The 42047-nt window shown below is 62.9% G+C and carries 38 protein-coding genes, 1 tRNA gene and 7 pseudogenes (1 of these 46 running past the window's edge); 28 read left to right on the plus strand and 18 right to left on the minus strand.

The genetic code is table 11. The features are described 5' to 3' along the window. From X726_RS153540 to X726_RS153510, 6 genes and pseudogenes are all read right to left on the minus strand, one after another. Positions 1–413, minus strand: the 5' portion of a protein-coding gene (locus tag X726_RS153540; RefSeq protein ID WP_023670212.1) for a TetR/AcrR family transcriptional regulator. The gene continues 244 nt to the left of window position 1, outside the view; the window shows 413 of its 657 coding nt (coding positions 1–413); the start codon lies at positions 411–413; its stop codon lies beyond the left edge, outside the window. Positions 414–482: 69 nt separating this feature from the next. Then, complete coding sequence (locus X726_RS153535; RefSeq protein WP_023670213.1) at positions 483–767, minus strand: acylphosphatase; 285 nt, start codon at positions 765–767, stop codon at positions 483–485. Between the two features lie 151 nt (positions 768–918). After that, positions 919–2031, minus strand: coding sequence for a pyridoxal phosphate-dependent aminotransferase (locus tag X726_RS153530; RefSeq protein WP_023670214.1), 1113 nt, complete (start codon positions 2029–2031; stop codon positions 919–921). 249 nt (positions 2032–2280) lie between these two features. Then, positions 2281–3530 (minus strand): annotated as a pseudogene (locus tag X726_RS153520) (porin). A 123-nt stretch (positions 3531–3653) separates the two neighbouring features. Further along, a complete protein-coding gene (locus X726_RS153515; RefSeq protein WP_023670218.1) occupies positions 3654–3896 on the minus strand; it encodes a GIY-YIG nuclease family protein in 243 nt (80 codons plus the stop codon). Between the two features lie 248 nt (positions 3897–4144). Further along, positions 4145–4235 (minus strand) — tRNA-Ser (locus tag X726_RS153510). Between the two features lie 464 nt (positions 4236–4699). On the opposite strand from X726_RS153510, the pseudogene X726_RS153505 reads away from it, so the two are divergent. Further along, positions 4700–5964, plus strand: a pseudogene (locus X726_RS153505) (porin). A gap of 239 nt (positions 5965–6203) precedes the next feature. Further along, positions 6204–7280, plus strand: a complete 1077-nt coding sequence (locus X726_RS153500) for a site-specific integrase (protein ID WP_031214965.1) — start codon at positions 6204–6206, stop codon at positions 7278–7280. Between the two features lie 89 nt (positions 7281–7369). Here X726_RS153500 and X726_RS0135245 read toward each other — a convergent pair. Both X726_RS0135245 and X726_RS153495 read right to left on the minus strand, forming a co-directional pair. Continuing rightward, positions 7370–8239, minus strand: a pseudogene (locus X726_RS0135245) (alpha/beta hydrolase); the annotation flags it as partial. Positions 8240–8549: 310 nt separating this feature from the next. After that, the gene (locus tag X726_RS153495) at positions 8550–10583 is read right to left on the minus strand and encodes a lytic transglycosylase domain-containing protein (RefSeq protein WP_023670224.1); all 2034 of its coding nucleotides are present in this window, start codon (positions 10581–10583) and stop codon (positions 8550–8552) included. Positions 10584–10861: 278 nt separating this feature from the next. Here X726_RS153495 and dapA point away from each other — a divergent pair, with 278 nt between their 5' ends. The 3 genes from dapA to X726_RS153480 all read left to right on the plus strand — a co-directional run bounded on the left by dapA (position 10862) and on the right by X726_RS153480 (position 13071). Beyond that, positions 10862–11743 (plus strand): 4-hydroxy-tetrahydrodipicolinate synthase, encoded by an 882-nt coding sequence (gene dapA / locus X726_RS153490; protein ID WP_023670225.1) that lies wholly within the window; start codon positions 10862–10864, stop codon positions 11741–11743. 25 nt (positions 11744–11768) lie between these two features. After that, positions 11769–12248: an SsrA-binding protein SmpB gene (smpB, locus tag X726_RS153485; protein ID WP_023670226.1), complete on the plus strand. Its 480-nt coding sequence runs from the start codon at positions 11769–11771 to the stop codon at positions 12246–12248. A 70-nt stretch (positions 12249–12318) separates the two neighbouring features. Next, on the plus strand, positions 12319–13071 hold the full coding sequence (locus tag X726_RS153480) for a glycoside hydrolase family 25 protein (RefSeq protein WP_245260077.1): 753 nt from the start codon (positions 12319–12321) through the stop codon (positions 13069–13071). A gap of 36 nt (positions 13072–13107) precedes the next feature. Here X726_RS153480 and X726_RS153475 read toward each other — a convergent pair whose 3' ends face one another. Further along, entirely contained in the window at positions 13108–14007 is a 900-nt protein-coding gene (locus tag X726_RS153475; protein ID WP_245272114.1) for a DMT family transporter, read from the minus strand. 138 nt (positions 14008–14145) lie between these two features. Here X726_RS153475 and X726_RS153470 point away from each other — a divergent pair, with 138 nt between their 5' ends. Further along, positions 14146–14634 carry an Lrp/AsnC ligand binding domain-containing protein gene (locus X726_RS153470; protein WP_050588541.1) on the plus strand — a complete coding sequence of 163 codons (489 nt, stop codon included), beginning with the start codon at positions 14146–14148 and terminating at the stop codon, positions 14632–14634. A gap of 37 nt (positions 14635–14671) precedes the next feature. On the opposite strand, the pseudogene X726_RS153465 reads toward X726_RS153470, so the two are convergent. After that, positions 14672–14827, minus strand: a pseudogene (locus X726_RS153465) (winged helix-turn-helix transcriptional regulator); the annotation flags it as partial. Between the two features lie 8 nt (positions 14828–14835). On the opposite strand from X726_RS153465, the pseudogene X726_RS1000000168970 reads away from it, so the two are divergent. After that, positions 14836–15299 (plus strand): annotated as a pseudogene (locus X726_RS1000000168970) (zinc-binding dehydrogenase); the annotation flags it as partial. A 9-nt stretch (positions 15300–15308) separates the two neighbouring features. Here X726_RS1000000168970 and X726_RS153460 read toward each other — a convergent pair. Continuing rightward, positions 15309–15974 (minus strand): uracil-DNA glycosylase, encoded by a 666-nt coding sequence (locus X726_RS153460; protein WP_023670233.1) that lies wholly within the window; start codon positions 15972–15974, stop codon positions 15309–15311. Next, on the minus strand, positions 15971–16552 hold the full coding sequence (locus tag X726_RS153455) for an NYN domain-containing protein (RefSeq protein ID WP_023670234.1): 582 nt from the start codon (positions 16550–16552) through the stop codon (positions 15971–15973). Before X726_RS153455 ends, X726_RS153460 begins: the two co-directional genes overlap by 4 nt. A 331-nt stretch (positions 16553–16883) precedes the next feature. Here X726_RS153455 and rpoZ point away from each other — a divergent pair, with 331 nt between their 5' ends. The 11 genes from rpoZ (at position 16884) to recO (ending at position 26297) form a co-directional block, all read left to right on the plus strand. Next, complete coding sequence (gene rpoZ / locus X726_RS153450; protein ID WP_023670235.1) at positions 16884–17285, plus strand: DNA-directed RNA polymerase subunit omega; 402 nt, start codon at positions 16884–16886, stop codon at positions 17283–17285. Positions 17286–17412: 127 nt separating this feature from the next. Continuing rightward, positions 17413–19644 carry a bifunctional (p)ppGpp synthetase/guanosine-3',5'-bis(diphosphate) 3'-pyrophosphohydrolase gene (locus X726_RS153445; protein WP_023670236.1) on the plus strand — a complete coding sequence of 744 codons (2232 nt, stop codon included), beginning with the start codon at positions 17413–17415 and terminating at the stop codon, positions 19642–19644. An 87-nt stretch (positions 19645–19731) separates the two neighbouring features. Further along, the gene (gene pyrE, locus X726_RS153440; RefSeq protein WP_023670237.1) at positions 19732–20310 is read left to right on the plus strand and encodes an orotate phosphoribosyltransferase; all 579 of its coding nucleotides are present in this window, start codon (positions 19732–19734) and stop codon (positions 20308–20310) included. Positions 20311–20321: 11 nt separating this feature from the next. Then, the gene (locus X726_RS153435) at positions 20322–20702 is read left to right on the plus strand and encodes a VOC family protein (protein ID WP_023670238.1); all 381 of its coding nucleotides are present in this window, start codon (positions 20322–20324) and stop codon (positions 20700–20702) included. Positions 20703–20991: 289 nt separating this feature from the next. Continuing rightward, the gene (locus X726_RS153430; protein WP_023670239.1) at positions 20992–21576 is read left to right on the plus strand and encodes a DUF2062 domain-containing protein; all 585 of its coding nucleotides are present in this window, start codon (positions 20992–20994) and stop codon (positions 21574–21576) included. After that, on the plus strand, positions 21573–21986 hold the full coding sequence (acpS, locus tag X726_RS153425) for a holo-ACP synthase (RefSeq protein ID WP_023670240.1): 414 nt from the start codon (positions 21573–21575) through the stop codon (positions 21984–21986). The genes X726_RS153430 and acpS overlap by 4 nt, the downstream gene beginning before the upstream one ends. Before the next feature lie 90 nt (positions 21987–22076). Beyond that, positions 22077–22826, plus strand: coding sequence for a signal peptidase I (gene lepB, locus X726_RS153420; RefSeq protein WP_023670241.1), 750 nt, complete (start codon positions 22077–22079; stop codon positions 22824–22826). Beyond that, positions 22826–23542 (plus strand): ribonuclease III, encoded by a 717-nt coding sequence (gene rnc / locus X726_RS153415; protein WP_023670242.1) that lies wholly within the window; start codon positions 22826–22828, stop codon positions 23540–23542. The genes lepB and rnc overlap by 1 nt, the downstream gene beginning before the upstream one ends. Beyond that, entirely contained in the window at positions 23539–24465 is a 927-nt protein-coding gene (gene era, locus X726_RS153410; protein WP_023670243.1) for a GTPase Era, read from the plus strand. The genes rnc and era overlap by 4 nt, the downstream gene beginning before the upstream one ends. Positions 24466–24509: 44 nt before the next feature. Beyond that, the gene (locus X726_RS153405; RefSeq protein WP_023670244.1) at positions 24510–25403 is read left to right on the plus strand and encodes an aminoglycoside phosphotransferase family protein; all 894 of its coding nucleotides are present in this window, start codon (positions 24510–24512) and stop codon (positions 25401–25403) included. Positions 25404–25505: 102 nt separating this feature from the next. Continuing rightward, entirely contained in the window at positions 25506–26297 is a 792-nt protein-coding gene (recO, locus tag X726_RS153400; protein WP_023670245.1) for a DNA repair protein RecO, read from the plus strand. Between the two features lie 101 nt (positions 26298–26398). On the opposite strand, the gene X726_RS153395 is transcribed toward recO, so the two are convergent. Further along, positions 26399–26863, minus strand: a complete 465-nt coding sequence (locus tag X726_RS153395; protein ID WP_023670246.1) for an NUDIX domain-containing protein — start codon at positions 26861–26863, stop codon at positions 26399–26401. Positions 26864–27110: 247 nt separating this feature from the next. Between X726_RS153395 and X726_RS153390 the strand changes: the two genes are divergently transcribed. The 8 genes and pseudogenes from X726_RS153390 to X726_RS153360 all read left to right on the plus strand — a co-directional run bounded on the left by X726_RS153390 (position 27111) and on the right by X726_RS153360 (position 35032). Further along, complete coding sequence (locus X726_RS153390) at positions 27111–29885, plus strand: DUF2339 domain-containing protein (protein WP_023670247.1); 2775 nt, start codon at positions 27111–27113, stop codon at positions 29883–29885. Between the two features lie 47 nt (positions 29886–29932). Beyond that, the gene (locus tag X726_RS153385; RefSeq protein WP_023670248.1) at positions 29933–30175 is read left to right on the plus strand and encodes a type II toxin-antitoxin system VapB family antitoxin; all 243 of its coding nucleotides are present in this window, start codon (positions 29933–29935) and stop codon (positions 30173–30175) included. Then, positions 30175–30591, plus strand: coding sequence for a type II toxin-antitoxin system VapC family toxin (locus X726_RS153380; protein ID WP_023670249.1), 417 nt, complete (start codon positions 30175–30177; stop codon positions 30589–30591). The genes X726_RS153385 and X726_RS153380 overlap by 1 nt, the downstream gene beginning before the upstream one ends. Positions 30592–30753: 162 nt before the next feature. Then, entirely contained in the window at positions 30754–31272 is a 519-nt protein-coding gene (locus X726_RS153375) for an RNA polymerase sigma factor (RefSeq protein ID WP_023670250.1), read from the plus strand. Next, the gene (locus X726_RS153370; protein WP_023670251.1) at positions 31269–32060 is read left to right on the plus strand and encodes an anti-sigma factor; all 792 of its coding nucleotides are present in this window, start codon (positions 31269–31271) and stop codon (positions 32058–32060) included. The genes X726_RS153375 and X726_RS153370 overlap by 4 nt, the downstream gene beginning before the upstream one ends. 159 nt (positions 32061–32219) lie before the next feature. Then, complete coding sequence (locus X726_RS153365) at positions 32220–33317, plus strand: peptidase C39 family protein (protein WP_023670253.1); 1098 nt, start codon at positions 32220–32222, stop codon at positions 33315–33317. Positions 33318–33322: 5 nt separating this feature from the next. Beyond that, positions 33323–34721 (plus strand): annotated as a pseudogene (locus X726_RS01000000166960) (RimK family protein). A 38-nt stretch (positions 34722–34759) separates the two neighbouring features. Then, on the plus strand, positions 34760–35032 hold the full coding sequence (locus X726_RS153360) for a DUF3303 family protein (RefSeq protein WP_023670254.1): 273 nt from the start codon (positions 34760–34762) through the stop codon (positions 35030–35032). Positions 35033–35045: 13 nt separating this feature from the next. Here X726_RS153360 and X726_RS153355 read toward each other — a convergent pair whose 3' ends face one another. Beyond that, positions 35046–35945, minus strand: coding sequence for a LysR substrate-binding domain-containing protein (locus X726_RS153355; RefSeq protein WP_023670255.1), 900 nt, complete (start codon positions 35943–35945; stop codon positions 35046–35048). A gap of 87 nt (positions 35946–36032) precedes the next feature. Between X726_RS153355 and X726_RS153350 the strand changes: the two genes are divergently transcribed. After that, positions 36033–36950, plus strand: coding sequence for a fatty acid desaturase family protein (locus X726_RS153350; RefSeq protein ID WP_023670256.1), 918 nt, complete (start codon positions 36033–36035; stop codon positions 36948–36950). A gap of 12 nt (positions 36951–36962) precedes the next feature. On the opposite strand, the gene X726_RS153345 is transcribed toward X726_RS153350, so the two are convergent. Next, entirely contained in the window at positions 36963–38129 is a 1167-nt protein-coding gene (locus X726_RS153345) for an amidohydrolase (RefSeq protein ID WP_023670257.1), read from the minus strand. A gap of 91 nt (positions 38130–38220) precedes the next feature. On the opposite strand from X726_RS153345, the gene X726_RS153340 reads away from it, so the two are divergent. Beyond that, complete coding sequence (locus tag X726_RS153340; RefSeq protein ID WP_031196463.1) at positions 38221–39069, plus strand: AraC family transcriptional regulator; 849 nt, start codon at positions 38221–38223, stop codon at positions 39067–39069. Here X726_RS153340 and X726_RS153335 read toward each other — a convergent pair. The 3 genes and pseudogenes from X726_RS153335 to X726_RS1000000171690 form a co-directional block, all read right to left on the minus strand. After that, a complete protein-coding gene (locus tag X726_RS153335) occupies positions 39038–41170 on the minus strand; it encodes an EAL domain-containing protein (protein WP_023670259.1) in 2133 nt (710 codons plus the stop codon). The two genes, X726_RS153340 and X726_RS153335, sit on opposite strands and share 32 nt — an antisense overlap. 67 nt (positions 41171–41237) lie before the next feature. Next, positions 41238–41876 carry an HD family hydrolase gene (locus tag X726_RS153330; RefSeq protein ID WP_023670260.1) on the minus strand — a complete coding sequence of 213 codons (639 nt, stop codon included), beginning with the start codon at positions 41874–41876 and terminating at the stop codon, positions 41238–41240. Then, positions 41876–42047 (minus strand): annotated as a pseudogene (locus X726_RS1000000171690) (folate-binding protein); the annotation flags it as partial. The gene X726_RS153330 and the pseudogene X726_RS1000000171690, both read right to left, overlap by 1 nt.

Consider the following 42047-nt stretch of genomic DNA (forward strand, 5'->3'; position numbering starts at 1 on the left):
ATGGCGCGCAACTCCTTCTCATAGGCGGTGCGCATGCGCAGGATCTGCGTCAGCCGTTCATGCGACAGGCTGCGCAATTCCATGTTCGAGACATGGGTGGAGTGGCGGCGCTCGATGTGGAAAGCGATGTGGTTTTCGACATAGGCGGCAAGCCGCGTTGCCGGATCGGCGGCATCGGGGCGTGCGGCGTCCCACGCTTCGATCAGCCCTTCCATATGCTCGCGCATCAGCGTGAACAGGAGGTCTTCCTTGGTCGGAAAATAGCGGTAGAGCGCGGCGGCCTGAACGCCGACCTCGGCGGCAAGCTGCCGCATCGACATCGCCTCATAGCCGAAGCGGGCGATCAGGCTGACCGCTGCCTCTCGGACGGCCGCTTCAGTCTTTTCGCCATCGGATCCCGTGGTGCGCGCCATGATCGCCTCCCTGAATGCAGCAAGAATAAAACGAACGTTCAATTAATTCAAGTGGGCGATAAGAACCGTCTAAACGATGATCCGGTAGTCCACGGGCGCGTCGAGGACTTCGAATTCCTCGGTCTCGACCTTCGAAACCGAGGATCCCGTTGGTCCTTGCCGCAGCCGTTCGATCATTGTCGAAACCGCAGCATCGGCCCCGGCAATCGAGGTCGTCACCGTGCCATCTCGTTCATTGCGCACCCAGCCTACGAGGCCAAGCCCTATCGCTTCGCGCCGGGCCCACAGCCGGTAGCCGACGCCTTGCACCTTGCCATGCACACGCGCCTGCACTGCCCTTTGCCGGTCATCCATCGTTGCCTCCCATGCACAGAAACTGGCGCGGAATCGGACGAAAGCAACAGTCTTGAACGGTTGGATTGCTGCTGGATCGACGGGTCGCGGCTGATTCTATCGTGGCTTTTGGCGGCGTCGGCAGGCTCTGTCGCGATGGCAATCGGCCGGGCTAGTTTCCCTGCGCCGCGGCGAGTGCGCCGGGCAGTTCCTCGGCAAAGATGTCGAGTTCATGATCGAGGCCGACGCTGACCCGGATGCAACGGTCGAGCCCTGGCGCCATCGGTTTGCGAATGAACACGTCGCGCGACAAAAGATTTTGCAGCACCTTGAGCGCGAAGACGCCATCCTTGCCGCAATCGATGGTGACGAAATTGGTCGCCGATGGCAGCGGCTTCAGGCCGTTCGTCTCCGCAATCCCGGCGATGCGTGTGCGGCCGGCCGCGACTCGCGCCACCACGCTGTGCAGCCAGTTCTGGTCGGCCAGCGCCTCGACGGCGGCGATTTGCGCCATGCGGCTGACGCCGTAATGGTTGCGGATCTTCTCGAAATCGCGGATCACCTCAGCCTCGGCCACCGCGTAGCCGCAACGTATGCCGGCCAGCCCATAGGCCTTGGAGAAGGTGCGCATGCGGATGACGTTGGGCCGCGCGACGTCGATCGGCGGCAGCGCCGAGGCCGGTCCCAATTCGCCATAGGCCTCGTCGAACACCAGCATGGTGGTTTCCGGCAGGGCTTCAATGAAGGCGATGATCTCGCTTGCATCCCACCAGCTGCCCATGGGGTTGTCCGGGTTGGAGAGATAGACCAGCGGCGCCTTTTCCCGGACGACGGCCTTGAGCAGGCCGTCCAGACTTTCCTTGTCGTTCTCGTAAGGAACCGTGACCAGCTGGCCGCCGACGCCGGCAATGTGGAAATTGAACGTCGGATAGGCGCCGAGCGAGGTGACCACCGCGTCGCCGGGCGCCGCATACATGCGCGCCACCAGGCTGAGCAACCCGTCTATGCCTTCGCCGACCACGACGTTTTCGGCGCCGATGCCGAGATGGAGGGCCGCCGCCTGCTTCAGGTCATAATTGTCGGGGTCGCAATACATCCACTGGTCACGCGCGACGCTCTCCATGCGCGCGATGACGCGCGGCGAAGGCCCGAAGCTGCTCTCATTGGCGCCGATGCGGGCGCGAAAGGCGCGGCCGCGCTCGCGCTCCTGCGCTTCCGGGCCGACAAACGGCACCGTCGAGGGAAGCGCGCCGACAAGCGGCGTGAGGGCAGGGCGCTGGCGCATGGCAAAGGCTCACGAGAAGATGGGTCTTCTTGCTAGCGTGCCCGATAGGACGGCGCAAGTTCTGGCGCGGCTGGAAATAGTGGCCATGACGCCCGGGATGAAATCGGCGCGGGTGGCCACGCTCTACGACCTGACTGCCGGTAGGCGGCAGCCTTTTGAAGGCCACTGCAGCCAATGACATGGCGACGGATGCTTAAAAAAAACCCGGCGGTTGCCCGCCGGGTTTGCTTTTCAGCCAGGCTGAGCGTCTTAGAACGAGCGCTGGAAGCGGAGGAGACCGCCGATGCTGCTCTTCTTGTCGGCATCGGTAAAGTTGGAGAAGTTGGCGTCGTCGAACTTGCCTGCGTTGAGGTAGTCGACTTCGGCCGTGACCGTGAAGCCGGGAACAACGTCGTAGGCGATGTTGGCGGCAACACCGAGATTCTTCCATTCGTCATACGAGACCTGGGCATTGAACGAGGTCTTCTCGTTGATGGTGTAGGTGCCACCACCCCAGAAAGCCCAGTTGCCGCCCCACTGCTTGTAGAAGCCGCGGCCGCCGGCGTCGATCGCATAGCTCGAGTCCGTCAAATTGTCGTCGGTGCCGTAGCCGCCCATGATGAACAGCGACAGGTTCTGCATCGGGGTGATGTCCAAACGCACCTTGCCGGCAACTTCTTCATAGTTGCTGTCGTACGCGACGACGCCGGTGATGGCGCCCCAGCCCTGAGTATACTTCAGACCGCCGACGACATGCGGAACGTAGCTGTCGATCGTGTCGAAGCCCGAACCTTCTTCGAGAGAGACGACGGCCGAGAAGCCGTTGCCCGCATCGAAGTAGTACTGGACCACGTTGGTATCGAAATCGCCGTAGGGAACCAGCGTATCCTGGAGGACGTTGCCGGCATAGCCGATGAACGTGTCGAAGGCCGATTCGTCTTTACCGACGCGCAGGCCACCAAGCTGGATCCAGGCGAAGTTCAGCGAAACGTTCTTGTTGCCGGCAGGGTTGGAGTTGAACTCGTCTGCTTCCGTGGCCGGATCGTCTGCCGAGGGGTAGCCGTTGCGGTTGCCGAAGTTGAAGCGGGTCTCGGTGTAGGTCTTCAAGGTGCCGAGTTCGGTTTCCTGGCCGGTCCAGGTCTTCAGCGTGAAACGGGCGTTCTTGTAGAAGGTATCCTGCTCGTCGCCATCCTTATGGTCGAAGGACCTCGCACCGTCGAACGAGCCGACGTCGCCGGCACCGATGTCGTAACGGACATAGCCGCCGATGCGCAGGCAGGTTTCGGTGCCGGGAATGTAGAAGTAGCCGGCGCCGTAGACGTCGCAGATCTTGACGTATTCAGCCGGTTCCGGCTCGGCGACGACGACGGCGTCGGCGGCGCGCGCACCGGAAACTGCGATCANATCTTGACGTATTCAGCCGGTTCCGGCTCGGCGACGACGACGGCGTCGGCGGCGCGCGCACCGGAAACTGCGATCAAGGCCGCAGCGGAGCCGAGAAGAAGGCTCTTAATGTTCATTTTCTGACCTCCAGTCAGAATCGAACAAGACAGTGAAGCCGGCGACAGGCGTTTTCTCTGTAACCAATTGTTATTGTTGAAGTTTAATGAAATAATGGACCTTTGCGGCAGGTGATGCGGCCATCACCACAGGCGCTTGTTGGCGAAAGCATGCCCTGAACCGGATTTGAGATAGCGCTCGAATGAAGCTGCCTTGGCCTGGTTCGAAAAGGCCATATAGGTGACGATCCGCCACGGCAGAAACTTGGATGTATGGCTGGATTTCCCCGCATTGTGCTCGACGAGCCGTCGTTTCAGGTCCGTCGTTATGCCGATATAGCGTTCGCCTTCCGCAGCCGTACTCTCCAGAAGATACACATACCACATGAGCTGCTCTCCTTTGCCGGGGCTTCGGAGGGCATCCTCTCCGCCATCCTGCTTCGCGCTGAGGTGGGCTTGTCCTGCGAAGCTCGAAGAGCGAAGCAGGACTGCCAATCGAATTTTGCAAGGGATTCTCTGGGCTCACGCTGTGCGGCGGCCCTCCTACGCCAAGGCTTCGGAGGGCATCCTCTCCGCCATCCTGCTTCGCGCTGAGGGTTGGGCTTGTCCTGCGAAGCTCGAAGAGCGAAGCAGGATGGCGGAGAGGATGGGATTCGAACCCACGAGAAGCTTTTGACCTCTACTCCCTTAGCAGGGGAGCGCCTTCGACCACTCGGCCACCTCTCCGTTGCGCCGCTGGATAAAGAAAAGCGCGGGCACAATCAACAAGCCGGCGCCATTATCTCTGAAAATTCCGGGTTTGGCCGCAGCGCCGCCTTTTGCATGCGGCGAATCTGCGGCGGTTCCCTGGCTGGCGAGTCGGCGACATGGCCGCAATCTCGGCCGGTCGTCGCCGGATTCGGCCGCATTCGGGCGCTGCGGCAAAGGCTTCCGGGCCCTTCGATAGTTAATGAGAGCTTTCTGACTGAGGCCAAATCGTGTCATTTGTGCAACAACGCATGGGGATAGCGCCCGCATAGCCCTTTCGCCGGTACGATCGTGGTTGAACGACGCCGCCTCATGGGTAATGTCGATTTCGAAGGAGCGGCGCGGTGCGCATCTTTTTCGGTAGTGGGGATGGGGCAGGGAACGCTGTCCTTCAGCAAAGAATACCCAGACCCGTTTTTTAACTTTTGACTGGAGGTCAGAAAATGAACATTAAGAGCCTTCTTCTCGGCTCCGCTGCGGCCCTGATCGCAGTTTCCGGTGCGCGCGCCGCCGACGCCGTCGTCGTCGCCGAGCCGGAACCGGCTGAATACGTCAAGATNTGATCGCAGTTTCCGGTGCGCGCGCCGCCGACGCCGTCGTCGTCGCCGAGCCGGAACCGGCTGAATACGTCAAGATTTGCGACGTTTACGGCTCGGGCTACTTCTATATCCCCGGCACCGAAACCTGCCTGCGCATCGGCGGCTATGTCCGTTACGACATCAGCGGTGGCGATGTCGGTTCGTTCGATGGTGCAAAGACCTTCGACGCGAAGGATGGCGACGAGAACGACACTTGGCGCAAGAAGGCCCGCTTCGCACTGAAGACCTGGACCGGCCAGGAAACCGAGCTCGGCACCTTGAAGACCTACACCGAGACCCGCTGGAATTTCGGCAACCGCAACGACTATGCCGCCAATGACACCGACGATGACAATTTTGCTGGCAACTCGGGCGTTTCGCTGAATTTCGCCTGGATCCAGCTCGGCGGTCTGCGCGTCGGTAAGGACGAATCGGCGTTCAACACGTTCATTGGCTACGCCGGCAACGTCATCCAGGATACGCTGGTTCCCTACGGCGATTTCGACACCAACGTCATCCAGTACTACTTCGACGCTGGCAACGGCTTCTCCGCCGTTCTCTCGCTTGAGGAAGGCTCGGGCGACGGCTCGTACGGTTCCTACGGCAAGGGTACGATCGACAGCTACGTTCCGCATGTCGTCGGCGGCGTGAAGTACACGCAGGGCTGGGGCTCCATCACCGGCGTGCTCGCTTATGACAGCAACTATGAAGAAGTCGCCGGCAAGGTTCGCCTGGACATCACCCCGATGCAGAACCTGTCGCTGTTCATCATGGGCGGCTACGGCACCGACGACAACTACACGGATCCGAGCTACGCGTTCGCAGCTGGCGGCCGCGGCTTCTACAAGCAGTGGGATGGCAACTGGGCAGTCTGGGGTGGTGGCACTTACACCATCAACGAGAAGACCTCGTTCAACGTCCAGGTCTCGTATGACGAAGGTGAGAACCTCGGTGTCGCAGCCAACATCGCTTACGATGTTGTCCCAGGCTTTACGGTCACGGCCGAAGTCGACTACCTCAATGCAGGCAGCATCGACGAGGTCAATACCCTTGGCAACAACCACAACTGGACCAATGCCGATAAGAAGAGCAACGTCGGCGGCATGCTTCGCTTCCAGCGCTCGTTCTAAGGGCTGGCTTTAGATAAGTGAATACCAGCCCGGGCGCTTCAACGCCCGGGCTGTTCTGTTCGCGACTGGGTCAAGACAAGCAGAAGGAACAGGGGGAATCGGCAGCTGAACAGTCCGTAGGGTGAGTTCGTGGGATTCGCTGATGGGCGGATGAATTCACAACTGCGTGATTAAATCTCTTGAAAGGACGCTTCCAAGCGGGTAGGTCTGACCCTATCCACTCGGGGGTGTGGCAATTTATGACCATCGACGCGATACAAGAGGGCGACCCCTCCGAACATTTCTCAATGTTCTCTTCTCAAAATGCGAAGATAAGATACAGCTACAACAAAATCAGAGAAGTAAAGTCGCACCGGGTCGGAGAGCTTTTTTCAGCATACCGAGACATACTCTGGGATGATGGGCGACATAAATACAATGTCAGCTCCTTCATCGGCGAAATAGACGAGATTCTCCTAGGAGAACGGTTCAGCGCCTTCGACCAGAGCACCCTGGACAATCTTATCGGCACCTTGCGCCAGCGCGGCAACAGCAACGCAACCATCAATCGAAAGATGGCTGCCCTCAGCAAACTACTGCGCAAGGCTTACAAGATGGGGGATATCCACAGCCTGCCCGAGTTCCGCCGCCAGAAGGAGCGGGCGGGACGGATTCGTTTCCTCGAAAGGGACGAAGAAGCAAGGCTGTTCGCCGCCATCAGGACCCGCAGCGAAGACGCCTACCGTCTCTCGGTCTTTCTCGTCGACAGCGGTTGCCGCCTCGGCGAGGCGCTCGGACTGATCTGGAACGATATCCAGGAACATCGCGTCTCGTTCTGGATCACCAAATCCGGCCGCAGCCGCACCATCCCGATGACCGAGCGGGTCAAGGAGGTCATCAAACTGCCCCCGTCGGAGGGCCGCCGGCCCAAGGGTCCGTTCACCAAACTCAGCCAGGCGCAGTTTCGCGCCATCTGGAACGATGCCAAGGCCGAAGTCGGTCTCGGCGCCGACGACCAGGTGGTGCCGCACATCTTGCGCCACACCTGCGCGTCGCGTCTGGTCCAGGGCGGCATCGATATCCGGCGCGTACAGATGTGGCTCGGCCACCAGACGCTTTCGATGACCATGCGCTATGCGCATCTGGCCACCAACGATCTCGACGGCTGCGTCGTCGTGCTGGAAACGCCCCGCGGCGAAGGGCTGTCCGGCGATGGAAAAAACTCCGCCTTCGCATCGCCGCTGACCACGGCCTCAGTGCCAGCGCCTGCCCAAAAGGGCAAAGCGGCAGCGGCGAAGGCACCCAAGACGCCCCGGAAAAGCTCGAAAGCCAAATAGTTACCCAAGGCTTTCATATACTGCCAAGGCAACCCCAGGATCATATTTGATCTTGGGGTTACTTTTTTCTGGGCCGTATTTGATGCTCCATCCACGAAGGCCGCGATAGCGCCCGGCAGGTTGCCTGTCTCCAGGAAGGGGGCATGGCCCTGGCCCTCGACGGTGATCGCTTCCATGCCGGGATGACGCTTTTGCATCTCGTCGAGTGTGTCGGCCGACAAGAGTTTCGAGTTGGCGCCGCGAATGGCAAGCAAAGGTATCGCCGCCAGCGCCTCGAACTGCGGCCACAGATCCGGCAACGGCTTGCTGAGGTCGAGGCCCGCCACCGTCTCGACCAGTTGGGGGTCGAAATCCGGCAGCAGGAGGCCTTCGTCCGTCTCGCGGTAGAGCGCCGACACCATCCGCTCCCAATCCGCCTCGGTCAGAGCGGGAAAATCCGCCCCGTGCGCGACGCGTTGCGCATCGATCGCCTCAGCGCGGCTCTTCGGTTTCGGTGCCGGGTCGAGATAGGTTTGGATATGGGCCAACCCCGCTGCCTCGATCACCGGTCCGATGTCGTTCAGCACTATGGCTTTCAGTATGGCTGGCCGCAGCGCGCCGAGCACGTGGATGATCAGTCCGCCACGCGATGTGCCGATGAAGGCCGCTTCCTCGATGTCCAGGGCAGCCAGCCCGGCGAGGACATCGCCGGCCTCGATGCCGATAGTGTAATGGCCGATATCAGGGTCGTAAGCGGACTGGCCGCGCCCGCGATAGTCGAAGGCGATGACCTTGCGCGGATTGTCGGTCCGCGACAGATAAAGCGCCAGCTCATGGAAATCGCGCGCGTTGCGGGTCAGGCCGGGCAGGCAGACCACCGGCGAGGTTCCCGAGTTTGTCTCACCGTAGATGCGAGCGTGAAGTCTGAGGCCGTCCGGCGCTGTGTAGAAGAAATCGGAAAAGCCGTCGGTGCTCGACATATTGAAAGGACTCCCTGCCCGGATTGTCTCCGTCTGCTACAGGCGAGGGTGGGAGCGGTCAAATCGAGGGTTGTCGGCAAGCTGACACTCTTGGAAATGTCGGAGGGACAGCGCCCCCCTCTGTCCTGCCAGACATCTCCCCCACGAGGGGGGAGATTGGCGGTTCCGGCGCTACGCCCTTCCTTCGACGTTGGAGATTGGCGAAATCGGCAACGAAGCTGATCTCCCCACTCGTGGGGGAGATGGCCGGCAGGCCAGAGGGGGGCGCGAAGGATCGCCAACGTCTGCCCGTGGCGACAGCTCTGCGGCCTCAGCCTCTTCCGTTCACCAAATCCCCAACGATATCGTACTTCCCCGAAATGCGCATCTTGTAGACCTCGTAATTCTCCATCACGCGCTGCACGTAACTTCTTGTTTCGGTGTAGGGAATTCGCTCGATCCAGTCGACGACGGCGTCGATGCCCTTGCCGCGCGGGTCGCCGTACTTGGCTACCCATTGGCTGGCGCGGTTAGGGCCGGCATTGTAGCCGGCGAAGGTCAGCACATAGGAGCCGCCGAAGCGGTCGAGCTGCTCGCCAAGGAAGGCAGCCCCCAGCGTCGCATTGTAACCGGCATCGCTGGTCAGCCGATCCTGGGAAAAGCTCAGTCCTGCCTTCTTCGCCAATTGCTTGGCGGTGCCCGGCATCAGCTGCAGCAGGCCACGCGCGCCGGCACTGGAGACGGCGCCGACATTGAATTCGCTTTCCTGGCGGGCGATCGCATAAGCCAGCGCCTTGCCCGAACCGGAAATGTCGGCGGTGTCGGGAATGACGCCCAGCGGATGCGACAGCGCGCCGACATCGATGCCGCGCGCGCCGGCGATCTTGCCGATCTTCAGCGCCATGAAATGATTGCCCTGCTTTTCCGCCAGCACCGCAAGCAGCGCCAGCTCGCCGGGGCTGGTCAACTGCCCGGCGAGGTCGCGGTAAAGCGTCTCGGCATAGCGGTCGTAGCCCGCCTCCTGCAGCCGCTTGATGGCGCTGACGGCTTCGCGGCCGTCAAAGCTTTGGCGGTCGGCAGTGCTTGGCTCGGGATAGACGATGTTCAGCGTGCGCAAGCCAACCCGTTCCGCCGCCAACTGCCCGTAGAAAGTGGTGCCATAGGCTGCCGCCTTGGTGAAATAATCCTTCGCATTGCCGGGACCGCCGACTTCCGCCGCGCGGCCAAGCCAGTAATAGGCGCGTGACAGCGACATCGGTCCCTGCGCGAGATCGGCGATGCGGGCAAAATGGGTCGAGGCCGTCGCAGGATCGTTGAGGCCGCGCAACGCATACCAGCCGGCGTGGAATTCGGCCTCGGCGGCGCTGGCGGGGCTTTCGGCGGCATGCGCGGCAACGATCTTGTAGGCGGTCTTCCAGTCGCCCTGGTCGACCAGTGCGCGCGACAGCACGCGGCGCTCGACCCACCAGGCATCGGGATCGACCAGCGCGTCGCGGTTCGTTGGCGCTTTCATCATCACCGCGGCGGCGTCCGCAAACTTCCGCTGCTTGCGCAGATATTCGGCTTGCGCGAAGAAATAGCCGGCCGATTGCTGCGCGGCAGGCACCGCTTTCAACAGCTTGGCCGCGTTCTTGTCGCCACGCGAGGCGGCGGCCCAGGCATCGGCCAGCGGTTGCGCGCCGGCAAGTGCTGCGACCCGCAGTGCCGAATTCTCCCGGTCGGCATAAAACATCCGTTCCATGCGGAAACGATGGTCGGCAGCCGGAATGATGGCGCCAAACTCCTTGCTGACGGCCGCCTCGTCCCTGGCTTCCAGCTTCTCGGTGCGCCAGAATGGCGACAGCACGGAAAGCGCAGCCTTAGTGTTGCCAAGAGCTACATAAGAACGGGCAAGGATGACCACGCCTTGAAAGGTCAGCGGCTGGCTGCCGTCAAAGGCTTTCACCACGGTCTGCGGCGAGGGGTTTTCGCGATAAAGCGCGCGCTCGCTGTTCTTGCGCAGAGCGATGGTGCCCGGCCAATTCGGCAACATCTTTGCGGTATCGGCAATCTCGCTGCTCGGCACACGGTCGCCGCCATAGAGCGCGATCGCCCAGGCCAGGATATGGCGGTCCAGCGAACTGGCCGGCAATGTTTCGCGCACCGCTCGTGCCGCGGCGATATCGCCGGTCGCCAACGCGTCGAGACTGCCTTTCAACACGGCGATATTGGCGGAGGGCGCATCGGTCTGCGCTCCATCTTGCATGTCAGGCATCGGGATCGATGAGGTCGTCTGCTCGTCGACGCTCTCGTTTGCCGCCGTTCCCACTATCAGCAGGGCAACGGCGCCAAGCAATATGAAGCGGAGTGGCCGACTGGCCGGCATGATCCTGATCTTTCCCTGTTGCGGCACTTTAGATGGCAAGCCCAGGTGCCCGAGAGCCTAGACTTAGGTCGTGAAGAGCTCGTAAACAAAGGGTTATCGAGGCCGTTCGAATTGCGCTTGCTGGCACCATCGGCATGCTTGCCGCGCAACAGTGTCGAGACTATGGTGCGCGGCTTCGCTTTCGGCTAGAAGGCGCCCGATGCATGTCGCCCAAAAGCGGGAACCGGTTTTGGGACGATGACACGCATAAACAAACAAGTTCCAAGGAGTTGGACGACATGCTGAGAGGCTCGCTTACTGCGCTCGTGACGCCGTTCGAAAAGAGCGGACGTTTCGACGAGAAAGCCTTTCGCGCTTTCGTCGAATGGCAACTTGGCGAGGGCACGACGGGCCTCGTCCCGGTCGGCACCACCGGTGAGTCGCCGACGCTGTCGCATGACGAGCATCGCCATGTCGTCAAGGTCTGCATCGATGTGGCCAAGGGCCGCGCTCCGGTCGTCGCCGGCGCCGGCTCCAACAACACCGCTGAAGCGGTCGGTCTGGTGCAGTATGCCGAGCAGGCGGGCGCCGACGCCGCTCTGGTCGTCACGCCTTATTACAACAAGCCAACACAGCGCGGCTTGTACGAGCATTTCGCTGCCGTCGCCAGTGCGACCAAGCTGCCGATCATCATTTACAACATCCCGCCGCGCTCGGTGATCGACATGATGCCGGAGACGATGGGCAGGCTGGCGCACGACTTCAAGAACATCGTCGGCGTCAAGGATGCCACCGGCAAGGTCGAGCGCGTGTCCGAACAGCGCGCCACCTGCGGCAAGGAGTTCATCCAGCTTTCAGGTGAGGATGCCTCTGCCCTCGGCTTCAACGCTCATGGCGGTGTCGGCTGCATCTCGGTGACGTCGAATGTCGCGCCGCGGCTGTGCGCCGAATTCCAGGAAGCCACACTGTCCGGCGACAGCGCCAAGGCGCTGGAATTGCAGGACCGTCTGCTGCCGCTGCACAAGGCCATCTTCCTCGAGCCCGGCCTGTGCGGCGTCAAATACGCGCTGTCGAAGATTGGCAAGGTCGAGAACGTGGTGCGCTCGCCGCTGGTAACGATCGAGCCATCGACCGCCGAGAAGATCGATGCGGCGATGAAGCACGCCGGCTTGATAAATTAAGGATGAGGCGCCACCTCTCCGCATCATGAACCAGGTCAGAAAAGCCGATCCCAACAACAAGACCGTTGCGGAAAACCGCAAGGCGCGGTTTTCCTATGAGGTGCTCGACACGGTCGAGGCCGGCCTTGTGCTGACCGGCACCGAGGTCAAGTCGCTGCGCCAGGGCCAGGCCAACATCCAGGACAGCTACGCCTCGGTGGAGGGCGGCGAGATCTGGCTGATCAATTCCTATCTGCCGGAATACCTGCAGGCCAACCGCTTCAACCATGAGCCCAGACGGCGCCGCAAGCTGCTGCTCAACAAGCGCGAGATGGCAAAACTTGCGCAGAGCATCGACCGCGAAGGCATGACGCTGGTGCCGCTGAAAATCTACTTCAACGACCAGGGCCGTGCCAAGCTGCTGCTCGCCGTCGGCCGCGGCAAGAAACTGCACGACAAGCGCGAGACAGAAAAGCAGCGCGACTGGTCGCGCGAAAAGGGCCGGCTCATGAAGGAACGCGGCTAGAATCTCAGGCAGCCCCAGAAAAGCCAGACATCGGCTTTCAAGTTTCGAACAGCTGCAACAGCAAAACACGATGGGGAAAGGTTTGAAGAACCGGATCATCCTCTGGGGTGCGGCCAGTCTGGTCTTTGCCGGCCTCGTCGCAGCAGGCGGCTTCTTCTATTTCCGGACCTTCTCGCCCGATCGTGACAGCTATCCGGTCAGGGGTATCGACGTTTCCCATCATCAGGGTGAAATCGACTGGCGCCGCGTTGCCGCCGACGATGTCGCCTTCGCTGTCATCAAGGCGACCGAGGGCGGCGACCATGTCGACGATGCCTTCGCCAAAAACCTGCGCGAGGCGCGCGCGGCCGGACTTGCCGTCGGCGCCTATCACTTCTTCACCTTCTGCCGGCCGGGCGCCGACCAGGCGAAAAATTTCATCGCGGTGGTGCCGCACGACCAGCCGCTGCTGCCGCCGGTCGTCGACATCGAATTCGGCGGCAACTGCCCGCAACGCCCGTCGCCGGAGCAGCTGAGCGCGGAACTCCAGGCCTTCCTCGGACCGGTTGAAGCTGCGTTCGGCAAGCCGGCGATCATCTACCTGACCGACGAGGCTGAGGACGCCTATGCCGGACAGATGGCTGTGCGGCAGCGCTGGCTGCGCTCGCTGGCGTTCAAGCCGAGCGAGGACGGCTGGATTTACTGGCAGTACCACAATATGGGCCGTGTCGACGGGATCGAGGGCGATGTCGATCTCAACGTCCTGCAGGGTGGGCAGCAAACGCTGGCCGAGCTATTTGCTGCGCCCGCATCGCTCTCTTCGCAAAAGCCTCCATCGCCTTGAACGAATCAGCTGGCCTTGAGTTTGGCATCCGCAGTCTTACGCAGGCTTGGGAACAGGCCTGGAATGAGCCGAAAAAGCCATCCCCGCGGCCATGATCAGTACGGCGGCGAACTGGGCGCCGGTCGGCGTCTCGCCGAGCACCGTCATAGCGATCAGCACGGTTGCGATCGGCACGCATGGCATGAACAGCGATGCCGCCTGCGACCCCAGCTGCCGGACGATATAGGTGTACAGGAACATGGCGGCCGCACCTGCCAAAAACCCTTGAATGACGATCTGGCTGGCAATCTCGGCCACTGATGCCGCGCGGAGGCCGCTTGGGGCAAAGAAATAGAGCAACGGCAGCGGCACGCATGACAGCAGCACCACCGTTGCGGTCGCCGCAACCGGATCGACGCGCCAGCGCCGCACGAGAACGGCATAGGTGGCAAACATCGCGCCGGATCCGACGAACAGAAGATCGCCGAAGAGGACATCCTTCATGCCGCCGCCAGTGCGCACGGGTGCAATGAACAGGATCAGCCCGGCGATGATGGCTGCGACGCCGATGGTTCGCTGGCGCGAGGTTTTCTCCCTCGTGGCGATGCGCGACAGCACGAATGAGAAGAACACGATCGAGGCAGGGCAAAGTGCGGCACCATGCGCTGCCGGCGCATAGGTCAGTCCCCAATTGATGATGATAGGGTAGGGCAGTCCGGCCAGTGCCGCCAGCGTCAAGGCACGCCTCCAGCCCAATGCCTTGCCAGTCGCCCGGCCGTTTCTCCAGACGACCAGCAGCATGACCATGCCGGCGCCGGCAAAGCGCAACGTTGCCAAATCGGTCGCGGTCAGATGTTCCCGCAGGCTGAAGCGGGCGGCGACGAACTGCACGGCGTAGATGCCGATCATGGCCAGGCCAGCAAGGATTGCCGGCTTCGTGTTTCGGTCCTCTGTCACGCGCATTCTTGTCCCGCTCGATCCTGCCAGCGGAAGGGTACTTCCTCCAGACGGCTTTCGTTGAAAACGCAGCCTATTGTCGAAAATGGTGCGTCAAAATATGCTGTTTTCGCAATGTGGAAGTGAAAGTCACGCGATATGGGCGCTGCAAACGTGAATCATGAATCCGATCAGCTCGACGCCGTCGATCGCAGCCTGCTTCGGTTGCTGCAGGAGGACGGGCGTCGCACGACGCTTGACCTAGCAGCCCGTGTCGGCCTGTCGCCGACCGGCACCAGCCAGCGCGTGAAGCGCCTTTTCCGTGAGGGTTTCATCACCGCGGTCCGGGCCGTGCTCAATCCGCAAAAGATCGGCCGCGGCACGCTCGTCTTCATCGAAGTCAGGCTCGACCAGGCGGCGCCGCATGTGTTCGACCGTTTCGCCGAAGCGGTAGCAAGGGCCCCCGAAGTGCTGGAGTGCCATATGGTCGTGGGCGGCTTCGACTATCTGGTGAAAGCGCGCATTTCGGAAATGGCCGCCTATCAGGATTTTTTGAAGCGCGTGATCCTGCCGCTGCCGGGTGTCAGGGAAACGCACACCTATGCGTCGATATCGGACGTGAAGCCGGACGCGCTGCTGCCGGTGTGAGGGCCGGACCAACGCAAGCGGTTGCCACGCCTCCGCTTCAAGCGGCCTGGGAAACCTCCGGCGCCAGCGTCACATTCGCATCGCCCCAGACCTTCAGCACGGTGATCACGGGCTCCAGGCTTCGGCCACGAGGCGTCGGGCTGTACTCGACCTTCGGCGGCATCTGCGCATAGACCTTGCGGGCGATGAGCCCAGTCTGGCTCGCTCGGCTATGCGCAGGCGGCAGCACTGCCGACGACGGCGATCACCGCCTTTGAGGCGCTGTTCGACCGCCTCAATGTGAAGAAGCTAGTCATCGGCGCCGCGAACACCATCCTGATCGTCGGCGGCGCCGGCGGCGTCGGGTCGATCGCGGTCCAGCTCGCGCGCCAGCTGACCGATCTGACGATGATCGCCACCGCATCGCGGCCCGAAACCCGCGACTGGGTCGCAAGAGCGTTTCGGTCCACTGGGAGCCGATGTTCACCCGCTCGCTGTATGAAACGCCCGATATGGCCGCGCAGGGCGAACATCTCAACGAACTGGCGCGGCTTGTCGACGCCGGCATCATCCGCACCACGCTGGGCGAAACGTTCGGCACTATCAACGCCGCCAATCTGAAGCGCGCCCATGCGCTGATCGAGACCGGCAAGGCCAAGGGCAAGATCGTGCTGGAGGGGTTCTGAAAGGCGCGGCTATTTTTTCAGGAATTCCGCGATGTCGCTGAATACCCTAACGAACATCGCTTCCGTCAGCACACCGGTGTTGGTGTTATAGCGCGAGCAGTGGTAGCTGGAAAACAGCGTGACGCCGCCGGCCGGCAACTGACCGCCGTGCTTGAACGGATAGGCGGCGACACGCCCGCCCAGTGCCCGGACCGTCGACTGGTGCGCAATCGAACCGAGCGCCAGCACGGCGCGCAATTTTGGAAAGCGTGCAATCGTCGGCACCAGGAAGCTGCGGCAAGTGGCGATCTCGGCGCCGACCGGCTTGTTCTCCGGCGGCACGCAGCGCACCGCATTGGTGATCGCGGTGCCGACCAGCTGCAACCCGTCATCCGGCCGCGCCTTGAACTCGCCGCGGGCAAAGCCGTGCGCGATCATCGTGGAGTAGAGCAGGTCGCCGGCATAATCGCCGGTGAAAGGCCGCCCGGTGCGGTTGGCGCCGCGTAGGCCCGGCGCCAGCCCGACGATCAGCAGCTCGACGGCGTCCTCGCCATCAGGCGGCAGGAAAGTCGGCACCGGCGCATTGAACCACGAGGGCTCGCGCTGCCGCCAGTCTGCAATGAAGTCATGCAGGCGCGGGCAGAGCGGGCAGTCGCGGTCGGGTTCGGGAGCGGCGTCCAAGGCCGCCGCCGTCAATAGTCTTCCTCTTCGACTTCGGCCGGCTCGGGCCTGCGCACCGGCCGTTCGGAGGGATCGCGGCCGACCTCGTTCTTCAGCGAGGTCAAATCGATGAAATGGTCGGCCTGGCGGCGCAGATCGTCCGAGATCATCGGTGGTTGCGAGGCCATGGTGGAGACGATCGAGACCTTGCGGCCGCGCCGCTGCAGCGCTTCGACCAGTGTGCGGAAGTCGCCGTCGCCGGAGAAGATGACATAGTGGTCGACAACATCGGCAAGTTCGAGCGCATCGACGGTCAGTTCGATGTCCATATTGCCCTTGATCTTGCGGCGGCCGGTCGAGTCGGTGAATTCCTTGGCCGGCTTGGTCACCACCTTGAAGCCATTATAGTCGAGCCAATCGATCAGCGGGCGGATCGACGAGTATTCCTGATCCTCGACTAGGGCGGTATAGTAATAGGCGCGCAGCAAGTAGCCGCGCTTCTGAAAGCTGGACAGCAGTTTGCGGTAGTCTATGTCGAAGCCGAGTGCGCGCGACGTGGCGTAAAGATTGGCGCCGTCTATGAAAAGAGCGATTTTTTCACGAGGGTCGAACATGGCAATATTCCTTTTTCGAAATAGGTGGCGGACTAATCGAAATGGGTCGCTTATATCGGTCGGCTCGTAAATAAACCGGCTGACCTTTCGTCAACCGAGATAGCGCCAGTTTTGCGGCAATCCAAGGGTGCCCGGGCTGACTGCAAGCAATTGTGATCGGCGCCGTGTCGTCGCGGGCGGACGGGCTTCATCGACGGGGTATCGAACGGCGCCGGAAACAGGCATCCGCCAGCCCGCGAGGCCGCAGCGGCATAATGCTTGTATTTTGGCGGCGTTCGGGTTATGGACCGCGCCTGTTTTCCATCAAATCCAGGCATGAAAGGGGCAATCAATGGCCCGCGTAACCGTTGAAGACTGCATCGACAAGGTCGACAACCGCTTCGAGCTCGTGCTGCTTGCCGGCCATCGCGCCCGCCAGATCAGCCAGGGCGCGCCGATCACCGTGCCGCGCGACAACGACAAGAACCCGGTCGTGGCGCTGCGCGAGATCGCCGACGAGACGCTGTCGCCCGACGACCTCAAGGAAGATCTGATCCACTCGCTGCAGAAGCATGTCGAGGTCGACGAGCCCGAGGCCGACGGCGAGGCGATCGCCGACCAGACCGGCAACGCAGTTGCAGCTACCGACGCCGACGACGCGGAAGAAAACGTCACCTTCGATCGCATGACCGAGGAAGACCTTTTGGCCGGCATCGAGGGCCTGGTTCCCCCGGAAAAGAGCGACGACTACTAATCGCTGCCCTGGACCTGCCGGGAATATGGTTCCGGCACTTCCGTCCCGTGAGTTTCGTGGCTATCTATGAGATGCGCCGTACATCAGTGCGGCGCATCAATCATTTCAGCACCGTGAGAACCCGCCCATGATGCGTCAGTATGAGCTTGTCGAGCGCGTTGCGCGCTACAAGCCTGACGTCAACGAGGCGCTGCTCAACAAGGCCTATGTCTACGCCATGCAGAAGCATGGCCACCAGAAGCGCGCTTCCGGCGATCCCTATTTCTCGCATCCGCTCGAAGTCGCCGCCATCCTCACCGAAATGCACATGGACGAGGCGACGATCGCTGTCGCCTTGCTGCACGACACGATCGAGGACACCACCGCGACGAGGGCCGAGATCGACGATCTGTTCGGCCCCGAAATGGGCAAGCTGGTCGAAGGCCTGACCAAGCTGAAGAAGCTCGATCTCGTCTCCAAGAAGGCCGAGCAGGCGGAAAACCTGCGCAAGCTGTTGCTGGCCATCTCGGAGGATGTCCGCGTTCTGCTGGTCAAGCTCGCCGACCGTTTGCACAACATGCGCACCCTCGACCACATGCCCGAGGCCAAGCGCCTGCGCATCGCCGAGGAGACGATGGACATCTACGCGCCGCTGGCCGGGCGCATGGGCATGCAAGGCATGCGTGAGGAGCTGGAAGAGATCGCCTTCCGCTTCATCAATCCGGAAGCCTACCGCGCCGTCACCGCGCGGCTTGCCGAGATATTCGAGCGCAACAAGGGCGTGCTGACCGACATCGAAAAGGCGCTGTCGGCGCTGTTCGAGAAGCATGCCATCAACGCCGGCGTGAAGAGCCGGCAGAAGAAGCCTTGGTCGGTGTTCCGCAAAATGGAGGCCAAGGCGCTGTCCTTCGAGCAGCTCTCGGACATCTTCGGCTTCCGCGTCGTCGTCGACAGCGTCGAAGACTGTTACCGCGCGCTCGGCGCCATCCACACCACATGGTCGATGGTGCCTGGCCGCTTCAAGGACTACATCTCGACGCCCAAGCAGAACGACTACCGTTCGATCCACACCACCATTGTCGGCCCCTCGCGTCAGCGCGTCGAACTGCAGATCCGCACCCGCGAGATGAACAAGATCGCCGAATATGGCGTCGCCGCCCATTCGATCTACAAGGACACCGGCGGCAAGACGAACGGCGCCGCCCATGCGATCTCGAAGGAGACCAACGCCTATGCCTGGCTGCGGCGCACCATCGAGCAACTGGCAGAAGGCGACAACCCGGAAGACTTCCTCGAAAATACCAAGCTGGAGCTGTTCCAGGACCAGGTGTTCTGCTTCACGCCGAAAGGCATGCTGATCGCTCTGCCGCGCGGCGCCACCCCCATCGACTTCGCCTATGCCGTGCACACCGACGTCGGCGACACCTGCGTCGGCGCCAAGGTCAACGGCCGCATCATGCCGCTAATGACGGAACTGAAGAACGGCGACGAGGTCGAGATCATCCGCTCCAAGGCGCAAGTGCCGCCGGCGGCGTGGGAGTCGGTGGTGGTCACCGGCAAGGCGCGCTCAGCCATCCGCCGCGCCACCAAGAACGCCATTCGCAAGCAATATTCAGGTCTTGGTGCCCGCATTCTCGAGCGCGCCTTCGAACGCGCCGGCAAGACCTTCACCAAGGAAAGCCTGAAGCCGGTGCTGCACCGGCTGGCGCGCAAGGACATCGAGGATGTGCTGGCCTCGGTCGGGCGCGGCGAACTTGCCTCGACCGACGTCATGAAGGCCGTCTTCCCAGACTACAAGGACGAGCGCGTCACCGTCAGCGCCCCCAAGCAGCGCGAGGAGGGCTGGTCGAAGATCCGCAACGCCGCCGGCATGCTGTTCCAGATGCCCGGCACCCGAGCCGCGCGCAAGGACAAGGACCAGCCGCGCGATGGCGCGGTGCCGATCCGCGGCGTGCGCGGCGACCTGCCGGTGCGTTTCGCGCCGGAAGGGGCCGTGCCAGGCGACCGCATCGTCGGCATTGTCCAGCCGGGCACCGGCATCACCATCTATCCCATCCAGTCGCCGGCGCTGCAGGCCTTCGACGACCAGCCGGAGCGCTGGATCGACGTGCGCTGGGACATTGACGAGCAGACCAAGGAGCGCTTTCCGGCGCGCGTCTCGGTCACCGCCATCAACGCGCCGGGCTCGCTCGCCGACATCGCCCAGGTCGTTGCCTCCAACGACGCCAACATTCATACGCTGTCGATGGTGCGCACCGCGCCCGACTTCACCGAAATGCTGATCGATCTCGAAGTCTGGGATCTGAAGCACCTCAACCGGCTGCTGTCGCAGCTCAAGGATAATTCGAGCGTCAGCGATGCGCGGCGTGTGAATGGGTGAATAGTGAATAGTGAATAGTGAATAGTGAAAGAAGGCGTTCTCACTACCATTCACCATTCACCATTCACCATGGACATGGGGCGAGTTATGAATACCGACGAAGTTCTGGGCATTTTCCGCGAGGCAGGCGCTGTTCTGGAGGGACATTTCATCCTGACGTCGGGTCTGCGCAGCCCGGTCTTCCTGCAGAAGGCGCGCGTCTTCATGCATGCCGACAAGACCGAGCGGCTTTGCAAGGCGCTGGCCGAAAAGATCCGCAAGGCGGTGCCGGGCAAGGTCGACTACGTCGTCGGCCCAGCGATCGGCGGCCTGATCCCGGCCTATGAGACGTCGCGCCATCTCGGTGTGCCAGCAATCTGGGTGGAGCGCGAAGGCGGCGAGTTCAGGCTGCGCCGCTTTGAGATCGCGCCGGGATCGCGCGTCGTCATCGTCGAGGACATCGTCACCACTGGTCTTTCGATCCGCGAAACCATCGACTGCCTGCGCGCGATTGGCGCCGAGGTCGTGGCGGCGGCCTGCATCATCGACCGCTCGGCCGGCAAGACCAATGTCGGCGTGCCGCTGATCGCGCTTGCCGAATATGAGGTGCCGGCCTATCCCGCCGACCGCCTGCCGCCGGAACTTGCCGCCATCCCGGCGATCAAGCCGGGTAGCCGCAACATTTAGGGGACATCACCATGATCGCCGGCATCGATCATTTCGTGCTGACGGTCCGCTCGGTGGAGGACAGCTGCGCCTTCTACCAGCGGGTGCTTGGCCTCAAGCGCCTCGACGAGCCGAACCGGCCGACGGCGTTGCTGTTCGGATCGCAGAAGATCAATCTGCATCAGGCAACGCACACTTTTGAACCGAAAGCCAAGACGCCGATGCCTGGGTCCGGCGATTTCTGCCTGATCGCCGCAAGGCCGCTTGCCGAGATTTGCGCCAGTCTGGAAGCCAACGGCGTTGCCATCGAAGTCGGCCCGGTCGAGCGCACCGGCGCCCGCGGTAAGATGATGTCGGTCTATTTCCGCGATCCGGACAGCAATTTGGTCGAAGTCAGCGAATATCGGGAATAGTCTATCCGCCTCGGCGTCGTCTTCGCGCGGACATTGCCGTCGTCAGGGAGCTTTCATCGATATTGTCCTCAGTTTCGCCCCAATGGCGCTCTTGTTACCCGCCTGCGGCAGACCATCGTTACCCGCCTGCGGCAGACCATCGCGGCGGCGTTTCATTGTTCCGCCGCAAGGCAGTCGCTATATCAAAGTCGTTGTTGCCTTTCTGCGCCCTCGAAGCGCAAGATGGAGCGACCGCGCCCGGCCAGGGATGGTTGCAATTTGGGCGTGATGAACCGGGAACTGGAACAGAGTGCTTTTTCGACGCCGAAAGCCTGATGGCATTCTGGAGCGGGTGCGTACCTATCTGTGGCCGCGCCGCTCGTTTTCGCGCTCGTTGCAATATTTCTCCAAGCGCATCCTGCGGCTGAAGGCGACACCGCATGCGGTCGCGGCCGGCGTCGCGGCCGGCGTTTTCGCCTCCTTCTTTCCGCTCGGCTTCCATTTCGCCGTCGCCGCCGTGCTCTGCTGGGTGGTCGCCGGCAATCTGGTGGCCGCCGCCCTCGGCGCGGTATTCTTCGGCAATCCGCTGACTTTCCCGCTGCTGTGGGGAGCGTCCTGGGAAGTCGGCAAGCTGATCCTGCATGAGCGCCTGCCCAAGAACGGACCGCCTGCGCATCTTGGTGAGATGATGCACACGCTGTCGTTTGCAAAGCTGTGGCACCCGGTGCTCGAGCCGATGCTGATCGGCGCTGTGCCGCTCGGCCTGATCTTCGGGCTGATCTTCTACGGCATTACCCGCTGGGGGATGACAGCCTTTCGCGAGCAGCGCAGGAAGCGCATGGCAGAGCGGGCGCATAAGGCCGGGCACCGCGGACGGGAAGTTCCGGCGGAATGATCATCGGCATCGGCAGCGACCTGATCGACATCAGACGCATCGAAAAGTCGCTGGAACGGCATGGTCAGCGCTTCATCCAGCGCATCTACACCGAGGTCGAACAGGTCCGCTCCGAAGGCCGCAAGGGCCGCGCCGCCTCCTATGCCAAGCGCTTCGCCGCCAAGGAGGCCTGCGCCAAGGCGCTTGGCACCGGCCTGGCGCAGGGCGTGTTCTGGCGCGACATGGGGGTCGCCAACCTGCCCAGCGGCGCGCCGACCATGGCGCTGACCGGGGGAGCGGCGGCACGGCTGGCCAAAATCCTGCCACAGGGGCACAGAGCGGCGATCCACCTCACAATCACCGATGATTTCCCGCTTGCTCAAGCCTTTGTGATCATCGAGGCGTTGCCCGCCGAACAAGCGCCACATTGATTGCATCAGACGACCGCTATCTAACGCCGACTTGACGTTGCCCAGCGCGCGCCGAGACTCTATACCATCCAACGCACAATCGAGGACGACATGAGCGTGGCTGAAAAATCCGAGAAGAAATCCGGCGGGCTTGGCGAAATCGTCAGCGTCATCATCCAGGCTTTGCTGCTGGCCATGGTCATCCGCACCTTGCTGTTCCAGCCCTTCTCGATCCCGTCCGGCTCTATGCGGCCGACCTTGCTCGAAGGCGACTATCTGTTCGTCACCAAATGGTCCTATGGCTTCTCGCGTTATTCGCTGCCATTCGGCCCCGACATCTTTTCCGGCCGCATCTGGGGTTCCGATCCGAAGCGCGGCGACGTGGTGGTCTTCAAGTTCCCGCCGGATCCGTCGCTCGACTACATCAAGCGCGTCGTCGGCCTGCCCGGCGACAAGATCCAGATGAAGGACGGCCAATTGTTCATCAACGGCCAGGGCGTGCCTCGTGTGAAAACCGGCCAGATCCAAAATCCTGATATCACGGAAGTGCCTGAGCCGGTCGACGTCTATCGCGAGACCCTGCCCAACGGCGTCAGCTACGACACGCTCGACCTGACACCGAATTCGATCACCGACAACACCCGCGAGTTCGTCGTGCCCCCCGGCAACTATTTCATGATGGGCGACAACCGCGACAACTCCTCCGACAGCCGCCTCAGCGTCGGCTACGTGCCGGCGGAGAACCTTGTCGGCCGCGCCAACATCGTCTTCTTCTCGATCGCCGGGAAGGCGAGCCCGCTCGAGATCTGGAAATGGCCGTCGCTGGTGCGCCTGTCGCGCCTGTTCCATTTCGTGAATTGATGGCTTTGAAGCGCCCGACGGGTGAAACTCTGGCCGATTTGGTGACAGCCAAAACCGGCCATTCCTTCCGGGATGTCCGTTTGCTCGAGACCGCGCTGACCCATTCCAGTGCGGTCAAGGCAAGCAGCAACAACCAGCGCCTCGAATTCCTTGGCGACCGCGTGCTCGGCCTGATCGTTGCCGACCTGCTTTTCGAAAAGTTTCCTGAAGCGCCGGAAGGTGAAATCGCCCCGCGCTTCAATGCCCTGGTCGATGCGCGGACATGCTCCGAGATTGGCATTGAAATGCAGCTCGAAGATCTGGTTCGGGCCGACGCTGCCTTGAAGGCGCGCTCGCGTGGCTCGGGCGGAAACTATCTGGCGGATGCGGTCGAGGCGCTGATCGCGGCGGTCTATATCGACGGCGGCCTCGATGCCGCAAGGCAATTCGTCCTGCGCTACTGGGAGCCGCGCTCGCAAAAGGTGGTGGCCAAGCCGCCCAATCCGAAATCCGACCTGCAGGAATGGCTCGCCAAGACCAGCGATGTCAGGCCCGAATACGCGATCGAGAAACGCGAGGGACCTGAACATCAACCGGTTTTCACGGTGTCCGTGAAGGTCGGCGGGTTTGCGCCGGCAAGCGGCACGGGCGGCTCTCGCCGCGCAGCCGAAGAAGCGGCGGCATCGGCGTTTCTTATGCGCGAGGGCATCTGGGCCAACCAAGGGAGTGCGGCATGACCGGCAGCGAAGATCTCCCTCCGGCAGCGGAGGCCACGCATTCCGGCTTCGTTGCCCTGATTGGGGCGCCCAATGCCGGCAAGTCGACGCTGGTCAACCAACTGGTCGGCGCCAAGGTGTCGATCGTCACCCACAAGGTGCAGACCACCCGCGCCATCGTGCGCGGCATCGCCACGCATGACAACGCGCAGATCGTCTTTGTCGATACGCCCGGCATCTTCAAGCCGAAGCGCCGGCTCGACACCGCGATGGTGACCACCGCCTGGGGTGGCGCCAAGGACGCCGATATCGTGCTGCTGCTGATCGATGCCGAGCGCGGCATCAGGGGTGACGCCGACGCCATCCTCGAGCGGCTGAAGGACGTCCGCCAGCCGATGGTGCTGATCCTCAACAAGGTCGACCGGGTCAAGCACGAGGCGCTGCTGGCCCTGGCTGCGGCAGCAAACGAAAAGGTGCCGTTCAAGCGCACCTTCATGGTCTCGGCGCTGACCGGCTCCGGCTGCAAGGATTTGCTCGACTATCTCGCGCAAGCTCTGCCGGTCGGCCCCTGGTACTATCCGGAAGACCAGATCTCGGACCTGCCGATGCGCCAGCTGGCCGCCGAGATCACCCGCGAGAAGCTGTATCTGCGGCTGCATCAGGAGTTGCCCTATTCCTCGCATATCGAGACCGAGAAATGGGAAGAGAAACCGGACGGCTCGGTGCGCATCGACCAGACCATCTATGTCGAGCGCGACAGCCAGAAGAAGATCGTGCTCGGCCACAAGGGCGAGACGATCCGTGCCATCGGCCAGTCGGCGCGCATGGAAATAGCTGGCATTCTCGAGCAGAAAGTGCACCTGTTCTTGTTCGTCAAAGTGCGTGAAAACTGGGGCGACGACCCCGAGCGCTACCGCGAGATGGGGCTTGAGTTTCCCCATTGAGCTTCATCGTCTGGAAATGCCGCCCGGCAGTTTGAGACGATGACATGCCTGATCCAAAACCGACCATCCATACCGATCTCGTGCGCCGGTTGATCGCCGCGCAATTTCCGCAATGGCGGCATCTGCCGGTGAGGCCGGTGGCGTTTGGCGGCTGGGACAACCGAACCTTCCACCTCGGCAATGATATGACTGTGCGGCTGCCGAGTGCCGCACCATATGCCTTGCAGGTCGAAAAAGAGCACCGCTGGCTGCCCAGGCTGGCGCCGCTTCTGCCGCTGCCGATCCCGGTTCCACTGGCGATGGGCGAGCCTGGGGAGGACTACCCCTGGCAATGGTCCGTCTACCGCTGGATCGACGGCGAAACAGCCAAGACCGCCGAAATCGCCGATCGCCGACAGTTCGCGGTCGATCTGGCCAAGTTCCTCATTGCGCTCCGGCGGATCGATCCGGCGGGCGGGCCGCCCGCGGGCCAGCACAATTTCTTCCGCGGCGGATCGCTGAGCGTGTATGACAACCAGACAAGGGAAGCACTCCAGGCGCTGGAGGGGCAGATCGACACCCAGGCGGCCACCGCTGTCTGGTATGCGGCCCTTGCCGCCACCTGGCAAGGGTCGCCCGTCTGGTTCCACGGAGACGTCGCTTGGGGCAACCTTCTGGTCCAAAACGGCCGTTTGAGCGCCGTCATCGACTTCGGCACCTCCGGGATCGGCGATCCCTCTTGCGACCTGGCGATCGCCTGGACGTTCTTCCAGGGCGAGAGCCGGGAGGCGTTCCGTGCCGCCATCGACGTCGATGAAGCGACCTGGGCGCGCGGCCGCGGCTGGACGCTGTGGAAAGCGCTGATCACCGTTGCCGGACACGACGCCAACCAGGCCGAGGCGGAACGATCGCGCCGCGTCATCGACGACGTCCTGGCCGATCACCGGGAATTCGCGTGATCAGAGCCTTTCGACGATGTGTGGGGATCCAATGTCAGCACAGATCGCACGCGGCGCGCCAAAACCTTGATTTAGCCAAGCAACCGGTGACAAGCTCCTGCCATGGAATGGCGCGACGAGGGAATCATACTCGGCACCCGCAAGCATGGCGAAACCAGCGCCATTCTCGAGGTAATGACGCGTGCGCATGGCCGCCATCTCGGCCTGGTGCGCGGAGGGCGCTCGCGCAAGCAGCAGCCGGTGCTGCAGCCTGGCAACCGCGTCGACCTTTTGTGGCGGGCACGCCTCGACGAGCATCTCGGCACCTTCCAGGCCGAGGCGATCGAGATGAATGCCGCCCGGTTGATGGACAGCGCAGTCGCCGTCTACGGCCTGCAGACCATGGCCGCGCATCTCAGGCTCCTGCCGGAGCGCGACGCCCATGGCGGCCTGTATGAGACGCTTGCCGTGATGATCGCCCATCTGGACGATTCGGATGCCGCCGGCGAACTGGTGGCGCGCTTCGAACTGCTCATCCTCGACGAACTCGGCTTCGGCCTCGATCTCAGCCAGTGCGCGGCGACCGGCGCCAGGCAGGATCTGGCCTATGTCTCGCCGAAATCCGGCCGCGCGGTTTCGCGCCAGGCCGGCGCGCCATGGCGCGACAAGATGCTGGCGCTGCCGGCCTTCCTGCGGCGCGGCTCCGGCTTGCGGGCGGACCACGCGGCACTCGAGGACGCCTTCCATCTGACCGGTTTCTTTTTCACCCGCCATGTCTACGAGCCGCGCGGCATCGAACAGCCCGATGCCCGTGCCGGCTTCCTCGCCGCCTTGCGCAAGCATCATTCGGGCGGCAAGGCCGCCCTTACGGCAGACGCTGCGCCAGAAGGGGGAGGGAGACTCGGTGGGTGCTGACCTCCGCAAACCGTCCAGGTTCACACCAAAAGCTGCATGCGGGAGCATTCCCTCCCCCTTGTGGGGAGGGTTAGGGTGGGGGTACTCGTAGGGCAAGAGCCTCAGCCGGCTTTGCGATGCTCCATGAAATCATCGAGGATGGCGCGCTGACCGCCGAGGATCTTGAGGCTGGCCTCGGCGAAGGAAAACCAGCCGGCCCTGTCGATTTCGGGAAATTCCCTCGTCACGCCTGACCTGGGCGGCCATTCCATCGTGAACATGTTGCTTTTAACGGCATCGGGATCGAAATCGGCTTCGACACTCCAGGCGATGACGATCTTGCCGCCGGCTTGCCGATAGCTGCCGACAGGTTCGAAATCGCCATCGATGCTGACTCCGAGTTCTTCCCCAGCCTCGCGCCGGGCGGCGGCCAACTCATCTTCATTGTCCTCGACGAGGCCCTTGGGGATCGACCAAGCGCCTTCATCCTTCCTTGCCCAGAACGGGCCGCCGGGATGGACGAGCAGAAATTCGAGAATGCCGGCCCTTGTCCGGTGGATCAGCAGCCCTGCACTTCGTTTCGGCATTCGATTTCCTCGTAGTTCATCCGAGGATAGCATGGCTCCTGGGCAAGTGGCGGCGGCATGCCATTCCTGGCTATCTCAGATGATGGGTGAGGATAAAGACCGTAGGCCGCTGGAATTTGCCGACGAAACATGCTCGATAACTTCTTTTCGGCCACCATTGCGGTGGCGTGACTTGAATAGCCGTCTGGGGTGGCCGTGTGGCCGCCGCAATTGTCAGTGAAAACTGGCCTGGTTTGGGGGAACCGCCATGTTTGAAAGCCTGATTGGCGCCGTCGTCGTTATCGTGCTTTTTGTCCTCGTCTTGCGCCAGCAGGGCCGCGTCAGTCTGATCGAGCGCGAGCTCGGAGCGCTGCGCAGCCTGGTTCTGTCCGGAGTGCATGCGACACCGCCCGTTGCCAAACCGGCCGAGCAGGCTGCAAGCGCACCGGCGGATGCCGCTCACGCTAGCGCACCAGTTGCCGACATAGCTTCGCCAACAACAGCAGACGCGGCACATGCCCAGGCACCGGCCGCCGAAGCCGATGCGGCCACCAGCGAGGCCGTGCCAGAACTGTCGGCCGCGGCCAAGGCGGCATTCACCGGATCCGCGCCTGCCGCCACGTCGAAGGCAGCCCGCCAGTCAGAGGTCGAAACGGCGCTCGGCACCCGTTGGGCGGTCTGGGTCGGCGGCGTCGCGCTGGCCCTGGGCGGCCTGTTCCTGATCCGCTACACCATCGAGGCCGGCATTTTCGGCCCTGAAGTGCGGCTGTCCCTGGCGGCGCTGCTCGGCCTGGTGCTGATCGGCGGCGGCGAGTTCATCCGCCGCACCGGCTTCAAGGTGCCGGTGCAAGGGGCTGCAGGCGCCTATATTCCGGCGATCCTGACGGCTGCCGGCGCCTTCATCCTGTTCGGTACGGTCTATGCCGCGCATGCCATTTACGGTTTCGTCGGGCCGGCCTTCGCCTTCACCGTGCTCGGCGCCATCGGCGTGGCGACCATTGTCGCCGCCCTCGTCCACGGCCAGGCCCTGGCCGGCATCGGTCTCGTCGGCTCGATGGCGACGCCGGCGCTTGTGTCCTCGCAGGCGCCCAACCCATGGGCGCTGTTCGTCTACCTGGCGATCGTGCTTGCCGCTACAGCCGTGATCGCCCGCATTCGCGACTGGAAATTCCTGATTGCGGCGGCCTTCTTCGGCACCGGCGCCTGGACCATCGTCTACATGATGAGCACGCTAGTCGCCGACCTTGCCGTCATCCTGTTCATCGACGCGGTGACGCTGGCGGTGCTTGCCTTTGTCTGGCTGGGCACACGTGACAGCGAAGCGGAGACGGCGAAGACCGGCTTCGACTGGCCCTCGATCGTGCCAGGCGTTTTCGTTGCGTTTTCAGCGCTAGGCCTGTCCGTCGACACGACGCTGGTCGCCGCCGGTGGCGCCTTGCCGGGCGCCTTCGTCCTCGTCGCCCTTGTCGCCACCGCACTCTACCGGCCGCGCGCGCTGCCGCTGCTGCATGCCGCCGGCGTGGTGAGCGTGATGATCCATCTCGGCATCATTCCGCCCACCACCATCGGCTCCGACATAACCCAGGGGAATATCGGCTTTGACGGCATGCCGGTGGCGGCCGGAAATCCGTTGACGCTGCGCATCGGCATTGGCCTCGGCCTGGTCTTCATCGGCGCCGGCTTCTGGGCCGCACGCCGCTTCGCCGCCTCAGCACGGGTCCGCGCGGCATGCTGGGCGGCATGGGGCGTCGCTGCGCCGCTGCTTATTCTGCTGACGCTGTGGCTTGCCTACGGCAATCTCGACCGCGACCTTGTCTACGCAGAGATAGCTGCCCTTCTGGTTGTTGTCTTCGCTGCCGGTGGCGAATGGATCGCGCGCGCCGAACAGCCGCCGCTCAAGGGCGACATCGCCGTCTCCTTCGCGCTTTGCGGCTCGGCTCTGGCCGGCCTGCTGATGCTGCACATGGCCTTCGGATCCGGCTGGACGACCATTCTTGCCGGCGTTGCCGCCATCGTGCCGGCGCTGGCGACGCGGTGGCGCAGCTATCCGGTGCTTGGCTGGATTTCGGTCGGCGCGGTCGTTGCCGTGCTGGGCCGCGTCGCCTTCGATCCGACCATCGTCGGCGCCGAGTTCCTGACCACGACGCGGGTGTTCAACTGGCTGCTGCCGGGATACGGCGTACCGGCGCTAGCCTTCGGCTTTGCCGCCTGGCAACTCGCGCGTACCACCCCCGCACTACCAACAGCTGGTAATGGCCGGCCGCGCCTAGCGATGGAGGCGGGTGCAGCCCTGTTTGCGCTGCTCACCGTCGCCATGCTGGTGCGCCACGCCATGCATGGCGGCGTCATCGACACCGGTCCGGTGACGCTCGCCGAACAGGCGATCTATACGCTGATCGCCATCGGCGCCGGCGCGATACTGGTGGCCATCGACATGCGCTCGCCAAGCTCTGTGCTGCGCTACGGCTCGATGGCTGCCGGCGTGCTCTCGGTCGCCTTCATCGTCCTCCAGCATTTCCTGGTGCTCAATCCGCTGTTCACCGACGAATCGACCGGCCAGATCCCGGTGTTCAACCTCTTGTTCCTGGCTTATCTCCTGCCGGCCATCGCTGTCGGCGGGCTGGCGCTCTATGCCAGGGACAAGCGGCCGCCATGGTATGCGCAGATGCTGGCGGTGGTGGCGGCATTGCTTGTCTTCGCCTACGCCACACTGTCGGTCAGGCGCGTGTTCAAGGGCGAGTTCATCGGCCTGTGGAGCGGCCTCGGCCAGCTCGAGACCTACACCTATTCGGCGCTCTGGCTGGTCATTGGCGTCGTGCTGCTCACCGCCGGCGTCTGGCTGAAGTCGCAGGTGCTGCGCATCGCCTCGGCGGCGCTGATCGCGATTGCCGTGGTAAAAGTCTTCCTGTTCGACATGTCGGAACTGGAAGGCGTGCTCAGGGCGCTGTCCTTCATCGGTCTTGGCGCCGTGCTGATCGGCATCGGCCTGTTCTACCAGCGGCTGCTGACGCGGGCGGCGAGGGAGGCCAACGCTGCAACTTGAAGTGATATACGAGATGGAATATATCAATATCCAACGGAGGATATTCGATGCCGCTCTATATCCGCGACGACGAAGTGGATGCGCTGGCCAGCAGATTGCAACGCGAGACGAACGCTCCGAGCAAAACGGAGGCGGTGCGGGTCGCGCTCGTGCACGAACTTGAGCGCAATCGGGCGAAGGTGCCGCTGCGCGATCGGATCGCCAGTCTTCAGGACAGGGCCAGGAAGCTTGGCCTGCCCAATCCCGATTTCGATATGAAGAAGTTCACCGACGAGATGTGGGAAGACTGATGTTTGTCGACGCGTCGGTGATCGTCGCCATTCTCAACCAGGAACCTGGGTGGGAGGAATTGCTGAAGCAGCTATCCGGTTTTTCCGGGCAGGTCTGGGTTTCTCCGTTGGTTCACTTCGAAGCAACACAGGCATTGGCAAGGGCCGGCGCCGGCCCGCGCAGACCCAGCGCTGAAGCCCTTCTCCATGCCCGCGATCTGATCGATGAGTTCATTGTGGAGATCATGGGAGAGAGTCTGGCCATTGACGACAACATCGGCTCTCGGGCCATTGACGCGAGTGCCCGTTACGGCAAAGCCGTTGGCCACAAGGCGGATCTGAATCTCGGGGACTGTTTTGCTTACGCCTGCGCGAAAAGCCGCGATCTTCCACTGCTATACAAAGGCCATGATTTTGCACAGACCGATTTAGGATAATTCGGCCCTTTTGTTGATTGCGGGGAATAATTTAGCCGATCAACTCGTTATCTCACTGCTTGGGTGACCGGGGCGGCAGACCGCTTCGCGCTGGCCGCTTGCGCCGCGCCGGGAAGGCGCGTTCAATCGGGTTAAACAAGGGCGACCTCAGAACCAGCGGTCATGGACGAAAAGAAGGCAGCAATCCTTGGCGAAATACCGCGCCTGCGCCGCTACGCACGCTCGCTTCTGCGCGACCGCGAATCCGCTGACGATCTCGTCCAGGATTGCCTCGAACGAGCGCTCTTGCGGCTTGAAAGCTGGCAGACGGGAGAAAGCCCCCGGAGGTGGCTGTTTACGATCATGCATCATTTGTTCATCGATCAGATGCGCAAGGTGAACCGGCGCGGTGAGGCGGCGATCCTGCCGCTTGACGCAAACGAGGCGCAGGCAGTCCCCGCCGAGCAGGCCGAGAACGCCGCCTCGCGCGAGATCATCGACGCATTGCAGGCGATCAGCCCCGACCGCCGCGCCGCTCTAGTCATGGTCGCCATCGAAGGATTCTCCTATGCCGAAGCCGCCAACATTCTCGGCGTGCCCGCCGGCACGCTGATGTCGCGCATAGCGCGCGGACGCGAGGAGCTGCGCAGCCTGCTCGATGACACGGCGCGCCGCCGCTCGATAAGGATCGTCGAGAAATGACCCGCCGCGATTTTTCCGAACGCGATATCCACATGGCTCTCGACGGCGAGCTGCCGGGCGACGAGCGCGCCGCCTACGACGCCTGGATCGACGCCAATCCCGAAATGAAGGCGAAAAGCGCCCGCTACACCGCCGACCGCGCCGCGTTGCGCGCCGCCTTTGCCGGTGTGCTCGACGAGCCCGTGCCGGTGCTGTTCAAGCAGATCGTTAGCGGTGAAGGCGCGACCAAGGCGGCGGCGCGGCAGTCGCGCTGGTGGCTTGCGGCCGCGGCGGCCGCAGTGCTCGTCATCGGCGGTCTTGGCGGCTATTTTGCCGGCATCGACGGCATCGGCAGGGAAGATGGCGCCGATGACCAACTGGCCGAAGAGGCGATCGCCGCCCATGTCATCTATGCCGCCGAACAGCGCCATGCGGTGGAAGTGCCGGCAAGCGACAAGGATCACCTGCAGACCTGGCTGTCCAACCGCGTCGGCCTGAAACTGGTGGCGCCGGATCTGGTGGCGGAAGGCTTCCAGCTGGTTGGCGGCCGGCTGCTGCCGGCCGGCCAGGGCAAGGCAGCGATGCTGCTTTACGAGGACGCCAAGGGTCAGCGCATCTCCTTGTTCGTTACCGCTGATTCCTCAGCCAAGTCCAAGGGCACCTACATGGCCGAGGCCGACGGCCCCGAGGCGGTCTACTGGCTGGACAAGGGCTATGCCTGCGCCGTCGTCGGCTCGCTGCCGCGCGAGCAACTGGCTGCGGTCGCCAAGCGGGCCTACGGTCAGCTTCTGGCTGGTATCGCCAGTTAAGCGCATTCCGTTTCGGGAATGCGCCGGGGTAGAAAGTGTCACAATTCGGCCCTATTCGAAGTGCGATAGCGCTTGATGGATATCGGCGTTTCGGCTGATGTTTGCGACGTTTTTGACTGCGGTCTTTTCCTCCACCCAATCGAGGTTTTCCAAACCCGCATGCCTGCCGAGATTCGCAAGGCCCGCGCGTCCGACGTCGATGACCTCGCCGCCATCGAGAAGGCGGTCTTTTCCAGTGACCGCATTTCCCGGCGCTCCTTCCGCTTGTTGATCGAACGCGAGACAGCCGAGATGCTGGTCGCCGAAAGCGATGGTCGTGTCGCCGGCTACGCCATCGTGCTGTTTCGCAAGGGCAGCGGCGTCGCCCGGCTCTATTCGCTTGCCACCAGCCCGTTTTTCAGGGGCCGCGGCATTGGCCGCATGCTGCTTGCAGCGGCCGAAGAAGCTGCCTTCGAGCACGACCGCATGATGTTGCGTCTCGAAGTGCGCGAGGACAATCTTCGCGCCATTGGCATCTATGAGCAGAGCGGCTACCGCAAGATCGGTCGCGAGCCTCACTATTACGAGGATGGCGCCACCGCGCTGCGCTACGAAAAGACCTTGCGCGGCGATATTCCGGTCGCCACCAAAGTCCCGTTCTACCAGCAGACCTGCGAGTTCACCTGCGGTCCATGCTGCCTGATGATGGCGATGGCCAATTTCGATTCCGGCTTCGTGCCCGATCCGGTCATGGAAATCCGCCTATGGCGCGAGGCAACGACCGTGTTCATGATGTCCGGCCCGGGCGGCTGCGAGCCCTTCGGCCTTGCGGTTTCCGGCTACGAAAGCGGGCTTGCGGCGGAAATCTTCGTGTCCTTCTATGGCGCGCTGTTCTTGCAATCGGTGCGCAGCGACGACAAGCGCCGGGTGATGGAACTTGCCCAGGTGGACTTTCGCCGCCGCGCGGAACTTTACGGCATCCCGGTGAATTACCGTCCGTTCACCATCGATGATATCCGCGGCGCCCTGGCTCAGGGAAAACTGGTGCTGGTGCTGATCAGCGGCTTCCTGATGTTCGGCAAGAAGGTGCCGCATTGGGTGCTGGCTATCGGCGACGATGGCGACCACATCCTGATCCACGATCCCTGGGTCGAGGACGAAAGACAGGAGACCATCCTCGATGCCGCCAACATTCCCGTGCCGCACGGCATCTTCATGAACATGGCGCAATTCGGCCGCGACGGACTGCGTGCTGCCATCACTCTTGGGAAACGCTGATAACAATGACCTGGGTCATCCTCACCGGCCGTCAGAACGATCTCGACCCGGCGGCGACGCCGCACAAGATCATCACCAACCGTGACTATCTTGCGCATCCGGCGCTGTTTCGCGGCCAGCAGCCGAAGGTCATCAACCTGTCGAACAATTACGCCTACCAGAGCCGCGGCTATTATGCCTCTCTGCTCGCCGGTTCGCGCGGCCACAAGGTCATCCCGACGGTCGAGACGATGATCGACCTGTCCGAGCGCAAGCTCTACGAGCACGCGCTGCCGGAACTGGAGCTGGCGCTCAACAAATGTCGCAAGGATCTCGGTGGCGTATTCCCGCAAAAAATCTGCATCTTCTTCGGCATCGGACCGTCGAAGGTCTGGGACCGCTTCGCCAAGCTGTTGTTCGACTGGTTCCGCGCTCCGGCGCTTGAGGTTCACATCAAGGACAGCGCCGAATGGGCTTCGATCCGCAAGATCGGCTTCCTGCCGCTGGCCAGGATGGCCGAGGAGGAAGAAGCCCTCNCGCTACACCTTCGCCACGCTGGTCGATCCGCATGAGGAACTGCCGCCGTCGGAGATTTCCTCGCTGCGTTACTGGGCCAAGATCGCCGAAAAGATGGGCGTCGAAATCGAGCCGATCACCAGGAAGGACCTGGCCAAGCTCGCCAATTACGACGCGCTGTTCATCCGCGAGACCACCTCGATCTCAAACCACACCTACCGCTTCGCGCGCCGCGCCCAGCAGGAAGGCATGCCGGTGATCGACGACCCGCTGTCGATGATCCGCTGCACCAACAAGGTCTATCTCAACGAACTGATGGCCTACAACAAGGTGCCGGTGCCGCCGACGGTGATGATAGCCGGCACCTCGGACCTCGAACTGGCGGCGCAGACGCTGGGCTTTCCGCTGGTGCTGAAGATCCCGGATTCATCGTTCTCGCGCGGCGTCAAGAAATGCGGCAACTTCGAAGAACTGAAGACGCTCGCCACCGAGTGGCTGGAGGATTCCGATCTCCTGATCGCGCAGAAATTCATCCCGACCGAATATGACTGGCGCGTCGGCGTGCTCGGTGGGCAGCCGCTGTTTGCCGTGCATTATCTGATGGCGAAAAAACACTGGCAGATCGTCAACCACAAGGCCAGCGGCAAGCCCGACCAGGGCGGCATCAAGACCTTCACGCTGAAAGAGACGCCGCCGCATGTCGTCGACACCGCGGTGAAGGCGGCGCGCTGCATCGGCGACGGGCTTTACGGCGTCGATCTCAAGGAAACCAAGGATGGCGTCTTCGTCATCGAGGTCAACGACAACCCGAACCTCGACCATGGCTGGGAGGATTCCGGCGAAAAGGACGAAGTCTGGGTGCGGCTGACGCAATGGTTCCTGGAGCGGCTGGACCGTCCCGGGCGTTAGTTTGCGGTCCCGGGCGGTAATTCAACCGAGGGGGAAAAATGCAGTTCATCGTCATCGAGGATTTCACCGGCTGCGACCGCAAGGAGATCTACCGCCGTTTCGGCGAGCGCGGCAGATTGAAGCCGGACGCGCTTGTCGTGCACCACTCCTGGATCGCGGCTGATATGAGCCGCTGCTTCCTGCTGGTCGAGGCCGATGACGTCACGCTGCTGCAGCGCTGGGTCATCGAATGGTCTGACCTGGTGGAGTTCGAGATCATTCCCGTGGCGACGAACAAGGACATGGTCGCCGCACTGGCCGGCCATCTCTGAGCAGTTCGGTCCATCAGCCGAGCACCGGCGAACCCACCGACCGCCGGCATTCCTCAATCAGCCAATTGCGAAACGCCGCCACCAGGTCGCGCCTTGCACTGCGTTCCGGGATCGTCAGGCAATAGGGCTGACGCAGCGCGATCGATAGGGCATTAGCCCGGACCAAACGGCCCAATTCCAGCGCCCCGGCGCAATAAATGCCTTGCGCCAGCGCCACGCCCAGCCCTGAAATGGCAAGGTCGAGCGCTGCCCGCGACGAGTTCGCCGACAGGCCGCGCTGCACTGTGCGGCCGGGCTCTATGCCCGCCGCCTCGAACCATGTGCGCCAAGACGGAAACGACGCGCCGGTCGGTCCCCAGTCGGTGTGAATCAGTGGCAGGCCGGCGAGGCTGTCGGTTTTGGCGGTGAGTTCTGGCGCGCAGACGGGGTAGACGGCGTCCCTGACGATCTCCTCGCTCGGGTGTTCACGATAGTGCGGGCCGAAGGACAGCCGGATGTCGATCAGTTCGCGGTCGAACGGCACCGGATCGTCATCGCCGCGCAGGGATATGTCGACGGCGCCGTGGCTGGCGACAAAGCCGGCGAGGCGTTCGGAAAGCCAGCCCATCGCCATGGACGGCGGCACCGATACGACAAGCCGCGGGCGGAAGGCATCGCTGCCACGCGCGATGCTGCCGATCTCCCGAAAAGCCAGGGTCAGCCGGGGCAGCATCTCGACGCCGGCTTCCGTCAGCACCACGCGGCGGTTGACGCGATGGAACAGTTTTCGACCCATCTGCTCCTCGACGGTGCGAATGAGCTGGCTGACCGCAGCCGCCGAGATCGAGAGCTCATCCGCCGCTGCGGCGAAACTCCCCGAGCGCGCCGCCGCCTCGAAGGCTTGAAGTCCTCTCAGGGAAGGAAGCGCGGTCATTGGGTGATCCGATAGGTAAGGTCAGCTTATCTGTGTCGCAGAAATCCTCGTCTTTCGAAAGCTTTCTTATTCGAGTAGCTTGGCGCCATGACCGTATCGGCCCAGTTTGAACCCAGAGACCATCGCGACGTCATCGCGTCCCTGACCAATGAGCAGCGCAGTCGCCTGACCGGCAAGTCGGACGGGCCGGGTCTGGTCCAACTCGCCTTCCATCTCGGCGCGATTGTGGCTATCGGCGGGCTGATTGCGGCCAAGGTGTCGTACTGGCCGCTGTTGATGTTGCCGCAAGGCATTCTTATCGTCTTCCTGTTCACGCTGCTGCATGAGACGGTGCACAGGACGGCGTTCGAGACGCAGTGGCTCAACCATGCCGCCGCAAGGGTCTGCAGCCTGGCGATCGCGCTGCCCGCCGTCTGGTTTCGCTATTTCCACTTCGCCCATCACCGTTTCACCCAGGATCCAGAGAACGATCCGGAACTCGCCTTCCCGAAACCGGAGACGATGCGGCAATACATCGTCCACGTCTCGGGCCTGCCGGTGTGGTGGGGGCATTTGCAGACACTCTACACCAACGCGATTGGCGGCTGCCACGACAGCTACGTGCCGCCGAAAGGCCTGCCCAAGGTGCGCACTGAAGCCCGCGCCATGATCGCTTTCTATGTCGTGGTCGCCGCGCTAGCCCTGTGGTTCGAGGCAAGTGTACTGCTCTATGTCTGGATCGTGCCGGCGCTGCTCGGCCAGCCCTTCCTCAGGCTCTATCTGCTGGCCGAGCATGGCCGCTGCCCGCTTGTCGCCAACATGCTGGAAAACACCCGCACCACGCTGACCAACTTGCTGGTGCGCAAAGTCGCCTGGAACATGCCGTATCACGCCGAGCACCACGCCTATCCCGGCGTGCCCTTCCATCGGCTGCCGGCCTTCCACCAGCTGATCGAGCGCCATCTCCAAGTCGTCGAACCCGGCTATGTCAGCTTCCACGAGAAATACGTCGAGACCTTGCGCTGAGGCGCTCGGCCGTCAGCGTAGCGTCTGCTCAACGAGCGTGACGAAATAGCGGAGCACGGTGGGGACGATGGCATCGTTGAAGACATAGCGATCGCCGTGCAGCCCTTCGCCCGGTCTGACCGCTCCTGCGCCGACCCAGGCATAGCAGCCGCCGGCTTCGCGGACCATGTAGGCAAAATCCTCGCAGCCGAGGCTCGGGTTGAATGCGGTCTCGACCTGCTCGCGGCCGACAACCGCCGTTGCCGCCTGGACGGCTTGGGCCGTCGCGGCTGACGTGTTGACCAGCGGCGGGTAGCCTTTCTTGTAGGCGAGCTTGGCGGTGAGGGCATGCGCCGACGCAATGCCTTGCGCGATTTCGCCGATCAGCCTTTCGCAATGGTCCGACAAAGCGGGCTCGAAGAAGCGGCAGGTTCCCTGCAGCCAGACCTTGCCCGGCACGATGTTGCCGACGTTGCCGCCATGGATCTGCGTGATCGAGACGACCAGCGCCCCCTGCGGGTCGACCGAACGGCTGACGATGCGCTGAACGGCTTGAACGAAGGCGCCGGCCGCAAGCACGGGGTCGTCGCCAAGCTGCGGCATGGCGGCATGTGCGCCGGTCCCTTCGAAGGTCAGTTCGAAAGTGTCGACGGCAGCCATCATCGCCCCGGCACGGGCCGCGATCTTTCCGAGCGGCAGCCCCGGCCAGTTGTGGACGGCGTAGACGGCTTCCACGGGGAAGCGCTCGAACAGTCCGTCCTCGATCATCCGCATGCTGCCGCCTTCATTTTCTTCCGCCGGCTGGAAGATGAAACAGACGGTGCCGTCGAAGGCTCTGTTGTCGGCGAGCAGCTTGGCGGCGCCGAGCAGCATCGCGATGTGCCCGTCGTGGCCGCAGGCATGCATCACGCCGTCTTTTTTCGACGCGTGGGGCAGTCCGGTCTTCTCCAGCACGGGCAAGGCATCGAGTTCGGCCCGAAGCCCGATGGCGCGCACGCCTGGTCGTCCTCTGAGGACGCCAACCACGCCGGTGCCGCCTATGCCTTCATGAACCTCGTCAAGCCCGAAGGTGCGCAGCTTGTCGGCGACGAAGCGCGCGGTCTCATACTCTTGGAAACCGAGTTCGGGGTTGGCGTGGATGTGATGCCGCCATTCCACCACCTGCGGGGTGAGGGCGGCGATGGGGTCGTTGTGCAGCATTGCGCTCTCCTTGCCGGCTATCGTAAATTCGGCCTTGTCGATGCCAGCACGTAAAGGATTTGCGCCGGCAGCGTCTTGAACAGGATTGACCGTGTCTGGAATTCAACAGCCTCAGGAGACGACGCAGTTCTGGCGTCATCCGCGCTTTCGCGATCTTGGCATGCTCAAGGCGCGCTTCACGCGGCATCGCTACCAGCTGCACACGCACCCGACCTATGTCGTCGCCCTGATCACGCAAGGGTGCGAGCGGGTCCGCATCGGCAACGAGACTGTCCTCGCGCCGTCGGGCACGGTTCTGCTCGTCAATCCGGAGATATGGCATGACGGCGAGGCGGGCGCCGACCAGGGCTGGGCTTACCGCACCTTCTATCCCTCGGCCTCGCTCGTGGGTGCGATCGCGGACGAACTCGGGCAGGATCGCCCGCCGTTGTTTTCACAAGCGATCGTAGATGATGCCGATCTCGTCCAGGCAGTAGGCGTCGCGCACTTGGCTTCGACATCGGGTGATGCCACGAGCGCCGAAACATCCATGCTGATCGCCTTGCGCAAGCTCATCCTGCGCCATGGCGATTGGGGCGGCCGGCGGCGCGAGGCGGTCGAAAGCTTCGGATCGAAAAGCCGGCTCCGGGTCTATGAACAGGTCATCGAAGACCATCTAAACTCGGGCCTCGATTTGCAGCGGCTCGCTGAAGCCGCAGGCGTGACGCGCTTTCAAGTTATCCGCGATTTCAGGAAAGTGCTGGGTCTCACCCCTGCTGCCTTCATCCGTGACCGCAGGCTGCGCCGTGCCGATCTGCTGATCCGGCAAGGTTCAGATCTCGCCGGTGCCGCCTTTGCGGCCGGCTTCTCCGACCAAAGCCATCTCTCGCGCACCTTCCGCGCCGCGCATGGAATGACGCCGGGGATGTTCAGGCGCGCCGGGACGCTGCCCTCGTCTTGAGAAGTCGAGCCATGTCGGCGGCCTTTGACGGCATGCCGATCAGAAAGCCCTGCGCCTCGACGCAGCCAGCCTTGCGCAATATGTCGAGCTGCGCTTCGGTCTCGACGCCTTCGGCGGTGACGGTGATGCCAAGTTCGGCACCAAGCCCGATGATCGTGCGCACGATCGCCGCCGTGTCCTTGTTGTCGATATCGTGGATGAAGGAGCGGTCGATCTTGATCTTGTCGACGGGAAAACGCCTGAGATAGCCGAGCGACGAATAGCCGGTGCCGAAATCGTCGAGCGCGATGCGGATACCGAGTTCGCGCAGCTGTCTCAGCGTCTTCAGCACCGTCTCGCTCTCATCCATCAGCACGGTCTCGGTGATTTCCAGTTCGAGCCGGCTGGCCGGCACACCGGAAACGGCCAGCGCCGAAATCACGCTGCGGGCAAAGTCGGCGCTTCTGATCTGCACTGCCGAGACATTGACGGCGATGCGCATTCCAGGCGGCCAGCCGGCGGCCACGCTGCAGGCCTGTTTCAGCGCCCATTCGCCCAGCGGAACGATCAGCCCGCTGTCTTCGGCGGCTGCGATGAAATCGTCGGGCGCCACCAGGCCGCGCGTCGGTGAATTCCACCGCATCAACGCTTCGGCGCCGACGATCTTGCCCGACGCGATGTTGGTGATCGGCTGGAACTCCAGCACGAACTCCCGCCGTTTCAGTGCCGTCTCGAGATCGGTTTCGAGCGCCAGGCGCGCCCGCACCAAGGCATCCATGCCGGGCTCGAAAAAGCGGTAGACGTTGCGGCCTTCGCTCTTGCCGCTGTAAAGCGCCATGTCGGCGTTCTTCAAAAGCGTGTCGGCGTCCTTGCCGTCACCGGGATACAGCGCGATGCCAAGGCTGATGCCGACATGCATGTCGCGGCCCTTGTCGCGAAACGGCTGGCTGACGACAGCGACGATGCGTTTTGCCAGTTGTTCCGCATCGGTGGCGCCTTTGGGATTGAACTGCAGGATGGCGAACTCGTCGCCACCGAGGCGGGCGACCACATCGGTGTCGCTGCGCAGGCTGTGCCGCAACCGCTCCGCCACGCATTTCAGCAGCCAGTCACCGGCCGGGTGTCCCCAGGTGTCGTTGACGGCCTTGAAGCGATCGAGGTCGAGCGAGAAGATCGCCAACGGTGTATCGCCGGCCATCGCCTGGTCGAGCCGTTCGCGAAACATCGAGCGGTTGGGCAGGTCGGTCAGCGTGTCGTAATGGGCAAGGTGGCTCATGCGCTCTTCTGCGCGCCGGCGCTCGGTGATGTCTTCGAAGGTCGCCACCCAGCCGCCACCGGCAAGCGGCCGGCGCGCAACCAGCAGCGTTCGGCCATCGGCAAGGCTGCGGTCTGTCGAACGCTCCTCACCGGCCTGCAGGCTGGCTCTGGTGTTGGCGATCTCGCCGTCAATGTCCATCGACGGATAGATGCGCAGTCGCACCATCTGTTCGAGCAGGGCGCGCTGGCTCATGCCGAGCGGGAAGTCGTCAGGCGTGACCTTGTAGAGGTCGAGGAAGCGCTGGTTGCGCACGATCAGCGTGCCTTCGGCGTCGTACATCAACAGGCCTTGCGACATGTTGGCGAGCGCCGCATCGAAGCGGCGGTGCTGCTCCTTCAGTTCCTGCTCGGCCCGCCTTTGCTCCGTAATGTCCTCATAGATCGACACCCAGCCGCCTGAGGCCAGCGGCCGGTGCGTGATGGAAACGATGCGTCCGTCCGACAGTATTTCCTCGTAGGTCGAGGCTTGCGCGCGCTCGATATAGGGCTTGCGGATGGCATACAGGTCTTCGGCGCTCTGTGAGGCGACACCGATGTCGACGCTGTGCTTTAGAATGTCCAGGAACGCGATGCCGGGCCGCACGATCTTCGCGTCGAGGGAGAAGATGCTGATATAGTTGCCGTTGCAGATGATCATGCGCTCGTCGGCGTCGAACATGCACAGCCCATGCGACATATTCTCGACGGCCGCGGAAAAGCGCTCGTTCTGGTGGCGCAGTTCGTCGGCGATCTGCCGTGGCGCGGCGACGCCTCCGGCTCCCCGTCTGCGGACGGGCGAACCACCCTTGACGTGCGCAACGGACATGAGGCGTGCCTGCTGACCGTGATCGAAACCCGGTACTGTGGTTACCGCTGGTTAATTTAGCGTATGTTCACTGCGCCGAATGCACGGCAACCGTTGCCTGGCGTTGCTTTTCAAGCGTTGCGTAGCGTTTGAGGAAGGCAGCTTGCGCCGAGGTCACCGAGTGCGGCTTAAAGTCGAAGCGGTCGGCATTGAACCCGCGCGGCCGGCCGAAGAACTCGGTTGCTTCCGCGGTCGAGAAACCGGCAAGCAGCGTCGCCTCGTAATAGGCGGCGATCTGGTCGGCGCGCTTGATCTCCTTGCGCAAGCCGACGCCGAGTTCGGGCGGCAGCGAAAAGCGCTGATGGATGGCGCGCTGGAGACGCAGCTCACACTCCTTGTAGGAGCCGCCCATTACCGATTTGAACGGCGAGATCATGTCGCCGATGACATATTCCGGCGCGTCATGCAGCAGTGCTGCCAACTGAGCATTGGCCGAGGCGTCCGGCTGCAACTCGCTGAACAGCGCCTCGACCAGCAGCGAATGCTGGGCGACCGAAAAGGCGTGATCGCCGCGGGTCTGCCCGTTCCAGCGGGCGACGCGGGCAAGCCCGTGGGCGATGTCGGAGATTTCGATGTCGAGCGGCGAGGGATCTAGCAGGTCGAGCCGCCGTCCCGACAGCATGCGCTGCCACGCGCGCGGTGGCGCTCCGACGCGATCGGCAGCCATCAGGCGTCCTCCGCGCCGATGGCTTCCCTGGGAAAGCTGAACTGCGCCCAGGCCGGGATAGCGAGCGAGACGGTGACATCACCGGCCAGTACCGGCTGGCCAGCGTCGAGCGCCGCCTTGACCCGGTCGATGCGGGCAATGGCGAGTCCGGCCGTGCCCGCGGTCGAGCCG

Origin of the sequence: Mesorhizobium sp. LSJC285A00, assembly GCF_000503155.1 — a bacterium.
Lineage (GTDB): Bacteria > Pseudomonadota > Alphaproteobacteria > Rhizobiales > Rhizobiaceae > Mesorhizobium.

Excerpts from the sequence above, each read along its gene's own strand:
- X726_RS153535 (WP_023670213.1), bottom strand. The coding sequence starts at position 767 with ATGGATGACCGGCAAAGGGCAGTGCAGGCGCGTGTGCATGGCAAGGTG.
- X726_RS153530 (WP_023670214.1), bottom strand. The coding sequence starts at position 2,031 with ATGCGCCAGCGCCCTGCCCTCACGCCGCTTGTCGGCGCGCTTCCCTCG.
- X726_RS153515 (WP_023670218.1), bottom strand. The coding sequence starts at position 3,896 with ATGTGGTATGTGTATCTTCTGGAGAGTACGGCTGCGGAAGGCGAACGC.
- X726_RS153500 (WP_031214965.1), top strand. The coding sequence starts at position 6,204 with ATGACCATCGACGCGATACAAGAGGGCGACCCCTCCGAACATTTCTCA.
- X726_RS153495 (WP_023670224.1), bottom strand. The coding sequence starts at position 10,583 with ATGCCGGCCAGTCGGCCACTCCGCTTCATATTGCTTGGCGCCGTTGCC.
- dapA (WP_023670225.1), top strand. The coding sequence starts at position 10,862 with ATGCTGAGAGGCTCGCTTACTGCGCTCGTGACGCCGTTCGAAAAGAGC.
- smpB (WP_023670226.1), top strand. The coding sequence starts at position 11,769 with ATGAACCAGGTCAGAAAAGCCGATCCCAACAACAAGACCGTTGCGGAA.
- X726_RS153480 (WP_245260077.1), top strand. The coding sequence starts at position 12,319 with ATGGGGAAAGGTTTGAAGAACCGGATCATCCTCTGGGGTGCGGCCAGT.
- X726_RS153470 (WP_050588541.1), top strand. The coding sequence starts at position 14,146 with ATGGGCGCTGCAAACGTGAATCATGAATCCGATCAGCTCGACGCCGTC.
- X726_RS153455 (WP_023670234.1), bottom strand. The coding sequence starts at position 16,552 with ATGTTCGACCCTCGTGAAAAAATCGCTCTTTTCATAGACGGCGCCAAT.
- rpoZ (WP_023670235.1), top strand. The coding sequence starts at position 16,884 with ATGGCCCGCGTAACCGTTGAAGACTGCATCGACAAGGTCGACAACCGC.
- X726_RS153445 (WP_023670236.1), top strand. The coding sequence starts at position 17,413 with ATGATGCGTCAGTATGAGCTTGTCGAGCGCGTTGCGCGCTACAAGCCT.
- pyrE (WP_023670237.1), top strand. The coding sequence starts at position 19,732 with ATGAATACCGACGAAGTTCTGGGCATTTTCCGCGAGGCAGGCGCTGTT.
- X726_RS153435 (WP_023670238.1), top strand. The coding sequence starts at position 20,322 with ATGATCGCCGGCATCGATCATTTCGTGCTGACGGTCCGCTCGGTGGAG.
- acpS (WP_023670240.1), top strand. The coding sequence starts at position 21,573 with ATGATCATCGGCATCGGCAGCGACCTGATCGACATCAGACGCATCGAA.
- lepB (WP_023670241.1), top strand. The coding sequence starts at position 22,077 with ATGAGCGTGGCTGAAAAATCCGAGAAGAAATCCGGCGGGCTTGGCGAA.
- rnc (WP_023670242.1), top strand. The coding sequence starts at position 22,826 with ATGGCTTTGAAGCGCCCGACGGGTGAAACTCTGGCCGATTTGGTGACA.
- era (WP_023670243.1), top strand. The coding sequence starts at position 23,539 with ATGACCGGCAGCGAAGATCTCCCTCCGGCAGCGGAGGCCACGCATTCC.
- X726_RS153405 (WP_023670244.1), top strand. The coding sequence starts at position 24,510 with ATGCCTGATCCAAAACCGACCATCCATACCGATCTCGTGCGCCGGTTG.
- recO (WP_023670245.1), top strand. The coding sequence starts at position 25,506 with ATGGAATGGCGCGACGAGGGAATCATACTCGGCACCCGCAAGCATGGC.
- X726_RS153395 (WP_023670246.1), bottom strand. The coding sequence starts at position 26,863 with ATGCCGAAACGAAGTGCAGGGCTGCTGATCCACCGGACAAGGGCCGGC.
- X726_RS153390 (WP_023670247.1), top strand. The coding sequence starts at position 27,111 with ATGTTTGAAAGCCTGATTGGCGCCGTCGTCGTTATCGTGCTTTTTGTC.
- X726_RS153385 (WP_023670248.1), top strand. The coding sequence starts at position 29,933 with ATGCCGCTCTATATCCGCGACGACGAAGTGGATGCGCTGGCCAGCAGA.
- X726_RS153380 (WP_023670249.1), top strand. The coding sequence starts at position 30,175 with ATGTTTGTCGACGCGTCGGTGATCGTCGCCATTCTCAACCAGGAACCT.
- X726_RS153375 (WP_023670250.1), top strand. The coding sequence starts at position 30,754 with ATGGACGAAAAGAAGGCAGCAATCCTTGGCGAAATACCGCGCCTGCGC.
- X726_RS153370 (WP_023670251.1), top strand. The coding sequence starts at position 31,269 with ATGACCCGCCGCGATTTTTCCGAACGCGATATCCACATGGCTCTCGAC.
- X726_RS153365 (WP_023670253.1), top strand. The coding sequence starts at position 32,220 with ATGCCTGCCGAGATTCGCAAGGCCCGCGCGTCCGACGTCGATGACCTC.
- X726_RS153360 (WP_023670254.1), top strand. The coding sequence starts at position 34,760 with ATGCAGTTCATCGTCATCGAGGATTTCACCGGCTGCGACCGCAAGGAG.
- X726_RS153355 (WP_023670255.1), bottom strand. The coding sequence starts at position 35,945 with ATGACCGCGCTTCCTTCCCTGAGAGGACTTCAAGCCTTCGAGGCGGCG.
- X726_RS153350 (WP_023670256.1), top strand. The coding sequence starts at position 36,033 with ATGACCGTATCGGCCCAGTTTGAACCCAGAGACCATCGCGACGTCATC.
- X726_RS153345 (WP_023670257.1), bottom strand. The coding sequence starts at position 38,129 with ATGCTGCACAACGACCCCATCGCCGCCCTCACCCCGCAGGTGGTGGAA.
- X726_RS153335 (WP_023670259.1), bottom strand. The coding sequence starts at position 41,170 with ATGTCCGTTGCGCACGTCAAGGGTGGTTCGCCCGTCCGCAGACGGGGA.
- X726_RS153330 (WP_023670260.1), bottom strand. The coding sequence starts at position 41,876 with ATGGCTGCCGATCGCGTCGGAGCGCCACCGCGCGCGTGGCAGCGCATG.